The sequence below is a fragment of the Subtercola sp. RTI3 genome, assembly GCF_035018625.1.
GTDB classification, from domain to species: Bacteria; Actinomycetota; Actinomycetes; order Actinomycetales; family Microbacteriaceae; genus Subtercola; species Subtercola vilae.
Window position 1 is genome coordinate 1 of sequence record NZ_JASJXO010000028.1, and the last position, 43,929, is coordinate 43,929.

The window sequence follows — 43,929 nt, forward strand, 5'->3', positions numbered from 1 at the left end:
GGCGGGGGCTGGGGCTGCTGCTGGTGCAGGCCGTCGCGCGGCCGGCGCGGGCGGTGGCGCCGGTTCTGCTGCACGTGGTGGCGGTGCGCCGCTCGCGGCGACGGTGGCTCGGCGCTCCAAGGCCGAGCGCCAGGCCGTGCAACTCATCTTTCAGAATGCCGACACCTCGTTGAACCCGCGCAAGAGTGTCGAAGCGGCCATCCAGCGCCCCATCGACCTGTTCAAGGTGCGCGGCGCGAGTGTGGCGGGTGCCCTCAGCGACGTCGAGTTGCCCGGGTCGTACTCCGAGCGTCTGCCCGGGCAGCTGTCGGGCGGTGAGCGCCAGCGGGTCGGCATTGCGCGGGCGATCTCGGCCCAGCCGCAGCTCGTGCTCGCCGACGAGATCGTCTCGGCGCTCGACGTCTCGGTGCAGTCGTCGATTCTGCGACTCGTCGACACGCTCGCAACGTCGAAGCAGATCGGGTTCCTCTTCATCACCCACGACCTGGCGGTGGTGCGGGCGATCGCCGACCGCGTGATCGTGCTGTACCTCGGGCGCATCGTCGAAGAGGGCACGGTCGAGCAGATCTTCGCGAACGTCTCGCACCCGTACACACGGCTGCTGCTCGACGCGGTGATCGAGCTCGGTGACGAGCACTCCGACACGCTCGAGAAGGTCGCAGACGAGGTGCCGCTGGCGCCGCCCGAGCACGGCTGCCCGTTCGCGAGCCGCTGCCCGATCGTTCGTGACGTGTGCCTCACGGTGACGCCACCCGATCTCGCGGTGTCAGAGACCCATCACATCACGTGCCACGCCACACTGCCCGAACTCATCCACGAGCCGGCGTTCGTCGCGGCCTGAAGCCTGTCGCTCGCGGCGGCCGCAGCGCCGCACCCCCGGTCGCATGCGCATCCGGTACCCGCGCCTGACCGGCGCAGTCATCACCCTCCGCCACACCGCACCACCCCCGCCCCACCCTGAAAGGCCAGCTCCACCATGAAGATCCGCACCGAATTCGACCGCACCGTGACCGTGCTCACCGACGTCTCGATTCCGATGCGCGACGGCACGCTGCTTGCCGCCACAATCTGGCTGCCAGACGATGCCGAGGCGAGCCCGGTGCCAGCGCTGCTCGAATACCTGCCCTACCGCCGCAGCGACTGGACAGGCCCGCGCGATGCCCAGCGCCACCCCTGGTACGCTGGCAACGGCTACGCGTCGGTGCGCGTCGACATGCGCGGCTCCGGTGACTCGCAGGGCCTCATGCTCGACGAGTACCACGAGCAGGAACAGGCCGACGGTCTCGAGGTCATCGCGTGGCTGGCAGCGCAGCCGTGGTGCACCGGCAAGGTGGGCATGTTCGGCATCTCGTGGGGCGGTTTCAACTCGTTGCAGCTCGCGGCCGAACGCCCGCCAGCCCTCGCGGCCATCGTCACGGTGTGCTCAACCGATGACCGTTACGCCGACGACGTTCACTACTACGGCGGCGCGATGCTCGGCATCGACATGAGCGCGTGGGCCGGCACCATGCTCGCCTTCCAGAGCCGCCCGCCAGACCCCGCGCACGTCGGTGACGCCTGGCGTTCGATGTGGGCGGCGAGACTGGATGCCCTGCGGCCGTTCTCCGAGATCTGGCTCGCGCACCAGGAGCGCGACGACTATTGGCGCCACGGTTCGGTGAACGAAGACTATTCCGCCATCGAGGCCGCGGTTCTCGCGGTGGGCGGCTGGGCCGACCCGTACCGCAACGCCGTTCTGCGTCTCGTCGACAAGCTCGACGCGCCGGTGAAGGGTATTGTCGGCCCGTGGTCGCACCAGTACCCCGACATCCAGCGCACCCCGGGCCCGACCATCGGCTTCCTGCAGGAGACCCTCCGCTGGTGGGATCACTGGCTGAAGGGCATCGACACCGGTGTCATGGACGAGCCGGCGCTCCGTCTCTACCACCAGGAGTCTGTTCGCCCCGCCACGCACTACCCGGTGCGCGAGGGCAGCTGGGTCGGTCTGTCGTCGTGGCCCTCGGCCGACATCTCGTCGAAGACCTTCTCGCTGGCTAGCGACCTTCGAAGCCTCGCCACCGACGCCTCGAACGTCGCCCTCATCGACACCCCGCAGCACCACGGCGTCGACGCCGCCCGCTGGTTTCCGTTCGGAAACCTCTCTGACCTGCCACCCGACCAGCGCGCCGAAGACGGCCGCTCGGTCGTGTTCGAGACCCCGGTACTCACCTCAGACATCAACCTGCTGGGGTTCGCGCGTCTCACCCTGCGGGTCAGCAGCACGGCCGCCAGGGCGACCGTCATCGCGCGCCTCTGCGACGTGGCGCCTGACGGCTCGTCGACCCTCATCACGCGCGGCGCCATCAACCTTCTGCACCGCAACGGTATGGATGCCGTCGACGAACTGATTCCGGGCGAGTTCGTCGACGCGGCCATCGAGTTCACGGCCATCTCGTGGCACGTGCCGGCGGGCCACAAACTGCGGCTGGCCCTCGCCACCACGTACTGGCCGTGGATCTGGCCGCACGGCGAACGAGGCTCCGTCTCGATCGACGCGGCCGCGAGCATCCTGACCCTCGACGACCTCGACCCGGCCGTGATCGGTTCGAGTCGCGTGAGCTTCGAAGAGGCCGAGCAGTCGTCGCCGATGGGTGTGACGGCTGGGCCGCCGCCCGTCGTTCGGCCCGAGCGCGAGGTGCGCTACGAGCCGCAGACCGAGAGTTACACGGTGACGGTCGACCCGAACTACGGCGGCAACCGCATTTTTCCCGACGGGCTGCACTTCAGCGAAGACGCGCTCGAGACCTACTTCATCGAGCAGAACGACCCGCTCACAGCCCGCGCGGAGTCGGAGTGGCGAATCTCGCTCGAGCGGGGCGAGTGGAAGACGAGCATCCACACCCACTCGGTGATCACGGCGACACGACACGCGTTCGAACTCGCGAGCACCGTGACGACTTTCGAAGGCGACGAACTATTCTTCGAGAGAACGTATCGCACGTCGATTCCGCGAACCTCAGCCTGACGAGACAGCGAAAGTAACGAAAGCCACATGGAGACCCAGGTCGAGCAGAAGGCGAACCGTCCGCGAGCGAAGACGGCGACAGAGCGGCAGCGGCACCCCACAGAGATTCGCCGCCAGCTGGTGATCAATGCGGCGCGCGACCTCATCGCCGACAAGGGGCTGTTCAACGTTCTCATTCGTGACATCTCTGGGGCGAGCGGGGTGTCTCCGGGCACGATCACGTACCACTTCAAAGGCCTCGACGAGGTTCTGATGGAGGTCGTCAAGAGCGAGACCACCGACTTCTACGAGCCCCTGCAGCGAAGCGCCCGTGAGGCACCCGACCCGGTGTCGGCGCTCACGCTGCTGCTCGGCGGGCTCTTTCGAACCGACACCGACACCCGTCGGCACTGGCTGATCTGGTTCGACTTCTGGTCGGCTGCGGCGCGCGACGACGAGTACGGCCGGTGGATGAACGACCACTACGCCGGCTGGCGGCACGCGCTGCAGGAGATCGTCGAGAACGGCGTGGCGTCAGAGGCGTTCGTCTGCGACGACCCGCAGGCCTTCGCGTCAGAGACGGCCGCCATCGTCGACGGGCTGGCCGTGCAGTGCTACTGCCGCGAGTCGGGCCTGACGGTCGAGACGGCGCGCGAGGTGCTGCTGAACTTCGTGCGCGGGCGGCTCGGGCTCGCCGGCTGAGCGACGAAGGCTCGCGCGCGGCGCGTCGCGTCGTGCCGGGGCCGCAGAGCGGCGGGTCAGCGGGGGGTGACGGGCAGTTTCAGGCCGGAGAGTCCGCGGGGGCGGGCGGCGAGCTGGGCCGCGACGCGGAGGATCGCCACGCTGGCCGGGTCGAGCGGGTCGGTGAGCACGATGGGCGCGCCCACGTCGCCGCCGGCGCGAAGGGCCACGCTGAGGGGAATCGAGGCGAGCAGGGGCACGGGGGCATCCTGACCCGCCGACAGCCGCCGAACAACCTCTGCCCCTCCTCCCGACCCGAACAGCTCGAGCACACTGCCGTCGGGCTGGGAAAGGCCCGCCATGTTCTCGATCACGCCGACGATCTTCTGGCCGGTCTGGCGCGCGACGACGCCCGAGCGCTCGGCCACGTCGGCGGCGGCGGGCTGGGGAGTCGTGACCACGAGCACCTCGGCGTGCGGCAACAGCTGCCCCACCGAGATGGCCACGTCGCCTGTGCCGGGCGGCAGATCGAGCAGCAGAACGTCGAGATCGCCGAAGTAGACGTCGGTGAGAAACTGCTGAATCGTTCGGTGCAGCATCGGCCCGCGCCACGCCACGGCGGCATTGTCATCGACGAACATGCCGATGGAGATGATCTTCACTCCGTAGCCAACGGGCGGCAGAATCATGTCGTCGACGCGGGTGGGCTTCTGCGTCTGACCGTTCACGACGAGGCCGAGGATGCCCGGAATCGAGAACCCGTACACGTCGGCGTCGACGATGCCGACGCTCAGCCCCTCTGCCGCCAGCGCCACGGCGAGGTTGGCGGTGAGCGTCGACTTGCCCACCCCACCTTTTCCGCTGGTCACGGCGTAGATGCGGGTGAGGGACTCTGGCCCGAACTGCATGGTTCGGGCACCTCCCGGGCCGCGCAGTTTCTCGGTGAGGGCGGCGCGTTCCTCGCGGGTCATGATGGTGACGTGGATGCTCGCGGCCGTCACCCCCGCGGTGCCGAGTGTTGCGGCACGAACGTCGCGTTCGATGGTGTCGGCGGCCGGGCATCCGACAATCGTCAGTTTGATGCCCACTGACGCCTCGCCGACCTCGTTCACCGTGATGTCGCCCACCATGTCGAGCTCGGTGATGGGCTTGCGAATCTCCGGGTCGAGCACGCGGGAGAGGGCCAGCCGAACGGCCGAGGCCGCCGCGACCTCAGGCACCGGGTTGTCTTGCCTCGACACGGTTCGCAGCCGTACTCTCGCCGGCGCGGTTCTGCTCTGCACGGTTCTGCTCGATGCTGCTCTGCGCGACGCTCAACTCTTCGAGCAGTGCCCTGAGCTCGCCTCGGATGAAGTCTTTGCTGGCCATGTCTTGCATGGCCAACCGCAGTGCAACCACTTCACGCGCCAAGTATTCGGTGTCGGCGAGGTTTCGTTCGGCACGTTGGCGGTCTTGCTCGATCTGCACACGGTCTCGGTCGTCTTGCCGGTTCTGCGCGAGCAGAATCAGGGGAGCGGCGTACGAGGCCTGCAGCGACAGAATGAGCGTGAGCGCGGTGAAGCCGATGGCAGCCGAGTCGAAACGCAGGTTCTCGGGGCCGTAGGTGTTGAACCCGATCCAGAGCACAACGAACGCACTCAGAATGATGAGAAACCACGGGGTGCCCATGCCGCGGGCGATCGACTCTGTTGCACGACCGAAACGGTCGCGGTTGGTCCGGTTCTGGCGGTTGCGCGGGGTCAGAACGTTGGTGCGCAGGCCTTTGGGGCCGTCGAGACGGGTGCTGGATGACCGGGTGGGGGTACTACGAGCCATTGCCGAGTCTCCTTCCGCGTGAGGGTTTTTCGTGGGCGGCAGAAGCCGCATTCACAAGCGGAATCGTGCCGGTCTTGGTCTGCAGTGAGGGCACCGAACGGGCGCGCGTTCGGGTATCGCCCTCCTGACTTCGCCAGTCGTCGGGCAACAGGTAGTCGAGAACATCGTCAATAGTCACCACCCCGACAAGTCGGTGGTTCTCGTCTACGACGGGAACAGAAACAAGGTTGTAGCTGGCGAGAATACGCGAGACTTCAGCCGCGCTCGTCTCGGCCGTGACAGGCTCGAGGCCGTCGTCGATGAGCGACCCGAGCCGCTCGTGCGGCGGGTACCGCAGCATTCGCTGAAAGTGCACCATTCCGAGAAAGCGGCCGGTGGGCGGTTCGTACGGCGGGAGGGTGACGCAGATGGCGGCACCGAGAGCCGGTGCGAGTTCGTGACGGCGGATGAGGGCGAGGCCTTCGGCCACGGTTGCGTCGGCCGACACGATGATGGGTTCGGTGGTCATCAGGCCACCGGCCGTGTCGGGTGCATACGCGAGCAGCATGCGCACGTCGTCTGCTTCTTCGGGCTGCATGAGCTTCAGCAGCTCTTCGCCACGCGCTTCTGAGAGTTGGGCGATGAGGTCAGCCGCGTCGTCAGGCTGCATCTGGTCGAGAACGTCAGCCGCGCGGGTGTCGTCGAGCTGGTTCATGATCTCGACCTGGTCGCTCTCGGGCATCTCTTCGAGAACGTCGGCGAGGCGGGCATCCGGAAGCTCTTCAGCAACCTCGAGCATGCGCAGCTGAGGCAGATCGAGGAGCGTGTTCGCGAGGTCGGCGGGCTTCATGTCGCCGTACGTGGCAATGAGCTGCTCGGCCGACTGCGACTGGCCGGTCTGGCCTTTCTCGACCACCTCACCCCACGTGGCGAAGACGGTGGGGCCCTTGCCGAACGGGCTGGCGCTCGTCTTCGGGCGGCGAAGGAACAGTTGGGAGACGCTCCACTCACCCGCGCCGGCCTGCTCGATGGCGACGTCTTCGATGGTGGCGTCACCCGAACCGTCGCTGAACACCACGCGCCGACCGAGAATCTCGGCGATCACTCGAACCTCGCCACCGCGCTGCTGGAACCGCCGTACGTTCATCAGACCCGTGGTGATGATCTGGCCGCTGCCAATACTGGTGACACGACCGATGCCCACAAAGACGCGGCGCTTGCCGGGGATCTCGACGATGAGGCCGACGAGGCGCGGCGAATCGTTGGAGCGGTAGACAACCAGCACGTCGCGCACCTTGCCCAGGCGGTCGCCCGCGGGGTCGAAAACGGTGCACCCGGCCAGCCTGGCGACGAAAACTCTGGTGGCACTCACAGTTCTAACTTAGACCGTCTCACTGCATGCTCGAAGGCGCAGCGGGAGACGTGCGTGGAACAATGGGGGAGTGAGCAACCAGATGCCGTTCGGCGGCCCCCGCCCGAGAGCCACCCCTCGTATTCCCCGCGGCGAGATCGTGTCGACCTACGAGACGTACGAAGAGGCTCAAGCCGCGGTCGAAGCCTTGTCTCAGGCCGATTTTCCGGTGAGCCAACTGACCATCATCGGCAGCGATCTGAAGACCGTCGAGAGCATCACGGGCACAATCACCTATGGCAAGGCGGCCGTGTCGGGCGCCATCAGTGGCGCGTGGCTGGGCATCTTCTTCGGGCTGCTGCTCGTCATCTTCTCGCCGACGGCGACGTCGTTCGAGTTCGTGGGCGCGGCGCTGCTCATCGGTGCTGGGTTCGGAATGCTGTTTCGCATCGTGTCGCACGCCGTCACCAGGCGTCGACGTGACTTCACGTCGACGATGCAGGTCATTGCCACGAGTTATTCGATCATCGCCGACGGCGACGTGGCCAATCGGGCGCGCAACATTGTGGCGCCGGGCAGCTCGTGGGCGCAGCCAGCCGCTTCAGCAGCGCCTCAGCCTGGCACTGAAACAGCACCCACGCCGCCGCCGTTCAGCCCGCCCGCCGAGCACCCGAGCGACCCGCCGCGCGCCGTCTGACCGGGCTCACGGTAGCCGCTTCGTCGACGGGCGGCCCGACTGGGCTTCGGTGGGCCAACCCGGTTTCAGTGTGCCAACCAGGTTTCGGCGGCCCATCCACGCGTCTAGCGCGCCAACCACGCCTCGACCTCGTTGGCCGAGCGCGGGATGCCCGCCGACAGGTTCTCTGCGCCATCGGCCGTCACGAGAATGTCGTCTTCGATGCGCACACCGATACCTCGAAACGACTCCGGCACCGTGAGGTCGTCGGGCTGAAAGTACAGCCCCGGCTCGATCGTAAACAGGTTGCCGGGCTCCAACACACCGTCGAGGTACATCTCGCGGCGCGCCTTCGCGCAGTCGTGCACGTCGAGCCCCAGGTGGTGGCTCGTGCCGTGCACCATGTAGCGGCGGTGCTGCTGGTTCTCGGGCTGCATCGCCTCGTCGGCCGACACCGGCAGGAGCCCCCACTCGGCGGTCTTCCGCGCGATGACCGACATGGCCGTGGCGTGGATCTCACGAAACCGGATACCGGGGCGCACGATGGCGAAGGCGGCGTCGGCTGCTTCGCGAACGGCTTCGTAGATCATCCGTTGCTCCGGGCCGAAGGTGCCGCTCACCGGCAGGGTGCGGGTGATGTCGGCGGTGTAGTAGCTGTCGAGTTCGACGCCGGCGTCGACCAGAATGAGGTCGCCCGGTGTGACCGGGCCGTCATTGCGGGTCCAGTGCAGGATGCACGCGTGCGGCCCCGACGCCGCGATGGTGTCGTACCCCACGGCGTTGCCGTCGGCCCGGGCGCGCCCGTTGAAGACACCTTCGACGAGTCGTTCGCCGCGTTCGTGGCTGGTGATGCGGGGGAGGTCGGCGACGATGTCATCGAAGCCGCGGGCCGTGGCGGCGATGGCGAGACGCATCTGGGCGATCTCGTACTCGTCTTTCACGAGGCGCATCTCCGAGAGATCGCGTTCGAGCAGGTCTGAGTCGGCGTGCCGGTCGGCCACCGTGTCGAGCTCGATGCGTTCGGGCTCGCTCGGCGTGGGCGCGATGATGTCTTCGGGGTCTGGCTCGCCGGCCGGGGTGAGCGCTTCGGCCGCGTCGAGCTCGGCGATGGCCTTCAGCGCCGCTGCGCTGTGGCTGCGGCTCTCGTCGAGCAGCGCGGTGAGTTCGGGGTCGGCGTCGCGCACGATCAGCGTGTGCTCGTCGGCGGTGTCGACCATGTCGTCGAGGTCGGCGATCGCACGGGTCTCGAGCGCCAGGTCGCTGGACACCTGGGCGAGTGAGGGGCGCGGGCCGATCCAGAACTCGCCGATCTCGGGGTTCGCGTAGAACTCGTCGGAGTCGCGCCCGGCGCGCTCGCGAAAGTACAGGGTGGCCACGTGGGCCCCGCCCTCGACAGGCTCGAGCACCAGCACGGCGCCGGGCTCGGAGTCGGAACCCCAGCCGGTGAGGTAGCTGAACGAGGTGTGGGCGCGAAACGGGAAGTCGGTGTCGTTCGAGCGCTGCTTCAGGCGGCCAGCGGGAATGACGAGGCGCTTGCCCGGGTACTTCGCGCCGATGCGGGTGCGGCGGGCGGCGGCGAAGGCGGCCTCGTTGCGGGCCGGGGGCAGAGCATCCGTTCGCTCAGCCCAGTTGCTCGAAATGTAGTCTTTGAATGCGTCGGAGCCGGGCGTGGTAGAGCGGTTCGACGTGGCGCGGGGGGTCTTTTCGGTGGTGTCAGCCATGACTCCATTGTCGCGCGTTGCGCCATGAAAGTCTTGTCGAAGGGCGTGGGCCCCCGGGGTGAACCCTCGCTCGACGCGGTGAGCTTACGATGGGGTATGCCCGATGCCACGCCCGCTCTGCGCGCACCCATAGATCTGCACACGCACAGCAGCGCGTCGGATGGCACCGAGACGCCGTACGAGGTGGTGGTCGCGGCGAAGCGCGCCGGCCTTGCCGCGCTCGCGCTGACAGACCACGACTCGACGGCAGGCTGGGCCTCAGCCTCACAGGCGGCGCGCGACAGTGAACTCACCCTGATTCCCGGCATGGAGCTCAGCACGCGCCAGGGCCACGCGAGCGTGCACCTGCTGTCATACCTGTTCGACCCGCTGAACGCCGACCTGCTGGCCGAGACCACCACGATTCGGGATGCCCGGCTCAAGCGTGCCGAACAGATCGTCGCCCGCATCGGGGCCGACTACGACCTCACCTGGGCCGACGTGCTGGCCCACACCAGCGAGGGTGCCACCGTGGGTCGCCCGCACATCGCCGATGCGCTCGTCGCCAAGGGGCTCGCGGCAACACGCAGCCAGGCGTTCGAGGGCATTCTGCACTGGCGTGCCGGCTACTTTCAGCCGCACTACGCACCGACACCGCTTCGTGGAGTCGAGCTCGTAGTGGCGGCCGGGGGAGTGCCGGTGCTGGCGCACCCCGGAGCGGGTGGGCGCGACCGGGTGATTCCCGAGACCGCCCTGCGAGAGCTGGTCGATGCCGGGCTCTTCGGGCTCGAGATCGACCACCGACAGAACACGCCCGACGGCCGGGAACGGTTGCACGAGCTCGCGACCCTCTTCGGGCTGCAGATCACCGGTTCGAGCGACTACCACGGCGAGGGAAAGCCCAACCGGCTCGGCGAGAACACCACGCGGCCCGAGGTGCTGGCGGCGCTCATCGCCCGCGCCACCGGTTCGGCGCCGGTGTACGGCGCAATGGCTCCGACCGCGTAGCTCCGCGCTTACTGTTGCGCGCCCGCGAGAGGCGCGGATCAGAAGGCGGAGAGCAGCCCCTGCGCCACCGCGAAGATCGCCAGCCCCGCGAGCGACCCCACCACCGTGCCGTTGATGCGGATGAACTGAAGGTCGCGCCCCACCTGCAACTCGATCTTCTGGCTGGCCTCCTTGCCGTCCCAGCGTGAGACGGTTTCAGAGATGACGGCAGCGATGTCGTGGCGGTAGCTCGCGAGCAGGTGCGACGCCGCGTTCGCCACCCAGGTGTCGACGGTCGACGCGAGCCGGGCATCCGAAGCCAATCGGTTACCCACGTCGACGAGGGTCGACTCGATCGTCAGGCGCAGTGCGCTCTCGGGGTTCTCGAGGGAGGCTGTGAGAGCGTCTTTGATCGCCTGCCAGGCCAGCGCGGCGAGTTCGCGCAGCCGCGGGTCGTCGAGCACCTGCTCTTTGAGGGCTTCGACCCGTTTCATCATGGCGGGGTCGTGTTGCAGGTCGTCGGCGAGGCGCAACAGGTACTCGTCGAGGGCCTTCCGCAACGGATGCCCGGGGTTCGCCTGCACCGACTGCACGAACTTCAGCGCTTCGCGGTACACGCGGTCGTCGACGAGCCGGTCGACGAATGACGGCAGCCAGCTCGGCAGCCGCTTCGACACGAGTTCGGTGAACGATTCGGGGTTCGCCGCCAGCCACTGTTCGGCTTTGTCGACGAGCAGGTCTACCGCGATGTGCTGGTGCCCGGTGGCGAGCACGCTCGAGGCCAGCTCGCCGATCTGCGGCGACCAGTCGCGCCCCACGAGGTGGGTGCGAGCGAGGCCCTCGATCACGCTGCGAATCTCGTCGTCGCTCAGAAACGACAGCGCACCGGTGAGGCCACCGGCAATCTCGTTCGTGAGCCGATGCGCATTCGCGGGTTGGCTGAGCCAGCCGCTCACCACCCGTGACACACCGACCGACGCCAGCTTCTCCTGTACAACGGCGTCAGAGAGAAAGTTCTCCTCAACGAATTCGCCGAGGCTCTCGCCGATCTCGTTCTTGCGGGTGGGAATGATGGCGGTGTGCGGAATCTTCAGCCCCAACGGCCGCCGAAACAGCGCCGTGACGGCGAACCAGTCGGCGAGGGCACCGACCATCCCGCCTTCGCTCGCCGCGCGCACGTACTGAAGCCATGGGTAGCGGCCCTGCAGCGCGAACGACACAGCGAAGATGACCGCCATCAGCACCAGGAGGCCGGTGGCGAGCAACTTCATGCGGCGAAGGGCGCCGCGTTTCACCTCTTCAGCAGGGGTGAGGGGCGAAAGCGCCGACACCTCGGGCCGCGCTACTCGGCGTGGGGCGCGCGCGGTGCGCGGTTGCGAGACCGGCTGCGACGGCGCGGTGCGCTGTTGCCGTCGTGGTGCTCGTGGCCGCCGTGCTGTTCGGGGTGGTCGACCGAGGCGCCGGATGCCGCACCGGCGTCGCCCGAACCCGAGAAGCTCACCGCGGTGGTGTCGCCGCGCATGTTGCTCGACGTGGCATCGCTCGACGTGCTCTCGCCCCCCGCCGCGCTGCCCGTACCGCCGGCCGTGCCGGCTCCACCGGATCGACGGCGGTTGCGCGAGCGAGGAGGCCGGTCGCCGCCCTCGCGGGGAGCCGCGGAGCCGTCGGCGACAACGCCGTCAGCAGCGATCGCCGTGTCGGTGCTGCGAGCGTCGCGACCGCCTTCCCGGCCACCGTCACGCCCACCGGTGCGGCCGGAGCCGTCGCGCGAACCATCGCGGGCGGGGCGCCCCGAACCGCTGCGGCCACTGTCGCGTGAACTGTCGCGCGAACCGTCGCGACCGCCATCGCGTGAGCCTTCGCGCGGGGCGCGGGGCGGGCGATCGGCGGCGTCTTGGCCCTTGGCAGCAGGCGTGGGCTTCAGGCGGCCCTTGGTGCCCACCGGGATGTTCAGTTCTTCGAAGAGGTGCGGTGACGACGAGTAGGTCTCGACCGGCTCGGGCTGGCCCATGTCGAGGGCGCGGTTGATGAGCGCCCACTTGTGCATGTCGTCCCAGTCGACGAAGGTCACGGCGATACCCGTCTTGCCCGCGCGGCCGGTGCGGCCGGCACGGTGCAGGTAGGTCTTCTCGTCTTCGGGAATCGTGTGGTTGATCACGTGCGTCACGTCATTGACGTCGATTCCGCGGGCGGCGACATCCGTTGCGATGAGAACGTCGCGCTTGCCGGCCTTGAAGGCGGCCATGGCGCGCTCGCGCTGCTCCTGGTTCAGGTCGCCGTGCACGGCTGCGGCGTTGAAGCCGCGGTCGCCGAGTTCTTCGACGAGGCGGGCGGCGGCGCGCTTGGTGCGGGTGAAGATCACGGTCTTGCCGCGGCCCTCCGACTGCAGGATGCGCGCGATGATCTCGTCTTTGTCGAGGTTGTGTGCGCGGTACACGACGTGCTTGATGTTGGCCTGTGTGAGGCCCTCATCGGGGTCGGTGGCGCGAATGTGAATGGGGCGCGACATGAAACGGCGCGCGAGAGCCACAACCGGGCCCGGCATCGTGGCCGAGAAGAGCATGGTGTGACGGCCGGCGGGGGTCTGGGCGAAGAGCTTCTCGACGTCGGCGAGAAAACCGAGGTCGAGCATCTTGTCGGCCTCGTCGAGCACCATCACCTTGACGTTGGCGAGCGAGAGCAGTCGCTGGCCGGCGAGGTCGAGCAGGCGGCCGGGGGTTCCGACGACGACCTGCGCGCCCGCTTTCAGCTGCTCGATCTGGCCCTCGTAGGCCTTGCCGCCGTAGATGGCGATGACAGTGGTGGGGCGGTTCGCCGCGGCGAGCTGCAGGTCTTCGGTGACCTGAACGGCGAGTTCGCGGGTGGGTACGACGACGAGTGCCTGAACACCCGGCTCGGGGTTCGCACCGAGGCGCTGCAGCAGCGGCAGACCGAAACCGAAGGTCTTGCCGGTACCCGTCTTGGCCTGGCCGATGATGTCTTGGCCCTCGAGGCCGAGCGGAATGGTCTGCGACTGAATGGGGAACGGGTGCAGGATGCCGTGCGACGCGAGAGCGTCGACGAGGTCTTGCTCCACCTTCAGGTCGGCGAAGGTCGCCTCGATGGGCTCGGCGGTCGGCGCGAACGGATCGGGCGCGATGACCTCGATGACCGGAGTCTCGGTGTCGAGGTCGAGGTCAGTGTCGGCGTCGGAATCGCTCGGATTGCCGGTGGGTGAAACGGTTGAATCGAAAGTCACAGTGGATGCCCTGTCATGTGTGGGCTACGCCTGAATCAGAAATCATGCTGCACATCTCTGGCCGCGACGTACGGGTGCAGGTGCGGGGCAGAGCGGCGAAGCGGGGGCCGGCGATGGCGCCTGGCGGCGGCGTAGAGGCCCCGATTCGTGTCAGGGCTGCGAGTAGTTTAGCTGAGCATCCGGTGTTTTCGCCTCGCCGCCGCGCTCTGCAGACGAACGGGTATATGCCGAAAATGGAATAGAAGCGGGCTGTGAGGGTTCTTCTGGCGTGCCGGTCAACCGGTAGACTCGGCGAAATGTTTGAGGTTTTCAGACGCCCACCGGTGCGCACAGAGGTTCAGCGGCTGAGGCCGCGGCGCTCGGGCGTCACCGTGCCGAGGGTGGCCCTGGCCGAGCTGACACCCGAACTCGAGCCGTACCTCGCCCAGGCTGCGTACATTCAGATGTCGATCTTCGAGTCGGTGGCCCGGGTGGCCACGTTGGCGCCGTCGGTTCGGGCGAAGGAGTCGCTGAGCCCTGCCGCGGGGCAGGCCCTCGACAAGCACCACCGCCTGGTGGCGGAACTCGGCAAGGTCACCGATGATCCGGCTGCGCAGATGCAGGGCATTGCTCCGGCCATCGACCATTACGCCGCGGTTGTTCGGGGCGGCGACTGGTATGAGTCGCTCAGCAGCATCTACCTCACCGCGGGCATCCTCGACGACTTCTTCGTTCTGCTGGCGGCCGGTATTCCGGGCGACGTAGGTACGAAGGCGGCGAAGATCATCGAGGCAGACACGAAACGCGATGTGATTCCGGTGCTGCTGGCCGATGCCATCGCGGCCGACCCCATGCTCGGTTCGCGCCTGGCGCTCTGGGGTCGCCGGCTCGTGGGCGACACTCTGCTGGTGGCGCGTTCGGCTATTCACCAGAGCGGAAACGTCTACACCGACGAACAGCGCATCGAGCCCGTGTTCACTGAGCTCATCGCCAAGCACAGCCGCCGTATGGATGGCCTCGGCCTCACCGCCTGACCTGCCCAGCAGCCTGCCTGCCGACCTGCCTGCCGACCTGCCTGCCGACTCAGCCGCCGGCCTGCTCATCGGCTCAGGCGGCGCGGCGTTCGAGGGCGTCGCGCACCGCGGCGATGCCCACGGCCACCTCGGTGAAGCTGGTCGAGAGCGGTGAGAGCCCCACGCGAAGGCCCTCGGGCGCCCGAAAGTCGGGAACCACGCCGCCACGCCACAGCTCGGCCACGATCTCGCGAAAATCGGGGTGATCGAGGGTCACATGGCTGCCTCGGTCGGCTGAAGCGCGCGGGCTCGCCACCTCGACGCCGTAGGGTGCGAGCACCTCGTCGGCCAACTCGATGGTGAACGAGGTGAGTGCGACCGACTTCGCGCGCACCGCCTCGACACCGACCTCACCGATCAGCGCGATCATGTCGCGCATGGCGAGCATGCCGATCACCGGCGGAGTGCCGCTCTGAAAGCTCCGGATGCCCGGGGCCGGGGTATATCCGGGGCCCATCGCGAACGGGTCAGCGTGCCCCAGCCATCCCCAGATCGGTTGGCGGAGCTCACCCAGCAGGTCTCGGCGCACATAGGCGAAGGCGGGGGAGCCGGGGCCCCCGTTGAGGTATTTATAGGTGCATCCGACGGCCAGGTCGACACCCCAGTCGTCGAGCCGGGTCTCGACGCTGCCCGCGGAGTGGCAGAGATCCCACACGATGAGCGCGCCGGCGTCGTGTGCGAGGCGGGTCAGAGTGGGTACGTCGGCGAGGTACCCCGAACGGTAGGCGACGTGGCTCGCCACGACTACGGCCGTCTGCTCGCTCAGGGCGGCCGCGAGCAGGTCGGCCGTGAGACCGGAGCGGCGCGAGGTCTCGACCCAGCGTACGGTCAGTGCGCGCTCAGCGGCGATGCCTTCGACCAGGTACCGGTCGGTGGGAAAGTTGTCGGAGTCGACGATGATCTCGGTGCGGCCGGGCCGCGCGTCGAGGGCCGCGCGAATCACCTTGTAGAGCAGTACGGTCGTCGAGTCGCCGATGAGGGTCTGGCCGGGCGCCGCGCCGAGGGTGGCGCCCGCGAGTTCGTCGCCGATGGTGGTGGGCAACTGCAGCCACTCTTCGTCCCACCCGCGGATGAGCCGGTCGCCCCACGAATCGGTGACGAAGGCAGCAAGGCGTGCAGCCGTACTCTTCAGCGGGCGGCCGAGGGAGTTGCCGTCGAGGTAGGCGAGCACGGGGTCGGTGCTGCTCGCGAGACTGCCGACAAATCGCTCACGATAGACGGCGAGGGGGTCGGCGGCGTCGAGACTGATCGCCCGCTCGAATGGTGTGGCGGGCATCGTTCGTCGCGGCTCAGGCGACGCGGGCTTTGCCCGAGAGCAGCGACGAGAGCTCTGCGCGGTCTCTCGCCTGGCGGCGACGGCCGAGCACCACATCGGTGATGCCCACGACGAGACCGGTCAGTACGAGGGAGATGACCCAGATCCAGCCGCCGTCGTAGCGGAGGCCGAGCCAGGTCAGCGCCTCCCACAGCACGGCAGCCACGACGGCGCCGAGAGCCGGCATCAGCACCGAACCGTGGGTGTCGCGCAGCGGAAAGATGTACCGCGCCAGGGCGCCCAGAATAACGCCACCCAAGACGATGAAGAGCAGTTCCATGCTCGTAGGTTAGCCGACGAAACCGATGCGGCGTGACTCTTCGGTGCCGATCTCGACGTAGCTCAGGTTCGCAACAGGAACGAGGTAGAGCTTGCCCTTGTTATCTTTCAGTGACAGGTGGCCGGTGCCGGTGGCGAGGGCGTCTGAAACCGTCTTCTCGATGTCTTCTGCTGACTGGTTGGTCTCGAAGCTGAGTTCGCGAGGAGATTGTGCAATGCCGATACGGATTTCCACCAGGTGTGCCTTTCGAATTTGTGCGTGGGGCTGAACTTCTGCCACACCCCCAGATTACGGCAGCCCGGATGCCCGGCAGAGCCCGTTCGAGTCGTTTGCCCCTCGCCGAGAGCGAACACGCCCAGGTGTCGGGGGCTCGCGCTAGCGTTGCCTCGTGACTTCGACTCCCGCCTCCGCCGCAGGCCCTGACCGCGCGCTCGATGCCAGCCATGATGGTGCGCTCGATGCATCTCAGCGCGCCGTTCTGCGGGTTGCCGAGGGCGAGAGCGTGGCTGTGATCGGGGCTCCGGGGTCGGGCAAGACGTGCACGCTTGTCGAGCTCGTGGCCGAACGGGTGCTCGTGCGCGGGTATGCGCCGGGCGAACTGATGGTGCTCACGGCCACTCGGCAGGCGGCCACCCAGTTGCGCGACCGGCTGGCGCTGCGCCTGGGCGTGCCCACCAACGGGCCGCTTGCCCGCACGGTGAACTCACTGGCGTTCCACATCGTGCAGGGCGCCGCGGCTGCGGCCGGCGCCGAGCCTCCCACCCTGCTGACAGGCGCCGAGCAAGACCGCATCATCGCCGAACTTCTCGACGGTCACCTGGCCGACGGCGGCGGGCCGTCGTGGCCCGACCCCCTTACCGCAGACGTGAGGGTGCTCCGCGGCTTCCGAACCGAGCTTCGCGAACTGTTGATGCGTGCCACCGAAGACGGGGTCTCACCCGAGGCGCTCGCCGAGCTCGGCCGGCACCACGGTGTGCCCGAGTGGGTGGCCGCGGGCCAGTTCGCACACGAGTACCAGCAGGTCGTCGCCAGCTTTCGCGACGCCTCACTCGATTCGGCAGAACTCATCGCCGAGGCGCGGCTCGTGCTCGTGCGGGGCGGTGCCGAGGTGCTCGGTGCGGTGAAACTCGTCATCGTCGACGACTTTCACGAACTGTCGAGCGGTGCGGTGAACTTCATCTCCACGCTGGCCCGCCGAGGGGTCGCGATCGTCGCGTTCGGCGATCCCGATGTGGCCACCACGAGCTTTCGCGGCGGCGAGAAAGACGCGCTCGGGCGCCTCGGCTCGGTGCTCGCGGTGCCCGTGGGCGAGCCGCTGTACCTCGAGAACGTGTACCGGCACGGGCCGGGCATCCGGGGCCTCGTCGATCGCACGACCGGTCGTGTCGGCGCGGCCGCGGCGGGGCGGCAGCGCGCGGCGCGGTCGGTGCTGCCTCCCCGGCCCGTGCCGGCGGCGCACGTGCATCCGGCCGCGGCCACAGCTGGCGCGACGGTGGCGGCACTGACTGCGACTGAGGCTACGGCGGCGACCGAGGTTGAGATTGCGGCTGCGACTGCGACCGCGACTGCGGCTGCGACCGCGACTGCGGCTGCGGCTGAGACGGTCGACGAGGTGCGGGTGCTGCAGGTGGCGACGCCGGCGGCCGAAGTGGCAGCCATTGCCCAGGTGCTGCGCGAGCACCACCTGTTGCGGGGAGTGCCGTGGCGCGAGTTGGCCGTCGTGGTGCGCTCCGGCGCGCTCATCTCGTCGCTGGCGAGAGGGTTGGCGCTGGCCGAGGTTCCGACGAAGACACTCACGGGCGGCCGGGCGCTCCGCGACGACTATGCCGCCCGACACCTTGCCGTGGCCATCGCAGTGGCCATCGGGGTGCGCGCTCTCGACGACAGCGTCACGCGCGAGCTGCTGCTCGGCCCGTTCGGCGGGCTCGACGCGGTGTCGCTTCGGCGGTTGCGATTGTCTCTTCGCCAAGAAGAACTGGCCGGCGACGGCAATCGCACGGCCGACGCGCTGCTCACCGACGCACTCGAAAGGCCGGGGAGGCTCGTGACCATCGATTCGGCACCGGCACGGCGCGTGGGGCGATTCGCCGACAACCTGGCGGCGGTGCGCGCCCTGCACGCGGGCGGGGCGACCATCGAAGAACTGCTGTGGCAGCTCTGGAATGGCAGCGGCCTGCCCGAACAGTGGCTGGCGCAGTCGAAGGGCTCGGGCATCCTCGCTGACGAAGCGAACCGCAACCTCGACGGCGTGCTGGGCGTGTTCACCTCGGCCAAACGGTATGTCGAGCGGTACCCGAACCGGCCGGCCACCGAGTTTCTCGTCGACCTCCTCGAGTCTGAGGTGCCCGAAGACTCTCTCTCACCGCGGTCGGTGAGCGACGCGGTGGTCATCTCGACGCCGAACGGCGTGATCGGCACCGAATTCGAGGTCGTGGTGGTGGCGGGGCTGCAGGAGTCGGTGTGGCCGAACCTGCGCCTGCGCGGATCGCTGCTGCACCCCGACCGACTGAGTGCGGTCGTCGCGGCTCGCCCCGTGGCCGACGTCGACGAACGTGCCGAAGTCATGGGCGACGAGCTGCGGATGTTCGCGCTCGCCGTCTCGCGCGCCCGCACGCAGACCGTGCTGAGCACCGTGGCGAACGACGACGAACAGCCCTCGCCGTTCGTGCGGCTGGCACCGGTGCCTGTGCCGCCGGTGACTGCGCCCGTGGCGGCCGCGGTCGAGCGGTCGGGGCGCGCACGATGGGTGGCGGGGCATCCGCTGTCGCTGCGTGGACTGGTGGGGGTGCTGCGCCGCAGGCTCGTCGAGACGGGCGACCCCGGTGCGGCGTCGGCGCTCGCGCTGCTGGCGGTCGAGGGGGTGCCGGGCGCGCATCCGCAGACCTGGTACGGCACGCTCGAACCGTCGACCACCGAACCCTTGGTCGACCTCGAAGGCGACCCTGAGGCCATGGTCGACGTGTCACCGTCGAAGCTCGAGACCTTCGAGAAGTCACCGCTGGCGTGGTTCATCGACAAGGTGTCTGGCGGCACGCTGGGGCTTGCGGCCGGCATCGGAACGCTGCTGCACTCCGTCATGGAGGAGGTGACCGCGCGCCCCGACCCCGACCTCAGTGTGACGGGGCTGTGGAGCGAACTCGACGAACGCTGGGGCGAACTCGACTTCGAGTCGGCCTGGCTCGCGGAGCGCGAGCGCCTGCGCACGGTGCGCCGGGTTGAAGGGCTCTCGCAGTATCTGGTGGAGTTCGAGCGGCTGGGCGGCGAACTGCTCGGCGGCGAAGACAGCTTCACGCTCGATGTGGGTCGAGCGCGCCTCCGCGGAACGATCGACCGGCTCGAGCGCTGGCCCGACGGCCGCGTCACGGTGGTCGACCTGAAGACGGGCGCATACGCACCGACCGGGCCTGCTGTCATGGAGCACGCCCAGCTCGGCAGCTACCAGCTCGCCCTGCTGGCGGGTGCCGTCGGTGTGAAGCGCCCGGCTGACACGGCTGATACCACTGATACCACTGATACCACTGACACGGCTGATACCACTGACACCGCTCACACCACTGAAGTCACCGCGGTGGCCGGGGTGGCCGAACCGGTCAAGAACGGGGGAGCAGTACTGCTCTATGTGGCTCTGAGTTCGGGAGCCGGTGCGAACAAGGTGCTCTACAAGCTGCTTGTGCAGGCCCCGCTCGACGATGAAGCGGCCGAGTTCTTTCGCACGCGCATCACGACCGGCGCTGTTGGCATGGCCGGCACCGAGTTTCCCGGCCGCGAGGGCCTCGACGAACGAGACCCGCATGGCAGCTATGCCTACCGCATCCACCTTGTGAAGGCGGTCTCCGCGTGAACGCTCCCGACAGAATGAGCCCCGACATCGACGCGCCAACCACCACTTCCCGGCCCGGGCCCCGGCCCGCCCTCAGCGCGCTCGACATTGCGCACGCACTCGAACTGCCGCCGCCCACGGCCCAGCAGCAGGCCGTCATCGAGGCGCCGCTCGAACCCAGCATTGTGATCGCCGGGGCCGGCAGCGGCAAGACCGAGACCATGGCGAACCGTGTCGTCTGGCTGCTCGCCAACGGGTTCGTGGGTATCTCGGAGGTTCTCGGGCTGACCTTCACCCGCAAGGCCGCGGGCGAGCTCGCGGTACGTATTCGATCGCGCATCGACCAGCTCGCAGCATCCGGAATCGCTGACGTCGACTTCGATCCGTTCGACGCACCCGCGGTCGCCACCTACAACTCGTTCGCGAACAGCATCTTTCGCGACAACGCCCTGCTTATCGGGCGTGAGGGCGATTCGAGCATTCTGAGTGAGGCGTCGGCGTGGCAGCTCGCCCGTCGCATCGTGACCAACAGCACGGATGACCGGCTCGTGCATCTCGACAAACCCATCGATTCGCTCACCAGCGCCGTGCTGTCACTCAGTCGCGCGCTCAGCGAGAACGTCGTCGATTCGGCCGACGTGCGCGCCATGGCCGTCGAATTCGCTCAGCTGGCCGACCTGCCCACCGGTTCGACCAGGGTCACGAACGTGAATGCGTCGCTTCGGGATGCCCTTCGAACCGTGAGCGGGCTGCCCGTGCTCGCCGACCTCGCCGACCAGTACGCGCTCGAGAAGGTTCGCCGCGGGTTCGTGGAGTACTCCGACCAGGTCGCGCTCGCGCTGGCCATCACCGAGCGAGTGCCGCGCGTGGTCACCGAGTATCGAGAGCGGTACCGCGTGGTGCTGCTCGACGAATACCAAGACACGAGCGTCGTGCAGACACGCCTGCTGTCGACGCTGTTCGCCGCCATGCCCGTGATGGCGGTGGGTGACCCGCACCAGTCGATCTACGGCTGGCGTGGTGCCAGCGCGGCCAACCTCGGCACGTTCGCCGCCGATTTCACGGGCTACCCCGATGGGGCGCTCGCGTTTGCTCTGTCGACCAGTTGGCGAAACCCGCTACGGGTGCTCGATGCCGCCAACACCCTGGTCGCCCCGCTCAGCGCGGCGTCGCCCGTCGAAGTGCACCGGCTCGAGCCCCGCCAAGATGCCGGTCGCGGCACACTCGACGCGCTGTACGGCGAGACTGTGAACGACGAAGCGCGCGAGGTGGCCTCGTGGTTCAAGCAGAAGCTGGCCGAGAAGACTTCGAAGGGCGGCCAGAAGTCTGCGGCGCTGCTCTGCCGTTCGATCAAGAAGATCGACGCCTTCACCACCGCCTTCACCGAGCAGGGTGTGCCCTTTCACGTGCTCGGTCTCGGAGGGCTGCTCGAAGAGCCCGCCGTGGCCGACCTCGTCTCGGCGCTGCGAGTCATCTACTACCCCACGGCCGAGTCTGAGTTGGTGCGCCTGCTCACCGGAGCCCGGTGGCGGGTGGGGCTCCGCGACATCCAGGCCCTCAGCCGGGTGGGCTCGTGGCTCGCCGAGCGCGACCACCACTTCGCGAAGCTCGAAGACGAGGTGAAGCAGCGGCTGCGCAGCTCGGTGGTGCCCGACGAGGGTCGCTCGCTGGTCGATGCGCTCGACTTCGTGAGCGAGGCCCGCGATGGTCATCGTGCGCTCGTCGGCTTCACCGAGGTGGGGCTCGAGCGCCTGCGCCTCGCCGGCAGGCAGTTGGCCTTTCTCCGCACACGCACGGGCCTTGACCTGCTCGACCTCGTGAACCTCGTCAAGCAGCAACTGCTGCTCGACATCGAGGTGGCTGCGAACGAGCGCTCGTATCTGGGCCAGGCGAGCCTTGACGCTTTCTCCGAGCAGATCAGCTCGTTTCTCGCCGCCGACTCCACCGCCGGCCTCGGCACCTTTCTGTCGTGGCTGACCGAGGCCGAGAAGCGCGACAAGCTCAGCCCCCGCTCTGACGAGCCAGAGCCGGGAACGGTTCAGATTCTGACCATCCATGGCTCGAAGGGCCTCGAGTGGGACATCGTGGGCGTTCCTCGCATGGTCGAAGACGAGCTGCCCGGAAAGCCGCAGAGCAAGCAGGGCTGGCTGGCGTTCGGCGAGCTGCCCTACGAGTTTCGGGGCGACGCCTCAGAGCTACCCGTGCTGCCGTGGCGCACGTCGAGCACGCAGGCCGAATTCGCCAAGGCCAAAGAGGTCTACTGCGGCGACATCGTCGACCGTTACGCAGAAGAACAGCGCCGCTTGGTCTATGTGGCCGTCACCCGTGCCCGCGACAGCCTGCTGCTGAGCGGCTCGTTCTGGTCGGCCCAGCTGAAACCGCGCGCGCCGGGCCTGTTTCTGCGAGAGCTCGCCGAGCACGGCCTGCTGGCTCCGGATGCCCTGCCCGAGGCCCCCGAGAGTGAAGAGAATCCGCTGCCGCAGTCGCAGCTGCTCGTGCCCTGGCCGCTCGATGCGCTGGGTTCGAGGCGCCCGGCCGTGACGGCCGCCGCCGAGGCGGTGCTCGACGCCGATGCCGCCGCAGAAACGGAGTGGTCGCACACCATCAGCCTTCTCCTGGCCGAGCGTGCGGCGTCGCTCGCGGGCGAGTCGCTCGTCATTCCCACCCGCGTCGCCGCGTCGCGGTTCAAAGACTATGTGACCGACCCCGATGCCGTGCTGCGGAGCCTTCGGCGCCCGATGCCCGAGCGCCCTTATCGCCAGACGCGGCTCGGAACCCGGTTTCACTCGTGGGTCGAGAACCGGTACGGCATCATCGGTGGTTCTGAGCAGCTCGACGCGGCGGTCGGTGAACTCGACTTCGATCTCGATGGTGGTCTCGAGTCGGGCGACGCCGTCGAAGAGGCAGCCCTTGACCAGCTGCGTGCGACCTTCGAGGCTTCGGAGTGGGCCGGGCTCGCGCCCACCGAGGTGGAGGTCGAAATTCACCTCGTGCTCGGCGAGAACATCGTGGTGTGCAAGATCGACGCGGTGTTCGAGCGCGGCGGGCGGTACCAGATCGTCGACTGGAAGACCGGGCGCGCCCCGGCCGACGCCGACGATCTCGAGGTGAAGCAGTTGCAGCTCGCGCTCTACCGTCTGGCGTATGCGCGGTGGAAGGGCATCGACCCCGACCTCATCGACGCGGTGTTCTACTTCGTGGCCGTCGACGAGGTGATCGCGCCCGTTCGGGTGTACTCCGAAGACGAACTGCTCACGCTGTGGCAGCGGGTCGCCCGCAGCTGAGCATGAGCAATGGGACCGTGAGCAGCGTGAGCGTGAGCGTGAGCAGTGGCAGCGTGAGCAGTGGCAGCGTGAGCGTGAGCAGTGGGAGCATGCGCAGTGGCAGCGTGAGCGGTAGGAGCTCAGTCGTCGTCGGAGATACGTGACGCGTTCGCGTGGTCACGAGCGGCGATCGGGTCTGACCGAGGGGTCTGCGTGAGCATCTGCTCGACTTCGTCGACCGCAAGCACTCGCCCGGTGTCACTCGAGAGCGGATTCACAATGTCGGCCTGTGCCGTGCTTGCGAGGGCCGTCAGCATACCCACAGCGTCGTCAACGATTGAGGCGTCGCGCCGCTCGGAGCCGTGCACCAGCCACTTTGCGATCTCGAGTTCGGCGTAGAGGCGCGCGCGCTTGCGCAGCTGCCGGTCGACCGGGCCCGAGCGGGCAACGTTGTAGCCCGAGAACACCCGGGTGGCCGACTCTTCGCGCGATACCGAGCTGAGCCAGTACAGGTCGCTCGCGGGGTCGCCCACCTTGAAGTTCGACCAGTCGAGGATGCCCGTGACGCGGTCGCCCGCAACCAGGAACGATTCGGGGCCGAGCGAACCGTGGATGACGGTGGGCTGGAACTGCCACAGCGCGCTGTCTTCGAGCGCGACAGACCAGCGCGTCAGAAGCTCGGTGGGCACCCGGCCCGTCGCCGCAGCGCGGTCTTTCGCCGTGCGGGCCGCCCGTGCAGACTCTGTGGCGCTGAAGACCGGCAGGCCGGCATCGGTGACCACAGAGGTGGGCAGCGAGTGCACGGCGGCGATCGCGCGCCCGAACGATTCGGCCAGTTCGACGCTCGCGTCGAGGCTTTCGAGGTTCGCCTGGAAGCCAGGGATGTAGTCGTACACCATGCCGCGGGTCTCGCCGATGGGTGCCTGGCCCCGAAAATCGGGGGCCTGAAAGGGCAACCGCCCACGGGAACCGGCGGTGAGTGCGCGCAACGCGACGAGGTCGCCCGACTGCTCGGTTTCGGCCTCCTGAGAGACGGGAACACGGATGACCAGTTGGTCACCCCCGCGCACGGTGAGCAGCGCCGAGTCGAACCGGCCCGACTGGCCTGTGCTGAGCGGCGTGGTCGAAACAACGTCGAGCCCAGCGACGGCGGCAGTGGCGAGCGCGGCTAGAGTGAGAGAGGATCTGGCCATACCTAACAGGGTAAGGCGGCTTCCTCGCAGCACGGCTTTCGCCACGCACGATTGGTCAACCCATGTCTTCTTCTTTGCTTCCCACCCTCGCGCTGTCACGGTATGAAATCGATCGCGATCATGCCTATCGGCTGACACCCAACCTGTTCGAGAGCCTGTGGGCCGACGAGTCGACACGGGTTCTTCCCCTTCACGACGGGCAGGCACTGCTCAGCGCGGGGCAGGCGGGTGCGAGCGACTGGGGCGACGTGTTGCCGCGGGGCGAGGGCGGCAGTGCTTCTGAGCATCCGGTGCTGGCATTCGTACCTGCTGCCCTCGTGCCCGATGTCGAGTTACAGCTCTACCTCGGTCTGTCGCTGGCAACCGATGCGGCAGAGCCCGTCGGCACCCGGCTGGTCGCCGTGACTCTCTCTGACGAGGCGGCGCTGGCCCTCGACCCCGACAAAACGCACTGGGTGAACCTGCGAAACGTTGCTGTCGAACTCAGCGACCGCGATGCGGGCGCCTACACCGAGGCGCTCGGTGTGCTCAACTGGCACCGTTCGCACACCCATTGCCCGCGCTGTGGGGCCGAAACGGTTCCCGAGGCTGGAGGCTGGGTGCGGCGCTGCCCGGTTCAAGACATCGAGATCTTTCCGCGCACCGACCCGGCCGTCATCGTGGGCATCGTCGACCAGCACGACCGCATACTGCTCGGCTCGAACGCGCTGTGGGAGGCCAACCGCTACTCACTTCTCGCCGGGTTTGTCGAACCGGGGGAGTCGCTCGAGGCAGCGGCCATTCGTGAGGTGTTCGAAGAGTCGGGTGTGCGCATTCTCGAGCCGCAGTACCTCGGCTCGCAGCCCTGGCCATTTCCCGCTTCGCTGATGTGCGGTTTTCTCGCGCGTGTCGACCCGGCCACCTCGGGTGACGCGCTGCTACCTGACGGCGAAGAGATCATGGATGTTCGCTGGTTCAGCCGCGAAGACCTTGCCGACCCCGAGCAGAGTGTTCTGCTGCCGGGCTCCGCTTCGATCGCGCGGGCGATTCTCGAGCACTGGTACGGCGGCCCGATTCCCAGCCGGTCTCGGTGAGCGCGCTGGACGACGACCGGTCAGGGCCCGAAACCGGAGCAGAGGCGCTGCTCTCGGCGCTCGACGCCGAACAGCGCGTTGTGGCGAAGACGCTGCTCGGCCCGGTCTGTGTGCTGGCGGGGGCCGGAACCGGCAAGACGCGTGCCATCACGCACCGCATCGCGTACGGTGTCGCCACCGGTGTGTACCCGCCGAACAAGGTCATGGCGCTCACCTTCACGGCCCGTTCTGCGGCCGAGCTGCGTTCGCGGCTGCGGCCGCTCGGCGCGGGCGGTGTGGCGGCCAGAACCTTTCACAGTGCCGCTCTGGCGCAGCTCAACTTCTTCTGGCCGCAGGTGGTGGGCGGCGACGTTCCGCGCCTGCTCGAAGGCAAGGCGCGGTTGCTCGGGCAGGTGGCCGAAGGCCTGAAACTTCGGGTCGACACTGCCTCGCTTCGTGACCTCGCTGCCGAGATCGAGTGGCGCAAGATCTCGAACATGTCGGTCGACGCGTATGCCGTGGCCGCGCGGAGTTCCCGCAGCCAGCCCGGCACACTGAGCGTCGATCAGGTGATCGACCTTCAGAACGGGTACGAGGCGCTCAAGCTCGAACGACGCCAGCTCGACTTCGAAGATGTGCTGCTGTCGATGGCCGGCATGATCGAGTCAGAACCCTCGGTGGCCATGCAGGTACGGGAGCAGTACCGGTTCTTCGTCGTCGACGAGTACCAAGACGTCGCGCCGCTTCAGCATCACCTGCTCTCGCTCTGGCTCGGCAGCCGTCAAGACCTCTGCGTGGTCGGTGATGCCAGCCAGACCATCTACTCGTTCGCCGGCGCCAAAGCCGATTTTCTGCTCTCGTTCGCCTCCGCGCATCCGAGCGCCACGGTGGTGCGGCTGGAACAGAACTACCGGTCGACCCCCGCAGTTGTCGATGCGGCGAACCGGCTGATGCGCGGCCGCACCGGCGCGCTCAACCTGCGCGCGGCGGGGGAGGGCGCCGAGCCCCCCGAGGGTGGCCGTCGAATCGAGCGGGGCCTCGAGCCCGCCATCACCGGCTACCCCTCCGAAGCAGCCGAAGCGCGCGGTGTCGCCGCGTCGGTGGCGCGGTTGATCACCGAGGGCACCAAACCCGAAGACATCGCCGTGCTGTATCGGATGAACGCCCAGGCTGCAGCCCTCGAGGGAGCCCTGACCGAGGCTGGGGTGACCTACCAGATTCGCGGATCGCAGCGCTTCTTCGACCTTCCCGAGGTGAAGCAGGCCGTGATGTCGTTGCGCGCCGCATCGGTCTCGATCTCCGGCGAGCCGCTGTTCAAGTCGGTGAGCGATGTGCTGCGCTCGCTCGGCTGGTCGCAGAGCCCGCCAGAAGGCCGCGGTGCCGGCCGTGACCGGTGGGAGTCGCTGAACGCCATCATGGGGCTCGCCGAACAACAGCCGCCGCGCACCACCTTCCGGGTGTTCACCGACGAGTTGCTCGAACGCCAGGCCGGTCAGCACGAACCCACCATCTCGGCCGTCACGCTCGCCACGCTGCACTCGGCGAAAGGGCTCGAGTGGCCGACGGTGTTCGTGCTGGGCCTCAGCGAAGGTCTCGTGCCGATCAGCTACGCCACGTCGCTCGAACAGGTCGACGAAGAGCGACGCCTGCTCTATGTCGGGGTCACTCGGGCGCGCCAGCGCCTGGCGCTGTCGTGGGCCGAGACGGGGGCGAGCCGCTCGCAGGTTCGGGCGCCCTCCCGGTTTCTGGCAGAGCTCGGCAGCCGCACTCCGGATGCACGAACCGCCAGCTCTCGCTGACCTGGCCGATATCGGGGTGCACGTGACGTACCCGGCCCTCGAGAGCGCTGCCTGCCATCGCTTCGATGCAGGCGCGCACCGCCGGAGCAAGCATCGAGGCGATGGCGAAGGGTTCGTCGAGCGGTGAGGTGCGCCGCATCAGCTGAGCGGCTATGGCGGGCCACGCCGGGTCGTCGTCGATGGCCGCGCGCTCGCAGCAGTGCAGGCAGGGGCCTGCCCCGGGCACGACGAGCGGCCCGATACGAATCTCCCGGTCGCCGAACACCACGGGCAGATGAGCGATGTCGGCGCGGAGCCAACGCCCCGACTCGGCCGGGTGCACTGCCCACGCGGCCACGAGAACCGCAAGGTCGATGGGCGCGGCGTCGCCTGCGTCGCCTGATTCACCTGCGTCGCCCGAGTCACCTGCTCCACCGGCGTCATCGCTGAGCTCAGCCCCACGGTGTGCCAGAAGCTGGCGGAGGGGCCGGCAGGCCGAGAGGGATCCGATGACGCGGACGCGCTGGCCGGTGAGCGGGCGAGAGACGGGGCCGGGCGACGCAAGGAGTGCCGGTGAGACCCGCTCGAGAAAGCGCGCCACGGCCCGGGGGCTTGCGCGGGCGCGTTCGCCGATCATCCGGAGCCCATCGAGGCCGACGCCCGGCCCGAGGGCGTGCAACATGCGTTCTTCGGCCGCAGTGACGTGCTCGAGCAGTACGGTGGCGCGGTCGACACCCACCTGCACGGCCGTCGGGGAGCGCCAGACGACGGGATAGCGGGGGTCGAGTTTCAGAATAATGGGCAGTGCAGGAGTGAACATACCTCCATCATGCATGCTGGGTGAGCATCGCTCAGAAAGTTATCCACAACCCAGATTCGCGCAGCACAGCCACGCTCGACCCAACACGGCTTCGCTCACCCGCGCACCACTCACCCGCGTCAGACGACGGGCGGCGCCGCCGAATCGGGCCGGTCGTCGCCCCGCGAGTCGCGATCAGCCGGGTCGGGGTCAGCCGGGTCGGAGTCAGGGTCAGAACCGGAACTCGTCTCAGCGGCCGGCGCATCGCCGAGGGTGTCGGCGATCGCCCCGTCAGCCGCGCCCTCGACGGGCCCGGCCTCTTCGGCGCGGAAGAAGTCGGCGATCGCGAGATCCATCTCGTCGGGCTCGGGTTCGCCCGCGAGCAACCGCGCAACGAGTGCCTGCGGGTTGTCGATGTCGTCAGAACTCGGCACGACGTCGGGGTGCGACCACAGAGCGTCGCGGCCCTCGGCGCCAACTGCGTCGGTCACGGCCTGCCACATGGCCGCCGCCTCGCGGAGGCGCCGCGGGCGTAGCTCAAGGCCCACCAGCGTGGAGAAGGCCGACTCGGCCGGCCCGCCGGTAGCGCGTCGACGGCGAACCGTCTCGGCCACCGCGTCGCGACGGGGAAGCCGCACGGTAGCAGCGGCAGTGACCACATCGACCCAGCCCTCGACCAGCGCGAGCGTGGTTTCGAGGCGAGCCAGGGCCTGTAACTGTGCCTCGGTCTTCGGCGGGATGAGCGCGCCGCTGACCATGGCCTGGCGCAGTTCTTCGGGGTTCGACGGGTCGAAACTCGACGCGAGGTCTTCGAGGCGCTCGGTGTCGATGGAGATGCCCCGGGCGAACTCGGTGATCGAAGTGATCATGTGCAGGCGCAGCCATTTGGCGTGCCGGAACAAGCGCGCGTGCGCGATCTCGCGAACCGACAGGTACAGCTGCACCTGGTCGACGGGAATGTCGAGGCCCTCGCCGAAGTCGGCGAGATTCTGGGGCACGAGAGCCGCCTGCTGGTCGCCCATGAGCGGGATGCCCACGTCACCGCCCGACACGACCTCGGTGGAGAGCTGGCCGACGACCTGGCCGAGCTGCATGGCGAAGAGTGCCCCGCCGATGTTGCGCATCAACTGGCTGGCGCTCGCCATCATGCCCGACAGCTCTTCGGGAGCCTGGTCTTTCAGCACGCGGGTGAGCGCATCGGCGATGCTGAGCGCGACCGGCTCGGCAACCTGGCTCCACACGGGCATCGTTGCCGTCACCCACTCTTTGCGGGTGAGAAGTTTGGGGGTGGCGGCGAGTTCGGCGACGTAGGTCACCTCGTCGAGCCAGAGTTCCGCGACGTGCAGCGCCTGCTCGAGGGCCGACAGCTGGCCGGGCGTGCTGACCGAGGTCTCGCGTACGGCGATCTGCTGGGCGGCATCGAGTGCCACCTTCCAGTCGACACCGTCGCCGCTGTTCTGCATGGCGTTCTGCAGCTGCTGCATGAGCTGGGCTACCGCGGCGGGGTCAGAGGGCAACCCGGCCGCGCTCGCGAGCTTCGACGGGTCGAGCTCTGAGTTGCCCGACAGAAACTGCCGCAGCATGTCGGCGAATTCGTCTTCGGGGTTCTTGTCTGGCTCGTCACTCACGGTCGCACATCTCCCACGGTCTTACCGCTTTCTATGATGCCTATCAGCATCGAGTTCTACGCTAGCCCCCGGCCCATTCTCGAAGCTGGGATTTCTCATAAGCTGGGCCCTTCGGTCGTGCGCCCGTGGCGAACACGCCTGATCCCTTCCGTTTCTGCCAGTGAAAGGCTCTTGTGAGCGAGACCGACCAGCCCACGCCCGGCGTGCCCGCGAAGCCAGTGCCCGTGCTTGTGCCCGCACCGCCAGCCGCGCCAGCACGGGCATCCACTCGCGGCTCGAAGCGCAGAACAGTCGGCTGGGTCAGCCTCATCGCCGCGCTGGCGCTTGCGCTCGGGATGAGCTTCATTCCTTCGCCGTATGTCATCGAGCAGCCCGGGCCGGTGTTCAACACCCTCGGCACCAGCGACCACGACGGAACCCAGGTGCCGCTCATCTCCATCTCGGGCGCCACCACCTATCCCACCTCGGGTGCGCTCGACATGCTCACGGTCTCGGTCGTGGGCAGCCCCGAAAGCCTGCCCAGCTGGGCAGAGATAGTGGGGGCGTGGTTCGACCAGAGCCGCGCGGTGGTTCCCGTCGCATCGATCTACCCGCCGACGGTCACTGTCGAGCAGCAAGACCAGCAGAACCAGGCGCAGATGGTCAACAGCCAGCAGGAGGCGATCGCCGCGGCGCTCACCAAGATGGGCACGGCTTTCACCACGACGGTTTCGGTTGCACAGGTCGCTACAGACGCGCCGGCCACGAACATCCTGAAAGCCGGTGACACCATCGATTCTGTCAATAGCGTTGCAGTGACCAGCGTCGACACTCTGCGCGCGGCCGTGACGGCCAACGGGGATGCCGCACCGGCCACGCTCGTCATCACGCGGTCGGGCGCCCAGCAGACCGTGCAGATCACGCCGCAGAAGGCCTCTGACGGCACGATTCTTCTCGGTATCGCCGCAGCGGCGGCGTACCAGTTTCCGTTCACCGTGAATATTCAGCTCGACAACGTGGGTGGCCCGAGCGCGGGAATGATGTTCGCACTCGGCATCATCGACCAGCTGACCCCCGGCGATCTCACCGGCGGGCAGAAGGTGGCCGGCACCGGTACGATCAGCGCCGATGGCACGGTGGGGGCCATTGGGGGCATCCGCCAGAAGCTGTACGGGGCCGAGCAGAGCGGGGCAACCTATTTTCTCGCGCCGGCTTCGAACTGCGACGAGGTCGTGGGGCACGTTCCGAGTGGGCTGACCGTTTTTGCTGTGAGCACCCTCACCGATTCGATCACCGCGCTCACCGACATCTCGTCGGGCAGCGACACGGGGTCTCCGCCGACCTGCGATTCGGTTCAGGCCGCTACGAAATAGCTGCCGACAGCGGGTTCTCAGCGTGGGCTGTCTAAGATTGGGCGAACACCCACAGCTAACACAAGAGGCTTACCGTGACTTCTACAACAGCCCAGAAGCCCGCAAGAAGATCGCGAACCGTCATCGCGATCGCCATAGCGGTCATCGCCGTTCTCGCGATTCTGTTCTTCGTCTTCACCAACCTGTACACCGAAGTGCTCTGGTTCGACCAGCTCGGCTTCCTGAGTGTGCTCACCACACAGTGGATCGCCGGCCTGGTGATGTTCTTCATCGGCTTCTTCGCGATGGCCATCCCGGTGTTCGCGAGCATCGAGATCGCGTTTCGTCTTCGGCCGGTCTACGCGAAGCTGAACTCGCAACTCGACCGGTACCAACAGGTCGTCGAGCCGCTGCGCCGCCTCGCCGCCTTCGGTATTCCGGCTGTGCTCGGCCTGTTCGCGGGCGTCTCGAGCGCGTCGCGCTGGCAGGTCGCCCTGATGTATCTGAACCGCACGTCGTTCGGGCGCACCGACCCGCAGTTCAACCTCGACATCTCGTTCTACGTGTACGACCTGCCGTTCTGGCAGGGTGTGGTGGGCTTCGCTTCGGCCGTCGTGCTGATCGCCGGCATCGCCGCCGTCGCCACGAGCTACCTGTACGGCGCCATCCGGTTCGGCCAGCGAGAGGTTCGCGTGTCGAAGACCGCCCGCGTGCAGATTGCCGTCATCGCCGGAATCTACCTGCTGCTGCAGGCCGTGAGCATCTGGCTCGACCAGTTCGCCACACTGTCGAACAGCGGCGGTCTGATCACCGGCGCATCGTATGCCGACGTGAATGCGACCATCCCGGGACTGCAGATTCTCGCGGGCATCGCCATCATCGTGGCCGTTCTCTTTCTCCTTGCGGCCTTCATCGGCCGCTGGCGCCTGCCCGTGATCGGCACCGCGCTGCTCATCGTCAGCGGACTGGTACTCGGTTCGCTCTACCCGTGGGTGGTGCAGCGCTTCCAGGTCGCGCCGTCGGAGAGAAGCCTCGAGGCGCCGTACATCCAGCGCAACATCGACCTGACGCGCGACGCGTACGGCGTCAGCAACGTCGACGTGATTCCCTACAACGCCACCACGACGGCCGAGCCCGGCGCGCTTCGTGCCGACGCGGCGACGACGTCGAACATCCGCATTCTCGACCCAGCGCTCGTGAGCGGCACGTTCGCGGCGCTGCAGCAGTTCAGGCAGTACTACCAGTTTCCGAAGGCACTGAACGTCGATCGCTACACCATCGACGGCAAGACCCAAGACATGGTCACCAGCGTTCGAGACCTGAACCTGAACCAGCTGGGCACGTCGGCGAGCTGGTACAACCAGACCATTGTGTACACGCACGGATACGGGGTGGTCGCCGCCTACGGCAACCAGCGCTCGGCAGACGGGCAGCCGGTGTTCTCAGAATCGGGCATCCCGTCGACCGGTGTGCTCGGCGACTACGAACCGCGCATCTACTTCGGCGAGAATTCGCCCGATTACTCGATTGTGGGCGCCGCAGCGGGCACCAGCCCGACAGAGCTCGACTACCCGTCGGGCACCGGGGGGGCATCCCAGACCTACACGACCTTCTCGGGTGACGGCGGCCCGAAGCTCGACAACGTGTTCAACAGGCTCGCGTACGCGCTGAAGTTTCAGTCGGAGCAGATCTTCCTGTCTGAGGCGGTGAACAGCAACTCGCAGATTCTGTACGACCGAGACCCGGCGACACGTGTGTCGAAGGTGGCGCCGTACCTGACGATCGACTCCGACCCGTACGCATCGGTGGTCGACGGGCACGTCGTGTGGATCGTCGACGGGTACACCACGTCGTCGAACTACCCGTACTCGAAGACAGAGGGGCTGAGCGCGGCGATTGCCGACACGTACACGCCGAAGCCGGGGTACGCCGTCGACAACAACATCAACTACATTCGCAATTCGGTGAAGGCCACGGTCGACGCCTACGACGGCAAGGTGACCCTCTACGCGTGGGATGCCACCGACCCCATTCTGCAGACATGGGAGAAGATCTTCCCGGCCACGGTCAAGCCGATGAGCGACATGAGTGCACAGCTCATTGCGCACGTGCGCTACCCGGCCGACCTGTTCAAGGTGCAGCGGGCCATTCTCGGGCAATACCACGTCACTGACTCGGGTTCGTTCTACTCGCGCGAAGACGCCTGGACCACGCCGAACGACCCGATTTCGACGGCCGCGAACCCCACGCTGCAACCGCCGTACTACCTCACGATGCAGGTACCCGGGCAAGACCAGCCCGAGTACTCGCTGTACTCGACTTTCATACCCCTCACAGGGGATGACACGAGCAAGAGTCTGAACGGGTATCTGGCGGTCGACTCGAACGCGGGAAACACGGCAGGGGTGAAGTCTGCCGACTTCGGCAAGCTGAGGCTGCTTACTCTGCCCAAAGACGCCACGGTTCCAGGCCCCGGGCAGGTACAGAACAAGTTCAACGCCGACCCGACCGTCTCGGGTGCTCTGAATCTTCTGAAACAGGGCTCGACCCAGGTGCTGAGCGGAAACCTGCTCACCCTGCCGGTGGGCGGCGGGCTGCTCTACGTGCAACCGGTCTACGTCGAGTCGCGTGGCGAGACCAGTTACCCGCTGCTGCAGAAGATTCTCGTCGGCTTCGGTAACAAGATCGCCTTCGAAGACACTCTGGATGCTGCACTCGACGATCTCTTCGGCGGAAACTCCGGGGCGACCGCCGGCGACAGCGGTACCCCCACCACAACGACGCCTACGACGCCATCGACCGGCGGCACCACCACGACTCCGTCGGGGAACAATGCGGCCCTCCAGAAGGCCCTCAGCGACGCCCAGACCGCGCTGACGGCTCGCACAGCGGCACTTCAGGCCGCTGACTGGACAGCGTACGGCGTCGCCGACCAGCAGCTGAAAGACGCTGTGGCCGCCGCAATCGCAGCTTCGGGCGCCCAATAGGCCCGGATGGTAACGAGCACGCAAAACCTCTGGTAGTGTTACATCTTGTGCCGCGGGGTGGAGCAGTTCGGTAGCTCGCTGGGCTCATAACCCAGAGGTCGCAGGTTCAAATCCTGTCCCCGCAACAAGAAGACAAAAGGCTCGGCCCCCAGGCCGGGCCTTTTGTCGTTTCAGCGGCCTGTCTTTGTTCGGATGGTAACGTTCGGCCCGTGCATTCGAGTGTGAAGTGACGACTGGTTCGGGCTCCGGCGGCCCGGCCTTGGTTCGACGACTGGGAACAGCCGACGCCGTGTCTATCGGCCTCGGATCAATGATCGGTGCCGGCATTTTCGCCTCGTTTGCGCCGGCTGCTGCTGCCGCAGGTGCCGGGCTTCTGATCGGGCTGGCGATAGCGGCGGTTGTCGCGTTCTGCAATGCGACGTCGTCAGCGCAACTTGCTGCGGAGCATCCGGCGTCGGGTGGCACGTATGTGTACGGTCGGGAGCATCTGGGGGAGTGGCCCGGGTTCGTGGCGGGCTGGAGCTTCGTCATCGGCAAGACGGCCAGTTGCGCGGCGATGGCGCTGACATTCGCCTCCTATGCCGTTCCTGAGTCGTGGCAGAAGCCGGTCGCCGTTCTGGCGGTTCTTGGTCTCGTGGCAGTGAACTACTTCGGTATCACTCGCACGGCGCAGCTCACCCGCATCATTGTCATCTTCGTGCTGGCCGTGTTGGCCCTGATCGTCGTCTCTGGTCTCGCCGGGTTGGCCACAGACGCAGAACCACTGCGTGATCTGACAGCGAACGTTGGCGCGGGCGGCTGGTACGGAGTGCTGCAGTCGGCTGGCTTGCTTTTTTTCGCGTTCGCCGGGTACGCCCGTATTGCCACTCTTGGCGAAGAGGTGAAGAATCCCAGCGTCACAATTCCGCGAGCGATTCTGCTTGCACTGTCGGGCACCCTCGTCGTCTACGCCGTGGTCGCGGTGGTCGCACTACTCACTCTCGGCCCCCAGCAGCTTGCGTCGGCTGCCGCGCCGCTGGTCGACGTCGTGACAGCGAGCGGGTGGTTCTGGGCGACCCCCATCGTGCGAGTCGGTGCAGCCATTGCCGCTCTCGGGGCGCTTCTGGCGTTGATTACCGGAATCGGCCGCACGAGTCTCGCCATGGCGCGAAATCATGATCTGCCGCACTGGTTCGCCGCGGTGCATCCACAATTCAGGGTGCCCCATCGCGCCGAATTGGCTCTGGGTCTCGCGGTGTGCGTGCTCGTGCTCACGGTCGACGTGCGAGCGGTTATCGGATTCTCGTCGTTCGGGGTGCTGCTCTACTATCTCGTCGCCAATGTGGCTGCGTTCACTCAGACCAGCCGTCGGTACCCGCGGGCGCTGCAGGTTCTCGGCGGGTTGGGCTGTGTTGCGCTCGTCGTGACACTGCCGCCGGGCGCCGTACTCGCGGGCGTCATCGTGGTCTTCGTCGGGGCGATCTATCGGGCGATCCGTTTGCGCCTGGCAGGCCGGCGCTGAGGGGAGGGGCGGGGCGTCGTCTCGCGGTTCTCACAGTCAACCCTCGCTGTTCATGTTCTGGTTGTCTTGGCCGCTTATGATGCCCAATCGTGACTGACAACGACTACTTCTTCTCGGCGGCCCCCGAACTCGACGATGTGCTCGGGTACACGGTTGTCGACGATGACGACGATGACCCCGTGCTGGTCGCACGCGACGGTGCAGTAGTCGACACGTGGCGGGAGGGGTACCCGTACAACGCACGCATGGATCGTGCCGAGTACGAGCTCGACAAACGCTTGCTGCAGATCGAATTGCTGAAGCTTCAGAACTGGGTCAAGTCAGAGGGGCGCCGCGTCGTCGTGGTGTTCGAAGGCCGGGATGCCGCGGGTAAGGGCGGCACGATCAAGAGGTTCATGGAGCACCTGAATCCGCGGGGTGCCCGCACGGTGGCGTTGGAGAGGCCGAGCGAGCGCGAGCAGACGCAATGGTATTTTCAGCGCTACGTGCAGCATCTTCCGGCCGCGGGCGAGATCGTTCTGTTCGACCGCTCGTGGTACAACCGGGCCGGCGTCGAACGCGTGATGGGTTTCTGCACTGACGATCAGTACGACGAGTTCATTCGGCAGACGCCGCTGTTCGAGCAGATGCTGGTCGGCGACGGTATCGACCTGGTGAAGTTCTGGTTCTCGGTTTCTGCAGATGAGCAGCGCACCCGGTTCGCCATCAGGCAGGTCGACCCGGTACGGCAGTGGAAGCTGTCGCCGATGGATATCGCGTCGCTCGACAAGTGGGCCACATACACGGCAGCCAAGGAGGCCATGTTCGAGAAGACCGACACCACTGCGGCGCCGTGGACGGTGGTGAAGAGCAACGACAAGAAACGAGCCCGGCTCGAAGCGATGCGGCACGTGCTCTCGCTGTTCGACTACGCGAACAAAGACCACGCGATCGTCGGCGAGCCCGACGCGAAGATCATCGGATCGGCGTCGACCGTGTACGAGCAGGGTGAGAACGAAACCCAGAACTGACCCGGCCCGAAAACGCTGACGTCAGCGAAACGGTACCGGTACTGCGCCAGAATGGCACCACTCCAGGCGAAGCGTCTGACCGGGTGCGCGTTTCGCGAGATCTGTTTCGAGGGCGCTGATGCGGGTCGTGATGACGATGCGGGAGTCTGCGACGAGATCGAATTTCATCTTCTGGGTCTGCTCGGTGACCAGCACTGTTCCGACCGTCGGAAAGACAACGAGCATCTGCCCGGTGTGAAGCAAGATGTGCTCGTAGTTTCGGCGGAGGGTCTGCCCCAGCTCGGGAATAGCGTGTACCGCATCAGCCGTGCGGAGTGTGCCCGTCATTGCAATCATGAGACAGAGTCTTCACGAGTGAAGTGAGCAGGAGATGAACGAAGGATGGGCATCCAGAGCTGATCAGTGGCGATGTTTTCGTTGCTTCGCCTTGATGCTCGACTGCACGCGCACCCACAGCTCGCTGTAGGCGTGCGCCGCTTCTGTTCGGGGCGCATAGACCCCGACGGGTGCGCGTTCGGTGCCCATCCGTTCGATGACGACGCTGCTGGGAACCACAATGTTGGTGACAGTCGAAGAAGACCGGGGAAGATCTCTGACGGCGGCGCGGTGCAACGTCTTTCGGCGATCGACCATCGACAGGAAGCCCACGACCTGCGGCGCGCTGGCCGACTCCGAGACGAACTCTGTGACCTGCTCCAACGATCGCAGCGACAGTGGCGACGGCACCAGGGGCACCACGATCAGCTCTGCGGCGTGCAGAGCATTCTCTGCGACCAGAGACGAGCCGGGCGGGCAGTCGAGGATGACCACGTCGTAGTCAGATGAGATCGTTTCGAGCAGCTTCGCTATGCGTTCGACCGAGTTCTTGTTGTGATCGAAGACCAGGTCGAGGTCGCGGTAACTCGCATCGGCGGGGAGAACATCCAGTCGCTCATAGCGTGTCGACCTGATCGCCTTCGCGGCACCGGTCTTGCCGCCGATGAGCGCGTCGACGCCGCCCTTCAGCTTCGGCTTCACCTGCAGGAGAAATGTGGCGGCACCCTGAGGGTCGAGGTCCCACAGCAGAACACGAAAATCCTGAGATGCTTCCCATGCCAGGTTCACGGCCGTCGTCGTCTTACCGACCCCGCCTTTTGTGCTGTACACCGCCACCGTCTTCACAGATTTCCTCGATTCGATTGTGGGCGTGAGCTGATCGACAGAAGATTCTGGCGAAGAAAAGGTGATGCCCCGGCAATACTGACCCGGTGGGGGCCGTATTCGAAAACGACCGCAGCCCATCGGCCGAACGGGTCTTCGATTCGGGTGACGGGGTGCTCGACACCGTCGATCACAAGGTGGCTGTCGCGGCGACGCATGTCAGACACATAGTGTGTCGCCCGGTGAACCTCGCGGTGCCAGGCGTCGAGATGATCGCTCTGCGAAGGAACCCTCATGGGGAGCATGTCGTTGCGAATGAGATAACTGACGGCATGCTCGGTGAGAGTCGATCGGCCCGGGTCGGCAAACGCCGCGTCATCGACCGGCTGAGGAACGCGGCTGGTACGAATCGACGCAGCTGGTGCACGGGAGCGCTTTCGTGGCTGTTCGTAGAACACCTCGAGGCGAGTAAAGCTGCGTGTGTCGAATGAGACCCGCATGCCCGATGGTGCGAGCGAAGAACCCGAGGCGAAACTGAGTGAAGGCCGCGGTCGCCCGAAGCGGCGAAGTGCGGCCTCGCTGAATCGAAGATCTGGGTCGGGCGAATGCCCGAACAATGCCAAGGCGTGGCACGCCTCGGGACAGAAACAATCTTCGGGCAGGCGAACCAGGTGCTCGGGCAGCGGCTTCACCGTCGCTGTGGCCACCGTGGTGTCTGTGTGCATGCGTCTCCCCGCAGTTGTTCCGAAGGCAGGCTGCCGGGGTCTAGGGAAGCGCGTTCGGGATTACGGTAGCACTGCACGGCGCCCACCATCATGCAATAGTCGATCGCTGCTCGGCAGACCGCTGTGTACCGAGGTTTCAGCGAGCGCGTCACGGCAGGCTAGGTCACGACGCGGCGAAGAGCATCCCGCCAGCTCGGGGCGTGCACGTTTCGACCCACATCGGTGGGTGCGGCGACCCACTCCCTGTCGCGAGCGTGGAGATGATGCGTGATGCGCTGAACGGAGTTCTCAACCCTGAACAGATGCCACGAGTCATCCTGAATGCTGCGCAGTGCGTAGCGATTGTGGCTGGTCCAAAACTCGACCTGCTCGTCATCAGCGATGGGTAGTTCTATATCCGACAGCGTCGGGTTGCCATTCAACACGATCACAGCCTATTCAGCGAAGGCGAACGCCGAATGAATGGCAGACGCCCCATCGGTTACAAAGCAGAGACAACCGCCCCCGAAAAGAGACGGAACCACGGTCAGCGGTTGCGAATGCCTTCCATGAACGAGACTGGGGGGAATCCCCACTCGCGAGCGAAGTCATCTGCCGAGCTCGTCAGCAATTCCCGGCGCGCAGTGCTGAGAATCCGCTCAGATTGCTCATCGTCGCCGGCAGCCACGATGTGGGCGACACGCGTGTTGGCCAGCGACACGAAGATGAGGTCAGACAGGCCCGTTGCGCCTCGGCAGAAGTCGAACGCGGGGCTCTGCGACAAGCCGATGGCGCGGCGCCACCCCCACGGGGTTCGAGCCCGAAGCTCCACCCGCCAACACTCTGCAGCCATCATCATCATCACAGTGCATCACCCCCGAACCGGCATGTCAGCCCCTTGCCAAATCCTGCGTCATGCGCGGTCGGGCGTCGCAGCCGGCGAGGCGGGTTTTCACACTGTTTACGTGTTGTTCGTCTGTTCGCCTCGGAGGGCTCTGACTCAGGCGCGAGCTGCGAGCAGCTGCTGCATGTAGCCGATCTCGCTGGTCTGGGCTGTGACGATGGTGCTGGCGAGGCTCAGCACGTCTGAATTGGTCGAGCGGGCCACGAGCGCGTCAGCCATCTCGACCCCGCCCTGGTGGTGGGCGATCATGAGGCTGAGAAACAGCTTCTCTGCCGGCACTCCGCTGAGCGTCTGCAGGTTCGCGAGGTCGGCTGAGGTGGCCATCCCGGGCATGGCGGCCCCGGGGGTGACCGCTTGCGCCGAGGCGCCTGCGCTCGCAGCGGCCGTCGCGCCCGCCACCGCTGTCGCGCCCGCTGCCGTGCCCATGTTCATCCCGTGGCCGGCCGCCGATTGGTCGAGCGTAGGCAAGGTCATCCACGTCATGGCGGGCACAGGTGAGACCTGTGGCAGCCCCCAGAGGTTCAACCACGCGAACATCTGCCCCGCCTGCTGGCCCTGCGACGTGGCGATGTCGTAGGCGAGCTGCCGAATCTCGGGGTCGGTCGTGCGGTCCCGGATGATCAGGGCCATGTCGATCGCCTGCTGATGATGCACTTGCATGTCACGGGCAAACCCGGCCTCGGCGCTCAGCGTACTGGGCGAGGTCACCACGGGTGTCGTGACCCGACCCACCACCAGCCCGATCACGAGCAGCAGCACCGCTCCGAGAACGAGCGCGACGCGCATCCGCCACCCGTCTACTGCCCGGCTCACGAGACCAGCCCGGGAGCAGTCACCCCGCCGGTGCAGGCAGCGCCCGGCTCTGGTGCGCTCGGCGACTGCCAGTACGTCTTCAGAAAGTCGGCGAGGCGCGTGTCGTCGACGCCGGTGAGCTGAATCTGAGCGCCCCAGGCCGACGCCACCACGGGGGAGGGGAGGCCGACATACGGCGACAGCACAATGTAGGTGGTCGGCAGTTCTGCCCGCAGCTTCGTCAGCGTATCACCGGTGATCTGGGTGGCGTCGTAGGTGACCCACACGGCGCCGTGTTCGAGATCGTGCACGGCGTTCTCGTTCGGAACCGCCTGGTCGTAGACGCCGCAGTTCAGCCACACCGGCGCGTGGTTGCCGCCCACCGGTGGCACCTGGGCGTAGGTGACACTGCCCGTCACATGATTGCGCGTGAGCCCGGTGAAAGTCTGAACCCCGTCGGCTTTTGTGGCTACGGGAGCGGATGCCGAACCTCCGCCGGTGACGACAAACACGATCACGAGCACGATGATGAGGCCAATCGCCCCGAACCCCCCGCCGAAAAGCAGTCGGCGGTTGCGAGTAGCTTTGGCTTGCTCGCGTTTCATCGCCTCGACTTTCTCGGCGCGACGCGCTTCTCGCTCTTGCTTGACGGTCAGTGTCTTCTTGTTTTCGGGGGGCACGATGCACAGGGTAGTGAGGTTAACCGGGAGAAAACCGTTAGAGCGACAACCAACTAGGCACCTTTTTTACTCCTCTGCGAACGCGCCGACGAAACTGCCGAAGAACCCTCCGTCGAACCGGTCTTCGCCCCGCGACTCTTCGCCACACTCTGCCGCAGCGCTTCCATGAGGTCGAGAACCTCGCCGCCGCCGTTCTCGTCGGTGCCGCCGCTGCCGGCTTCGTCGCCCTCACCGAACGTCTCGTCGGTGTTCACCGAGTCGCCCTTCGCGAGCTTCGCGTCGATGAGTTCACGCAATTGCACCTGATAGTCTTCGCTGAACTTGTCGGGCGCGAAGTCGGTCGAATACGAGTCGACAAGGCGAGCCGACATCTCGAGTTCTTTCGCCGAGACGCGTGGGTGATCATCCAGTGCCGTGAAGTTCGCGGCGCGCACCTCGTCATCCCACAGCAGCGTCTGCAGCAGCAGCACTTCGCCGTGCACGCGCAGGGCCGCGAGCCGTGTCTTCTGTCGCAACGCGAAGTGCACGATGGCCGTGCGGTCGGTCTCTTCGAGCGTGCGCCGCAGCAGCACGTAAGCTTTCGACGACTTCGAGTCGGGTTCGAGAAAGTAGCTGCGATCGAACCGGATCGGGTCGACCTGGTCGCTCGGAACAAATTCCACCACGTCGATCTCCCGGCTCTTCTCGGCCGGCAGCGACAGAAGATCGTCGGGCGTGATGATCACCGTCTTGTCGCCATCGTCGTAGGCCTTCTCGATGTGGTCGTACGTCACGACCTCACCGCAGATGTCGCAGCGTCGCTGGTACCGGATGCGCCCGCCATCTTTGTCGTGAACCTGGTGCAGCTCGATGTCGTGATCTTCTGTCGCGCTGTAGACCTTCACGGGCACGTTCACCAGGCCGAACGTGACGGCGCCCTTCCAAATGGATCTCATGAGCCCAGTGTTCACCCGCGGCGTGTCAAGAGGCTAGAGACTTGACAACCGGCAGCGGCATGATGGGCCCATGGCGGCCACGAAGAAGAGCGGTGCCGGTGCCAGTGCGGGCGCGGGCGATGAGGTCGTCGTCAGCGTCGGCGGGCATCGGCTGAAACTGACGCACCTCGAGAAGGTGCTCTACCCCGAGACCGGCACCACCAAGGCGGATGTTCTGCAGTACTACTCGGCCATCGCCGACGTGATGCTGCCTCACGTGCGCGATCGCGCCGCGACCCGCAAGCGCTGGGTGAACGGCGTAGGCACCGAGGCGCACCCCGGCCAGATGTTCTTTCAGAAGAACCTCGACGACGGCACGCCCAGCTGGGTGAAGCGGCGTACTATTGCGCACTCCGACCACGACAACGAGTACCCGCTGGTGAACGACCTCGCCACGCTGACCTGGCTCGCGCAGATCGCCGCGCTCGAGGTGCATGTTCCGCAGTGGCGGTTCGGCCGGGCCGGTGCTGCGTTGAACCCCGACCGGCTCGTGCTCGACCTCGACCCCGGCGACGGCGTGGGGCTGCCGGAATGCGCCGAGGTGGCTCGGTTCGCGCGCACCATTCTGCAGGGCATGGGGCTCGAACCGTTTCCGGTCACGAGCGGGAGCAAGGGCATCCACTTGTATGCGGCGCTCGACGGTTCGCAGAGCTCGGAGCAGGTCTCGGCCGTGGCGCATGAGCTGGCGCGGGTACTGGAGGCCGATCATCCCGAACTCGTCGTCAGCGACATGAAGAAGTCGCTGAGGGTCGGCCGCGTGCTCGTCGACTGGAGTCAGAACAGCGCCGCGAAGACCACGGTGGCGCCGTACTCGTTGCGGGGGCGTTCGCGGCCGACGGTTGCGGCGCCGCGAACGTGGCGGGAGCTCGCGTCGGCGTCGCTCGCGCAGCTCGACTACACCGAAGTGCTCGCGAGGGTGAAGCGGCGGGGCGACCCACTGGCCGAGGGGCTGGGGGAGCAGCTGGGGGAGCAGCGTGCTGCCTCTCCCGCTGTCGATGGCTCGGTACCCGACGCCCAGCAGCCCGACCGTCTGCACACCTACCGCAGTATGCGAGATGCGTCGAAGACGCCTGAGCCGGTTCCGGATGCCCGGCCGGCCACCACCGCCACCAACAGTTTCGTCATTCAGAAGCACGACGCCTCCCGACTGCACTACGACTTTCGGCTCGAGCACGACGGGGTGCTCGTCTCGTGGGCGATTCCGAAAGGGCCGCCCACCAAGTCGGGGCAGAACCACCTCGCGGTGCAGACCGAAGACCACCCGCTCGAGTACGGCTCGTTCGAGGGCACGATCCCGAAGGATGAATACGGTGGCGGCACGGTCGAGATCTGGGATGCCGGAACCTACGACCTCGAAAAGTGGCGCGACGGGCGCGAGATCATCGCCACCCTGCACGGCACGAAGGCCGGCGGGCTCGGCGGCGATCGCAAGTTCGCTCTCATCCACACCGGCAGCGGTAAAGGCGCGAAGGCTGAGCAGAATTGGTTGATCCACCTGATGCAGCCCCAGTACAGCGCCGCGAGCGAGAAGCGCCACGCGCACCTCCCGCCGCAGCCCGACGACGAGGCGCCCGCCCTGAACGCCGCGCTCGCGGCAGCAGACACGCCCGCGAAGCCGATCGCCCCCATGCTTGCCACCCTGGGAGCGGCGGCCGACTTCGCCGATCACTCCGACGCCGACGACTGGGCGTACGAAATGAAGTGGGACGGCATTCGTGCCATCGCCACGCTCGACTCCCGCGGTGTGCGGCTCGCCAGCCGCAACGGCCACGACATCACGGCGCAGTATCCCGACCTGGCGGTGCCGCTGGCCGCGGCCCTCGGTTCGCACGAAGCCGTTGTCGACGGTGAGATCGTCGCGTTCGACCCCTCTGGCCGCCCCAGCTTCAGCCGCCTGCAGCAGCGCATGAACCTGCAGGGCGAGGCCGACGTGAAGCGGGCCGTCGCGGCCGTCACGGTGCACCTCGTGCTGTTCGACATCGTGCACCTCGACGGCCGCTCGCTGGTGCGTGAGACGTACGATTCCCGCCGCGCCCTTCTCGAGAGCACCGTGACTCCGGATGCCCGCTCACTCGTTGTGGTGCCAGCAGCGTTTGCCGGAGACTTCGATGCCGCCTTCGCCAGCAGCAAACAGCTCGGCCTCGAGGGTGTTGTGGCGAAGAAGCATGACGGCAGCTACGGCCCGGGGCGCCGTTCCCATTCGTGGGTCAAGCTCAAGCACCACCGCACGCAGGAAGTCGTCGTGGGTGGGTGGGATCGTCACCGAGCTGCCCGGCCCGAAGTCGAAAGAGCTGCATGCCCGTCGGTTGAAGACGT

34 protein-coding genes and 1 tRNA gene are annotated in these 43,929 nt (G+C 66.9%); 16 read left to right on the forward strand and 19 right to left on the reverse strand.

All coding sequences use genetic code 11. From position 1 onward, the window contains the following. The 3 genes from QN358_RS11460 to QN358_RS11470 all read left to right on the forward strand — a co-directional run. The coding region (locus QN358_RS11460; RefSeq protein WP_323512426.1) for an oligopeptide/dipeptide ABC transporter ATP-binding protein at positions 1–841 on the forward strand (841 nt) is incomplete at its 5' end. Positions 842–976: 135 nt separating this feature from the next. Then, positions 977–3,004, forward strand: coding sequence for a CocE/NonD family hydrolase (locus QN358_RS11465; protein WP_136642014.1), 2,028 nt, complete (start codon positions 977–979; stop codon positions 3,002–3,004). Between the two features lie 27 nt (positions 3,005–3,031). After that, positions 3,032–3,685, forward strand: a complete 654-nt coding sequence (locus QN358_RS11470) for a TetR/AcrR family transcriptional regulator (protein ID WP_323512427.1) — start codon at positions 3,032–3,034, stop codon at positions 3,683–3,685. A 56-nt stretch (positions 3,686–3,741) separates the two neighbouring features. Here QN358_RS11470 and QN358_RS11475 read toward each other — a convergent pair whose 3' ends face one another. Genes QN358_RS11475 through QN358_RS11485 form a run of 3 tightly spaced genes read right to left on the reverse strand, consistent with a single transcriptional unit; the run spans position 3,742 to position 6,830 of the window. Beyond that, entirely contained in the window at positions 3,742–4,884 is a 1,143-nt protein-coding gene (locus QN358_RS11475) for an Mrp/NBP35 family ATP-binding protein (protein ID WP_323512428.1), read from the reverse strand. After that, positions 4,877–5,479: a DUF1003 domain-containing protein gene (locus QN358_RS11480; RefSeq protein WP_136642011.1), complete on the reverse strand. Its 603-nt coding sequence runs from the start codon at positions 5,477–5,479 to the stop codon at positions 4,877–4,879. Before QN358_RS11480 ends, QN358_RS11475 begins: the two co-directional genes overlap by 8 nt. Continuing rightward, positions 5,469–6,830, reverse strand: coding sequence for a magnesium transporter MgtE N-terminal domain-containing protein (locus tag QN358_RS11485; RefSeq protein ID WP_136642010.1), 1,362 nt, complete (start codon positions 6,828–6,830; stop codon positions 5,469–5,471). Before QN358_RS11485 ends, QN358_RS11480 begins: the two co-directional genes overlap by 11 nt. A 70-nt stretch (positions 6,831–6,900) precedes the next feature. Here QN358_RS11485 and QN358_RS11490 point away from each other — a divergent pair, with 70 nt between their 5' ends. Beyond that, the gene (locus tag QN358_RS11490; protein ID WP_237280340.1) at positions 6,901–7,506 is read left to right on the forward strand and encodes a general stress protein; all 606 of its coding nucleotides are present in this window, start codon (positions 6,901–6,903) and stop codon (positions 7,504–7,506) included. A 104-nt stretch (positions 7,507–7,610) separates the two neighbouring features. On the opposite strand, the gene QN358_RS11495 is transcribed toward QN358_RS11490, so the two are convergent. Next, a complete protein-coding gene (locus QN358_RS11495; protein WP_323512429.1) occupies positions 7,611–9,206 on the reverse strand; it encodes an aminopeptidase P family protein in 1,596 nt (531 codons plus the stop codon). Positions 9,207–9,302: 96 nt separating this feature from the next. Here QN358_RS11495 and QN358_RS11500 point away from each other — a divergent pair, with 96 nt between their 5' ends. Next, entirely contained in the window at positions 9,303–10,193 is an 891-nt protein-coding gene (locus tag QN358_RS11500; protein ID WP_323512430.1) for a PHP domain-containing protein, read from the forward strand. A 38-nt stretch (positions 10,194–10,231) separates the two neighbouring features. Here QN358_RS11500 and QN358_RS11505 read toward each other — a convergent pair whose 3' ends face one another. Together QN358_RS11505 and QN358_RS11510 are read right to left on the reverse strand one after the other, a co-directional pair. Beyond that, complete coding sequence (locus QN358_RS11505) at positions 10,232–11,467, reverse strand: DUF445 domain-containing protein (RefSeq protein WP_323512431.1); 1,236 nt, start codon at positions 11,465–11,467, stop codon at positions 10,232–10,234. A gap of 47 nt (positions 11,468–11,514) precedes the next feature. Beyond that, on the reverse strand, positions 11,515–13,311 hold the full coding sequence (locus QN358_RS11510; RefSeq protein ID WP_416351984.1) for a DEAD/DEAH box helicase: 1,797 nt from the start codon (positions 13,309–13,311) through the stop codon (positions 11,515–11,517). A gap of 395 nt (positions 13,312–13,706) precedes the next feature. Between QN358_RS11510 and QN358_RS11515 the strand changes: the two genes are divergently transcribed. Next, entirely contained in the window at positions 13,707–14,423 is a 717-nt protein-coding gene (locus tag QN358_RS11515; protein WP_323512432.1) for a ferritin-like fold-containing protein, read from the forward strand. 73 nt (positions 14,424–14,496) lie between these two features. Here QN358_RS11515 and QN358_RS11520 read toward each other — a convergent pair whose 3' ends face one another. From QN358_RS11520 to QN358_RS11530, 3 genes are read right to left on the reverse strand one after another with little or no spacing between them, the layout of a single operon-like run. Beyond that, complete coding sequence (locus QN358_RS11520; RefSeq protein WP_323512433.1) at positions 14,497–15,738, reverse strand: kynureninase; 1,242 nt, start codon at positions 15,736–15,738, stop codon at positions 14,497–14,499. Positions 15,739–15,751: 13 nt separating this feature from the next. Next, positions 15,752–16,057 carry a hypothetical protein gene (locus tag QN358_RS11525; protein ID WP_136642006.1) on the reverse strand — a complete coding sequence of 102 codons (306 nt, stop codon included), beginning with the start codon at positions 16,055–16,057 and terminating at the stop codon, positions 15,752–15,754. Between the two features lie 9 nt (positions 16,058–16,066). Then, positions 16,067–16,291 carry a DUF3107 domain-containing protein gene (locus QN358_RS11530; protein ID WP_136642005.1) on the reverse strand — a complete coding sequence of 75 codons (225 nt, stop codon included), beginning with the start codon at positions 16,289–16,291 and terminating at the stop codon, positions 16,067–16,069. A 154-nt stretch (positions 16,292–16,445) separates the two neighbouring features. On the opposite strand from QN358_RS11530, the gene QN358_RS11535 reads away from it, so the two are divergent. Further along, positions 16,446–19,898 carry an ATP-dependent DNA helicase gene (locus QN358_RS11535; protein WP_323512434.1) on the forward strand — a complete coding sequence of 1,151 codons (3,453 nt, stop codon included), beginning with the start codon at positions 16,446–16,448 and terminating at the stop codon, positions 19,896–19,898. A 14-nt stretch (positions 19,899–19,912) separates the two neighbouring features. Continuing rightward, complete coding sequence (locus QN358_RS11540; RefSeq protein ID WP_136642054.1) at positions 19,913–23,161, forward strand: ATP-dependent DNA helicase; 3,249 nt, start codon at positions 19,913–19,915, stop codon at positions 23,159–23,161. A gap of 119 nt (positions 23,162–23,280) precedes the next feature. On the opposite strand, the gene QN358_RS11545 is transcribed toward QN358_RS11540, so the two are convergent. After that, positions 23,281–24,333: a phosphotransferase gene (locus tag QN358_RS11545; protein ID WP_136642003.1), complete on the reverse strand. Its 1,053-nt coding sequence runs from the start codon at positions 24,331–24,333 to the stop codon at positions 23,281–23,283. 62 nt (positions 24,334–24,395) lie between these two features. On the opposite strand from QN358_RS11545, the gene nudC reads away from it, so the two are divergent. Together nudC and QN358_RS11555 are read left to right on the forward strand one after the other, a co-directional pair. Then, positions 24,396–25,406 carry an NAD(+) diphosphatase gene (nudC, locus tag QN358_RS11550; protein WP_136642002.1) on the forward strand — a complete coding sequence of 337 codons (1,011 nt, stop codon included), beginning with the start codon at positions 24,396–24,398 and terminating at the stop codon, positions 25,404–25,406. 5 nt (positions 25,407–25,411) lie between these two features. Beyond that, positions 25,412–27,184, forward strand: coding sequence for an ATP-dependent helicase (locus tag QN358_RS11555; protein WP_416351985.1), 1,773 nt, complete (start codon positions 25,412–25,414; stop codon positions 27,182–27,184). Positions 27,185–28,102: 918 nt separating this feature from the next. On the opposite strand, the gene QN358_RS11560 is transcribed toward QN358_RS11555, so the two are convergent. Continuing rightward, positions 28,103–29,590, reverse strand: coding sequence for a zinc-dependent metalloprotease (locus QN358_RS11560; RefSeq protein WP_201799273.1), 1,488 nt, complete (start codon positions 29,588–29,590; stop codon positions 28,103–28,105). Between the two features lie 173 nt (positions 29,591–29,763). On the opposite strand from QN358_RS11560, the gene QN358_RS11565 reads away from it, so the two are divergent. The 5 genes from QN358_RS11565 to ppk2 all read left to right on the forward strand — a co-directional run bounded on the left by QN358_RS11565 (position 29,764) and on the right by ppk2 (position 36,419). Then, complete coding sequence (locus QN358_RS11565) at positions 29,764–30,942, forward strand: PDZ domain-containing protein (RefSeq protein WP_323512437.1); 1,179 nt, start codon at positions 29,764–29,766, stop codon at positions 30,940–30,942. Positions 30,943–31,016: 74 nt separating this feature from the next. After that, entirely contained in the window at positions 31,017–33,908 is a 2,892-nt protein-coding gene (locus tag QN358_RS11570; protein WP_136642000.1) for a UPF0182 family protein, read from the forward strand. 51 nt (positions 33,909–33,959) lie between these two features. Then, positions 33,960–34,033: transfer RNA gene (locus tag QN358_RS11575), tRNA-Met, on the forward strand. A 101-nt stretch (positions 34,034–34,134) separates the two neighbouring features. Further along, positions 34,135–35,409 (forward strand): APC family permease, encoded by a 1,275-nt coding sequence (locus QN358_RS11580; RefSeq protein ID WP_323512438.1) that lies wholly within the window; start codon positions 34,135–34,137, stop codon positions 35,407–35,409. An 89-nt stretch (positions 35,410–35,498) separates the two neighbouring features. Further along, entirely contained in the window at positions 35,499–36,419 is a 921-nt protein-coding gene (gene ppk2 / locus QN358_RS11585; protein WP_201799272.1) for a polyphosphate kinase 2, read from the forward strand. Between the two features lie 21 nt (positions 36,420–36,440). Here ppk2 and QN358_RS11590 read toward each other — a convergent pair whose 3' ends face one another. The 8 genes from QN358_RS11590 to QN358_RS11625 form a co-directional block, all read right to left on the reverse strand. Then, a complete protein-coding gene (locus QN358_RS11590) occupies positions 36,441–36,755 on the reverse strand; it encodes a hypothetical protein (protein ID WP_323512439.1) in 315 nt (104 codons plus the stop codon). A 63-nt stretch (positions 36,756–36,818) separates the two neighbouring features. Next, positions 36,819–37,565: a ParA family protein gene (locus QN358_RS11595; RefSeq protein WP_201799271.1), complete on the reverse strand. Its 747-nt coding sequence runs from the start codon at positions 37,563–37,565 to the stop codon at positions 36,819–36,821. An 11-nt stretch (positions 37,566–37,576) separates the two neighbouring features. After that, positions 37,577–38,284, reverse strand: a complete 708-nt coding sequence (locus QN358_RS11600; RefSeq protein ID WP_136641997.1) for a hypothetical protein — start codon at positions 38,282–38,284, stop codon at positions 37,577–37,579. A gap of 158 nt (positions 38,285–38,442) precedes the next feature. After that, on the reverse strand, positions 38,443–38,709 hold the full coding sequence (locus tag QN358_RS11605; protein WP_136641996.1) for a hypothetical protein: 267 nt from the start codon (positions 38,707–38,709) through the stop codon (positions 38,443–38,445). Positions 38,710–38,810: 101 nt separating this feature from the next. Then, positions 38,811–39,095, reverse strand: coding sequence for a hypothetical protein (locus tag QN358_RS11610; RefSeq protein WP_136641995.1), 285 nt, complete (start codon positions 39,093–39,095; stop codon positions 38,811–38,813). A gap of 168 nt (positions 39,096–39,263) precedes the next feature. Further along, complete coding sequence (locus QN358_RS11615; RefSeq protein WP_237280336.1) at positions 39,264–39,980, reverse strand: DUF305 domain-containing protein; 717 nt, start codon at positions 39,978–39,980, stop codon at positions 39,264–39,266. Next, a complete protein-coding gene (locus QN358_RS11620) occupies positions 39,977–40,639 on the reverse strand; it encodes a DUF3105 domain-containing protein (protein WP_237280335.1) in 663 nt (220 codons plus the stop codon). The genes QN358_RS11615 and QN358_RS11620 overlap by 4 nt, the downstream gene beginning before the upstream one ends. A gap of 53 nt (positions 40,640–40,692) precedes the next feature. Continuing rightward, on the reverse strand, positions 40,693–41,574 hold the full coding sequence (locus QN358_RS11625) for a Ku protein (protein WP_323512440.1): 882 nt from the start codon (positions 41,572–41,574) through the stop codon (positions 40,693–40,695). 70 nt (positions 41,575–41,644) lie between these two features. On the opposite strand from QN358_RS11625, the gene QN358_RS11630 reads away from it, so the two are divergent. After that, on the forward strand, positions 41,645–43,929 hold a 2,285-nt coding region (locus QN358_RS11630; RefSeq protein WP_323512441.1), incomplete at its 3' end, for an ATP-dependent DNA ligase.

What these genes read in the sequence shown, in the direction of transcription:
- nudC (WP_136642002.1), top strand. Translation starts at nt 24,396, where the DNA reads ATGTCTTCTTCTTTGCTTCCCACCCTCGCGCTGTCACGGTATGAAATC.
- QN358_RS11540 (WP_136642054.1), top strand. Translation starts at nt 19,913, where the DNA reads ATGAGCCCCGACATCGACGCGCCAACCACCACTTCCCGGCCCGGGCCC.
- QN358_RS11600 (WP_136641997.1), bottom strand. Translation starts at nt 38,284, where the DNA reads ATGCACACAGACACCACGGTGGCCACAGCGACGGTGAAGCCGCTGCCC.
- QN358_RS11590 (WP_323512439.1), bottom strand. Translation starts at nt 36,755, where the DNA reads ATGATTGCAATGACGGGCACACTCCGCACGGCTGATGCGGTACACGCT.
- QN358_RS11520 (WP_323512433.1), bottom strand. Translation starts at nt 15,738, where the DNA reads ATGCCCGCCACACCATTCGAGCGGGCGATCAGTCTCGACGCCGCCGAC.
- QN358_RS11495 (WP_323512429.1), bottom strand. Translation starts at nt 9,206, where the DNA reads ATGGCTGACACCACCGAAAAGACCCCCCGCGCCACGTCGAACCGCTCT.
- QN358_RS11545 (WP_136642003.1), bottom strand. Translation starts at nt 24,333, where the DNA reads ATGGCCAGATCCTCTCTCACTCTAGCCGCGCTCGCCACTGCCGCCGTC.
- QN358_RS11500 (WP_323512430.1), top strand. Translation starts at nt 9,303, where the DNA reads ATGCCCGATGCCACGCCCGCTCTGCGCGCACCCATAGATCTGCACACG.
- QN358_RS11525 (WP_136642006.1), bottom strand. Translation starts at nt 16,057, where the DNA reads ATGGAACTGCTCTTCATCGTCTTGGGTGGCGTTATTCTGGGCGCCCTG.
- QN358_RS11625 (WP_323512440.1), bottom strand. Translation starts at nt 41,574, where the DNA reads ATGAGATCCATTTGGAAGGGCGCCGTCACGTTCGGCCTGGTGAACGTG.
- QN358_RS11515 (WP_323512432.1), top strand. Translation starts at nt 13,707, where the DNA reads ATGTTTGAGGTTTTCAGACGCCCACCGGTGCGCACAGAGGTTCAGCGG.
- QN358_RS11480 (WP_136642011.1), bottom strand. Translation starts at nt 5,479, where the DNA reads ATGGCTCGTAGTACCCCCACCCGGTCATCCAGCACCCGTCTCGACGGC.
- QN358_RS11470 (WP_323512427.1), top strand. Translation starts at nt 3,032, where the DNA reads ATGGAGACCCAGGTCGAGCAGAAGGCGAACCGTCCGCGAGCGAAGACG.
- QN358_RS11465 (WP_136642014.1), top strand. Translation starts at nt 977, where the DNA reads ATGAAGATCCGCACCGAATTCGACCGCACCGTGACCGTGCTCACCGAC.